Origin of the sequence: Polaromonas sp. JS666, from assembly GCF_900103405.1 — a bacterium.
Taxonomy (GTDB): domain Bacteria; phylum Pseudomonadota; class Gammaproteobacteria; order Burkholderiales; family Burkholderiaceae_C; genus Polaromonas.
This window is the reverse complement of the sequence record NZ_FNHX01000002.1, coordinates 398,346-454,506: the sequence shown is the minus strand read 5'-3', so window position 1 is coordinate 454,506 and position 56,161 is coordinate 398,346. Positions and strand designations below refer to the sequence as shown.

The window sequence follows — 56,161 nt, the reverse complement described above, 5'->3', positions numbered from 1 at the left end:
GCCGGCACGGCGCCCACGGCGACGCGGCCCATCACCACGCTGCCGGTGCGCTCCTTCATCACCAGCGTGGCGGGCGGCGCGCGCGTGCCGGCGGGCAAGCCGCTGCAGCTCAAGGGCATTGCCTTTGACGGCGGCAGCGGCATACGCAAGGTCGAGGTGTCGGAAGACGGGCAGCAGTGGCGCGAGGCGGCGCTGGGCAAAGACCTGGGGCGCTTTTCGTTCCGCGAATGGAGTTTCGGCATGGCGGCTCCGCGCAAGGGCGAGTTCAAGCTCATGGTGCGGGCCACCAATATGCAGGGTGATATACAGCCCGCCACGGCCAGCTGGAACCCCGGCGGTTATGCGCGCAACGTTGTTGAAACCACGCGCCTGCTGGCGGTCTAGGGGATCGCCATGAATATCCTCAACTTGATTGCCATGCGTGTTCTGTCCGCGGCCGCTTTGGCCCTGGGCTGTGGCGCCGCATGGGCGCAAGCCGTGCAGAGCGTGACCCTGCCGCTGGAAACCGCCAGGCTCAAGCCCTCCAAGCTGGCCGGTTACCAGCTTGCGCTGCAGAAATGCGGCATCTGCCATTCGGCCGACTACATCAGCCAGCAGCCGCCGGCCATGACGGCCGCGCAGTGGACCGCCGAGGTGCGCAAGATGGAGCATGCCTATGCCGCGCCGCTCAGCGACGGCGACGTGGCGCAGATCGGCGAATACCTGGCCGTGACCTATGGCGGCGCCAAACCCACGCTGGGGCCGGTGGCGGCAGCGCCGGTGCCCGCTGCAGCCCCGGGCGTCCCGGCCGCGGCCGTCGATGTGCAGGCCGTGCTCAAGGCCAATGCCTGCCTGGGCTGCCATGCGGTGGCGCAGAAAATCGTCGGGCCGGCCTACCACGACGTCGCGACCCGGTACAAAAGCGATCCACAGGCCCAGGCCAAACTGGAAGCCAGCATAAGGGCGGGCGGTTCGGGCAAATGGGGCCCGGTGGTGATGCCGCCTTTTGCCAACCTGAGCCCGCAGGAGCTCAAGGCCTTGGCGGCCTTTGTGTTGAAACAATAGGCGTGCTTGGGCTTCAAAGCTCTAAAATTGGTAAGGCCAGTACTTTTGGTGTTGAATTGGCCTTACCTTTTTGCTCATCACCCATGGCAACACCCGCCGTCGCATAAACTGCACGTCACGCAAAGGACCCATGCTGGACCAACTCAAACAGGTCGACAACCGTCGGCTCTACCAACAAATAGCCGACCAGATTCGCGCCTTCATTGACAAGGGCAACTACACCGCGGGTGCGCGGCTGCCGCCCGAGCGAGATTTGGCCCAGCAACTGGGCGTCTCGCGCCCCTCGGTGCGCGAGGCGCTGATTGCGCTGGAGATCGAGGGCAGCGTGGAAGTGCGCATGGGCGCCGGCGTGTATGTCTGCAGCGCAGCCCAGCGCAAGCCGCAGACCCTGGCCACCATGGGTGAAAGCCCGATCGAGCTGATGCAGGCGCGCGCCGCCATCGAGGGAACCGTCGTGCTGCAGGCCTGCGCCAAAGCCACGCCCGAAGCACTGTCGGCGTTGCGCCAGATTCTGGACAACATGCTGTCCGCCGTGGCGCAAAACCGCTCGCCCCTGGCTTTTGACCGGCAGTTTCACCAGACGATTGCAGCCATGACGGGCAACTCCGTGCTGGAGCGGTTGGTGGGGGAGCTATTTGACGAGCGCCACAGCCCGATTGCCGCGCGCCTGAGCGCGCATTCCGAAACCGGCCAGACCTGGGCCATTGCGCTGCAGGAGCACGAGGCCATCTTGCGCGCCCTGGAGAACCGGGACGTGCTGGCCGCACAGACCGCCATGCGCGCGCATCTGCAAGCCTCCGAGCAGCGCTGGGTCGAGAGCCGTCGCGAATGGTCATGAGCTAGTCAACTTCCCCCTGGTCAGGCCTGTGCAATTGCGCAGGCTTTTTTTTCGTCTTTTCACGCTGGTTGGGCTCCCAGGCCACGGGTAAGCACCAATACACACGCACCTCCTGGTAAGGCCAAATACACCGGATTGTGTCAGGTGGCCTTACCAATTTGCAAGGCGGCAAATTTATCCCTCCCGGTCCCCCTGGCCCACCAAGAGGAGTTCGCATTGCTGTCATCTGTGTCCGATCCCATCCGTCCCGATGCGCCCAGCCCTGCCGAGGCTGGCGTGCTGTTGCGCCTGGAAGGGATTACCAAACGCTTCCCAGGGGTGCTGGCACTCGATGGCGTGAGCTTTGAGGTGCGAAGTGGCGAGGTGCACGCGGTGTGCGGCGAAAACGGCGCAGGCAAATCGACGCTGATGAAGGTGATCAGCGGCCAGTATCAGCCCGATGCGGGGGCCCTGCATTACCGCGGCGAGGTCCGCCAGTTCCAATCCACCGCCGAATCCGAGGCTGTCGGCATTGCCATCATTCACCAGGAGTTGAACCTGGCGCCGCACCTCACGGTGGCCGAAAACATTTACCTGGCCCGCGAACCACGCAAAGGCTGGCTGATTGACCGGGCGGTATTGCGCCGCCAGGCGCAGCAGTGCCTGGACCGGCTGGGGCTGGACATCGCACCGGACGCCCTGGTCAAAACCCTCTCGGTGGCCCAGCAGCAGATGGTGGAAATCGCCAAGGCGCTGTCGCTCAACGCCCAGGTGCTCATCATGGACGAACCCACGTCCTCCCTCACGGAATCGGAGACCGAGACGCTGTTTGCCATCATCCACGAGCTCAAGCGTTCGGGGGTCGGTATTGTCTACATCTCCCACCGCCTTGACGAGCTGGCGCTCATCGTGGACCGGGTCACTGTCTTGCGCGACGGACGCTATGTGTCCACCGAACAGCTGGCTGACACCAGCGTGGAAGAGATCGTGGCCAAGATGGTGGGGCGCCCGCTGGACGATGTATTCCCCAAGAGAACATCCGTGCCCACGACCGAGGTGTTGTTGCGCGTGCAGGGCCTGACACGCCAGGGTGTGTTCCACGACGTGAACTTCGAGCTGCGCCGCGGCGAAATCCTGGGCTTTGCAGGGCTCATGGGGGCGGGACGCACCGAAGTGGCTCGCGCCATTTTTGGTGCCGACCCCATAGACGCCGGCGAGGTGTTTCTGGGCGGGCAGCGCCTGGCCATTCACTCGCCGCGGGATGCCGTGCGACAGGGGCTGGCCTACCTGTCGGAGGACCGCAAGCACGACGGGCTGGCATTGAAGATGACGGTGGCGCAGAACATCACGCTGGCCCATATGGAGGCCGTGTCCAACCGTGCGGGCATGATCCAGTTTGCCAAAGAGCAGGATGCCGCGCGCCACTACATCGGCGCGCTCGACATCCGCACGCCCAGCAGCAGCCAGATCGTGCGCCTGCTCTCGGGCGGCAACCAGCAAAAACTCGTGATCAGCAAATGGCTGTTCCGTGAATCACGCGTGCTGTTTTTTGACGAGCCCACGCGCGGCATTGATGTGGGTGCCAAGTACGCGATCTACCAGTTGCTGGACCAGCTCGCGGGCCAGGGCATCGGCGTCGTGATGATCAGCTCCGAGCTGCCCGAAATCATGGGAATGACCGACCGTGTCGCGGTTTTCCATGAAGGCCGCCTGGTCACCATCCTTCCCACCCGCGAGACCGACCAGGAGGAGGTCATGCACTACGCCTCCGGCCGCAGCGTGCCCTCTGCCAACTGACCGGTTGAGCCCTCCAAGACCCTTTCCCCGGACCCCACCATGACCGAACAACAACAAGACCTGTTTCAAAAATTTGCCGCGCTGGCCAGCCTGCTGGGACTCATCGCCATCTTCTCGTTCACCAGCAACGCCTTCTTCAGCGTGGGCAACGGCATGACCGTGGCGCTCCAGGTGACGTCCATTGCCTACCTCGGCATCGCGGCGACCTGCGTGATCATCACCGGCGGTATTGACCTCTCGGTAGGTGCCATCCTGGCACTGGCCGGCGTCGTGGCGGCCATGCTGGTCAAGGCGGGCGCACCCGTGCCGCTGGGCATGTTTGCCGGCCTGCTGGTCGGCGCGCTGTGCGGGCTGATCAACGGCCTGTGCGTGACAGTACTCAAGCTGCCGCCCTTTATTGCCACCCTGGGAATGATGCTGGTGGCACGCGGCGTGGCCCTGCAGCTGACCGATGCCCGGGCCATCAGCGGCCTGGGCGACAGCTTTGCGGAACTGGGCAACGGAGCCCTGTTCCGCATCGTCAATATTGGTTCGGACGGCTTTCCCGATGTGGTGTTCGTCGGCATTCCTTATCCCGTGGTGCTCATGGTCGTGCTGGCGCTGGCCGTCTCCGTCCTGCTCAACCGTGCCACGCTGGGGCGCCATTTGTACGCCATCGGCTCCAACCTGGAAGCCGCCCGGCTCTCGGGCGTGAACGTCAAGGGCGTGACGCTGTTTGCCTATGTGCTTTCCGGCCTGCTGGCCGGGCTGACCGGCTGCGTGCTGATGTCGCGCCTGGTCACGGCCCAGCCCAGTGAGGGCCTGATGTACGAATTGGATGCCATTGCCGCCGCGGTGATAGGCGGCACCTCGCTCACGGGCGGTGTAGGCACGGTGTCGGGCACCGTCATTGGCGCGTTCGTGATCGGCATCCTGCGCAACGGTTTGAACATGAGCGGCGTGTCCGCTTTCACCCAGCAAATTCTGATTGGCGTCGTCATCCTCCTGGCCGTCTGGATCGACCAGATGCGCCATCGCAAGTGATCCCTACCGGCAGGGCTTACCGGGACTTCGAGAGACAACCTCTACAACCACCCATGAGGAAAGAAATGAAAAAATTTATCCACACCCTGATCGCAGCCGCCCTGGTGGCTGCGTCGTCGATGGCCCTGGCCGCCGACAAGGAAATTGCCGTCATCGTGAAGACCGCCAACTCGGACTTCTGGCAAAACGTGAAAAAAGGCTCCAACGCTGCCGTGGGCGGCCTCAAGGGCTATACCGCCACCTTCCAGGGCGCGGCATCCGACACCGACCTGGCCGGGCAGGTATCCCTGGTGGAAAACGCCGTGAACCGCAAGGTCGCCGGCATTGTGCTGGCGCCTTCGGATCCGGATGCCCTGATCCCCGCCATCAAAAAGGCCTGGGAAGCCAAGATCCCTGTCGTGTTGATTGACTCCGCCGCATCGGATTCCGGCAAGGCTTACTACCAGTCCTTCCTGGCCACCGACAACAAGGCTGCCGGCGAAATGTCCGCCAAGACGCTGATCGACAAGATCGGCACCACCGGCAAGATTGCCATCATGTCCTACACCGCGGGCTCGGGCTCCGAAATCGGCCGCGTGGGAGGGTTCACCGACTACATCAAGAAACATTCCAAGCTGCAGATCGTGGGCCCCTTCTACTCCAACTCGCAGATGGGTACCGCACTGAACCAGACCACCGACGTGTTGGCCGCCAATCCCGACCTCAAGGGCATCTTCGGCGCCAACGAACCCACCGCCATCGGCATGGGCCGCGCACTGGTTCAAGCGGGCAAAGCCGGCAAAGTGGTGGCCATCGGTTTTGACGGCAACTCCGACCTGCAGGGCTTTGTGAAAGACGGCACCATCGAGGCGATTGCCGTGCAAAGCGCTTTCGAGATGGGCAACCTGGGCGTCAAAACCGTGGCGGAAATTGTGGAAGGCAAAAAAGTGCCGGCCTTCCGCGATACCGGCGTGTTGATGGTCAACAAGAAAAACATCGACACGCCCGCCGCCAAGAACGTTCTCTACTGACCACTCGAACCCAAGGACACCTCCGGCGCCGGCTGCCGGAGGAGGGCCTATGCACAGCACGGATTTGAAATACCTTTCCCGCCCAGCCTGAGAAAACCCCCCATGCTGATCGACGCGCACCAGCATTTCTGGAACCTGGCGGACCGCAACGGCCATTGGCCGCCGGCCGATCTGGCAGCCATTTACCGCGACTTTGGCCCCGCCGACTTGCACCCCGAACTGGAGCGATGCGAGGTGGGCGCTACCGTGCTGGTCCAGTCGCTGCCCACCATCGCCGACACCCACTACCTGCTGGAGATAGCGCAGCGCAGCCCCTTTGTGCGGGGTGTCGTGGGTTGGGTAGACCTGCTTGCCGCGGATGCTCCCGCGCAAATTGCAGCGCTGGCGCGTCACCCCAAATTGAAAGGGCTGCGCCCCATGCTGCAGGACATACCCGATACCGATTGGATCAGCAACCCCGCACTGGACCCGGCCCTGCACGCCATGCAGACCCAGGGGCTGGTGTTCGATGCCCTGGTGCTAACCCGGCATCTGCCGGCGCTACAGGCCATGGCCCAGCGCCATCCCTCGTTGTCCATCGTCATCGACCACGCAGCCAAGCCTGAAATCGCGCTGGCACGGCTGGAGCCCTGGCGCGCCCATATGCAGGCGTTGGCAAGCCTGCCCAAGGTGCATTGCAAGCTGTCCGGGCTGCTCACCGAGGCCGGCACCCATTCCACCGCGCAGGCCCTGGGCCCGTATGTGGACCATGTCCTGAAGGTCTTCGGGGTACGGCGATTGATGTGGGGCAGTGACTGGCCGGTACTGGAACTGGCAGCCGGCTACCCCGGCTGGCTGGCCATGGCCCGCGCCCTGTGCCGCGCCCACCCGGGCATGGACGACGCCGGCATGGCGGCCATCTTTGGCGGCAATGCGCGCCGTCTGTACCACCTTGACTGACATTTATACGGAGATTGCATGCAACGAATGGGATGGGTCATTGGCATCGACCCCCAACACATCGCCGAATACAAGCGCCTGCACGCGGCCGTCTGGCCCGCCGTGCTGCAGCGCATTCACCAGTCGCAGCTGCGCAACTACAGCATTTTTCTGCGGGAGCCGGAAAACCTGCTGTTCGGCTACTGGGAATACCACGGCCAGGACTTTGACGCGGACATGGCGGCCATCGCCGCCGATGCGCAAACGCAGCGCTGGTGGGCCCTGTGCGGCCCTTGCCAGCGCCCCCTTCAAACCCGCGGCCCGGGCGAGCACTGGGCCGCCATGGAATCCGTCTTCCACATTGACTAAGCACTTTCACTCAAGGACATCTATGCTGACAGTTATTTGCGAAACTCCCGGCGTGCTGCGCACGGTCGAAGCGGCCATGCCCCTCCGCAACGAAGGCGATGTGCTGCTGCGCATTCGCCGCGTGGGGGTGTGCGGCACCGATCTGCACATCTTCACCGGCACACAACCCTTCCTGGCCTATCCACGCGTCATGGGGCACGAAGTCGCGGGTACCGTGGAGGAAGCTCCGGCGGGCAGCGCCCTCCAGCCCGGCGACACGGTCTTTGTCATGCCTTACCTGTCCTGCGGCCGGTGTGTCGCCTGCCGCCAGGGCAAGACCAACTGCTGCGTCCACATCCAGGTGCTGGGCGTGCACCGCGACGGCGCCTTTACCGAGTATCTCAACGTACCCGCGCAGTTTGTGCGCAAGGCGGAGGGTGTCTCATTGGACCAGGCCGCCATGCTGGAATTCCTGGCCATTGGTGCCCATGCCGTGCGCCGCGCCGACGTACAGCCCGGCCAGCGTGTACTGGTGGTGGGGACGGGGCCCATCGGCATGGCCGTCCTGCTGTTCGCCGGCCTGCGTGGCGGCCAGGTCACTGCGCTGGACACGCGAAAGGAGCGGGTGGACTTCTGCAAACAACAGCTGGGTGCGCATGCGGGTGTCTTGATCGCCGACAACGACGTGGACGAATTGCGCGCGCTCACTGATGGAGATTTTTATGATGTCGTTTTTGACGCCACGGGCAACGCAAAGGCCATGGAGCGCGGCTTCCAGTTCATTGCCCATGGCGGCAAGTATGTGTTGGTGTCGATCGTACGGGACAACATTAGCTTCGCCGATCCGGAATTTCACAAACGCGAGGCCACGCTGCTGGGCAGCCGCAATGCCACCATGGAAGACTTCGAAACGGTGCTTGAGGCGATGCGGAGCGGCAAAATCCCCACCGCGGCACTCAACACCCATCGCATGGCGCTGGCCGATGTACCCGCCCAATTCGCCACCCTGCTGGATCCTACGCAGGGCGTGGTCAAGGCGCTGATCGAATGCTAAGCGGAGCTTGCACGTGAGCACGCCCATCCTCCAGTTCGGTACCGGGCGCTTTCTGCAGGCGCATGCGGACCTGTTTGTGTCCCAGGCCCTGGCCCGAGGACAGGCGCTGGGCGGCATTACCGTCGTGCAGAGCACGGGCAGCCCGCAGAGCAGTGCACGCGCCGCGGCCCTGGCACATGGCTACCGCGTGGAATTGCGCGGCATGCAACAGGGCCGGCGTATTGAGGAAACCGTGCAGGTGAACGCGGTGCAGGCCGTCTGGCATGCCCGCCGCGACTGGGAACAGTTGCGCGATGCCATGGCCAGCACTGTGCAGGTCGTCATCTCCAACACCGCGGATATGGGCTATGCACTGGACGACTCCGACACGGCGGCGCTGCTGCACAGCCCCACGACGGCGCCGCGCAGCTACCCGGCCAAGCTGGTGGCGCTTTTGCACCACCGCTGGCAGCGGCTACCAGAGGCTCCCTTGACGCTGTACCCCTGCGAACTGGTCAGCCGCAACGGCGACACCTTGCGCAAACTGGTAGCCACGCTGGCACAGGGCTGGGGCCTTACGCCCGACTTCCTTCGCTACGTGCGGGAGCACTGCGTGTGGGTCAATTCACTGGTGGACCGCATCGTGTCGTCTCCGCTGGAGCCCGCCGGCGCGGTCGCCGAGCCCTATGCGCTGTGGGCCATCGAACGCCAGCCGCGCATGGTGCTTCCTTGCAGCCACCCGGCCATGGTGGTGACGGATGCACTGGCCCCCTTCGAGCAACGCAAGCTCTGGCTGCTGAACCTGGGCCACACGATACTGGCCGAACGCTGGCAGCTGATGGGCGATGCCGCCGACATGACCGTGGTGCAGGCCATGCACACCCCGGCGCTGCGCACCCTGCTGGAGGCCGTGTGGGCCGACGAGGTGCTGCCGGTCTTTGACGCCGAGGGCTCAGGCGCCGAGGCCCGCGCCTACCTGGTGGAATTGCGCGACCGCCTGCTCAACCCGTTTCTGGAACACCGCCTGGCCGACATTGCCAAAGACCATGCGCAGAAGAAGCTGCGCCGCCTGGCACCCGTGGTGGAGCGCGCCGTGGCGTTGCGGCTGCCCATTGCACAGACCCAGCTGCGCAATGCGCTGGCCGATACCGGAGGCACCCCGTGCGCTCCCTGAAGCGCCGGCAGGCCACCCGCTTTTGATGGCATGCTGCGATGCAACATCCCACGCCGCGGGCCCTGATGTCTGTCTTCTCCCCGAGCAAGAAGGCGCCAGACCCCCAGCGCCCGGGCGTGGAACCGAAATTCGCCGCAATTGCGCCTGCGGGGTTACCATGCGTGAACGATTCACTCCGTGGTGACCCCATGGTGGCACTTGCCGCACAATTCGATCCGCCGCGTCGGCTGTATAAAAAAGTCAGCGACCGGCCGCAGGACTGGCTCGGCACGACGCCGCTGCTGGACCTGGACGACACCAAGCTGCGCCTGAAGGCTCGCGCGCTGGTCCAGCTGTGCCGCACCGATCGCGACAAGGCGCTGGCCATCTACCGCTTCGTCAAGCACCTGCCTTATACCAAGCGGGTCAAGCTGCAGTACCCGACGGCCCGCGACGTGCTCGAGGCACGCGGAGGCGACGGCGACGACAAGGTGACCCTGCTGATCGCGCTGATGCGCTCCGCCGGCATTCCGGCGCGGGTGCGCTACATGGAGATGAACGGCGAAATGCTGCGCGGCCTGATCCCCAGGGCCACGCCGGCGGCGCGCCCGCTCGCGGAGATTTGGCTGGGCCGTTGGGTACGCACCGACACATTTATTTTCGATGCCGAATACGTGGCCGCCGCCCTCGAACACCTGAAAGCGAACGACTGGGAATGCGGCTGGGGCATACACGTCAATGCCCAGCTTTTGTGGGACGGGAAGAACGACGCCTTCCTGGGTGGCAAGCCCAGCGAGCAGGACCCCATGATCAAGCGGCTTCTGTGCGTGGTCAGTGATCCCCTGGAACTGGTGTCGGCATCCCTGGGAGGCAGCGGGCTGCGTTACCGCCGGTCGCTGCGGGCCTTGCACTGGAATATGCTGGCGCCCACCATGATCAAAGCCATTCGCGAGCTGCGGGCCAGCTCCCGTTCCTCTTGAAATAGCGTTGACAGGCCCTAGCCCATTCGCCGCAACAACTCCGGAACCGATGAGACCAGCATGGCCAGGCCTGAGCAGGTCAGCAGGCTCAGCACCAGCCTGCGAAAGGCCAGGTCGCTGATGCCCGTGTAAAGCCGCCCGCCCAGCCAGGCCGGAATGAGCGCCGCGGGCGCCACGATGGCCAGCATGGGCAGCGTCTCGCGGGTAACCAGGCCGGCCGCTGCGTAGCTGGCCATGGTGACGGTCAGTACCGCCAGGTTGAAGTTCTGGATGACGGCGCGCTGGTCGGCTTTCTCGTAGCCCCGCAGGGTGCACCACAGCGTCGGGATGACGCCGCTGAAACCACCCAGGGCACCCATGAAGCCGCCGGCGACGCCTGCCGCGCCATCGGCAATGCGCCCTCCATGGTGGATGCGCGGAAGCTTGCCCGAAAACAGCATGGCCGGGCACCATGCCGCCAGCAATACGCCGAGAAACAGTTTGAACAGCTGGACGTCAAGCCGGGGCAACAGCAGCAACCCCAGCGGCAGCCCCAGCAGCCCGCCTGCCAGAAACGGCAGCAGGCGCTTCCAGTCGGTGTTGCGGCTGACGGTGAAGGCCGCCATGAGCTGGCCTGCCAGTCCGCCGAACACCGCCATGACGGCCGCCAGCTTCGGGTCTATGGCCCAGGCCCAGAACGACATGGCGACCAGGCTGAAGCCAAAGCCCGACAGGCCCTGGACAAAGCCCGCCGCCGCCGCGCCCGCGGCGATCAGGACAATCTGCGCGTCCAACTCAGGCGTAGTCGCTCACGGGTACGCAGCTGCAGAACAGGTTGCGGTCGCCGTAGACGTTGTCGACACGGCCCACGGGCGGCCAGTACTTGGCCTGCTTGAGCGAGGCCAGCGGGAAGCCGCCGGTTTCGCGCGAGTAGGGCCTGTCCCAGCCGTCGCCCAGCAGGCTGGCCGCGGTGTGCGGCGCATGCTTGAGCGGGTTGTTGTCCTGCGGCCATTGGCCGGCTTCCACTTTGCGGATCTCGTCGCGTATCGCGATCATCGCGTCGATGAAGCGGTCCAGCTCGGCCAGGGTTTCGCTTTCGGTGGGCTCCACCATCAGCGTGCCGGGCACGGGAAAGCTCAGCGTCGGCGCATGGAAGCCGTAGTCCATCAGGCGCTTGGCCACGTCCTCGGCGCTGACGCCGCTGGTGTCTTTCAGCGGGCGCAGGTCCAGGATGCACTCGTGGGCCACATGGCCGTTTTCGCTGGCGTACAGCGTCGGGTAGTGGTCTTTCAGGCGCGAGCTGATGTAGTTGGCGCTCAGAATGGCAACCTCGGTCGCCTGCGTCAGGCCCTCGGGGCCCATCATGCGGCAGTACATCCAGCTGATGGGCAGCACCGCGGCATTTCCCAGGGGCGCCGCCGAGACCGCGCCCACGCCGTTGCCGGGGATGCCCGCCGTCGCGTGGCCGGGCAGGTAGGGCACCAGGTCGGCCACCACGCAGACCGGGCCCACGCCCGGGCCGCCGCCGCCGTGCGGGATGCAGAAGGTCTTGTGCAGGTTCAGGTGGCTCACGTCGCCGCCGAACTCGCCGGGCGCGGCCACGCCGACCAGCGCGTTCATGTTGGCGCCGTCCACGTAGACGCGGCCGCCGTGGCTGTGCACCATGGCGCAGAGTTCTTTTACCTGGGTTTCAAACACGCCGTGCGTGCTGGGGTAGGTGATCATCACGCAGGCCAGCTTGTCGCTGTGCTGCTCGCATTTGGCCTTCAGGTCGGCCATGTCGACGTTGCCGCGCGCGTCGCAGGCGGTCACGACCACGCTCATGCCCACCATCTGCGCGCTGGCCGGGTTGGTGCCGTGGGCCGAGGACGGGATCAGGCAGATGTTGCGGTGGCCCTGGCCCTTGGCTTCGTGGAAGGCCTTGATGGCCAGCAGGCCCGCGTACTCGCCCTGCGAGCCGGCGTTGGGCTGCAGGCTGATGCCGGCATAGCCGGTGGCCTGGCACAGCCAGTCGCGCAGCTGCTTGTCGAGCTCGGCATAGCCTTGCAACTGGTCGGCGGGCGCGAAGGGATGGATGTTGGCGAACTCGGGCCAGGTGATGGGAATCATCTCGCTGGTCGCATTGAGCTTCATGGTGCAGCTGCCCAGCGGGATCATGCTGCGGTCCAGCGCCAGGTCCTTGTCGCTGAGCATGCGGATGTAACGCAGCATGCCGGTTTCGGAATGGTGGGTGTTGAACACCGGGTGCGTGAGGAAAGGCGTGGCGCGGCGCAGATCCGCGGGGATCAGCGGCTCCACGCCTTTTTCGAAGGCGCTGACCACGGGAATCGTCTGGCCGGGCTTGGCGAAGAAGGACCAGAGCAGTTCGATGTCCTTGCGGCTGGTGGTTTCGTCCAGCGACACGCCCAGGTGGTTGTTCAGGCGAAAGCGCAGGTTGGCGCCGGCCTGGCGCGCGCGTTCGGCGATCGCGTTGGTCGCGTCGCCGGTCTTCACGGTCACGGAATCGAAGGCGCCGGTGTTGGTGATTTCGTAGCCGAGTTCCTGCAGGCCGCGCACAAAGACGGCGGTGTAGGCCGCCACACGCTCGGCGATGCGCTTGAGCCCCTGCGGGCCATGGTAGACGGCGTACATGCTGGCGATCACGGCCGGCAGCACCTGCGCGGTGCAGATGTTGGAGGTGGCTTTTTCGCGGCGTATGTGCTGCTCGCGCGTCTGCAGCGCCAGGCGGTAGGTCGGGTTGCCGTGGCTGTCGACACTCACGCCGACCAGGCGGCCCGGCAGCGAGCGCTTGAACTCGTCGCGGCAGGCGAGGTAGGCCGCGTGCGGGCCGCCGTTGCCCATGGGCATGCCAAAGCGCTGGGTGTTACCCAGCACGATGTCGGCGTCCCATTCGCCGGGCGGGGCCAGCAAGGTGAGCGCCAGCAGGTCGGCCGCCACGCACAGGGCCGCGCCGTCGACGTGGGCCTGGCCCGCGAGCGGGCGCAGGTCATGGATGCTGCCGGTGGTGGCCGGGTACTGGGCCAGCACGCCGAAGTAGTCGCCCTCGGCCATCAGCTGCGGCACCGTGACGGCCGCCGTGCTGACCTTGACCGTGATGCCCAGCGGTTTGGCGCGGGTCTGTATCACCTCGATGGTCTGCGGATGGCAGTCACCCGCCACGATAAAGACATTGCTCTTGCTTTTGACGCTGCGCTTGGCCAGGGTCATGGCCTCGGCGGCGGCCGTGGCCTCGTCGAGCATGGAGGCGTTGGCAATCGGCATGCCGGTCAGGTCGCAGACCATGGTCTGGAAATTGATCAGCGCCTCCATGCGGCCCTGCGAGATCTCGGCCTGGTAAGGCGTGTAGGCGGTGTACCAGGCGGGGTTCTCGAGGATGTTGCGCAGGATCACGCCCGGCGTGTAGGTGCCGTAGTAGCCCTGGCCTATGAAGTTCTTGAACACCTTGTTCTTGGCCGCGATGGCCTTGAGCTGCTTGAGCGCGGCGGCTTCCGTGACCGGGGCCGGGATGGCCATGGGCGTGCTGCGCGCGATGGAGCGCGGAACAATGCCTTCGACCAGTTCGCGGCGCGAGGCCGAGCCCACGACGCCGAGCATGTGGACTTCGTCGGTTTCGTCGATGCCGATGTGGCGGGCGATGAATTCGGAAGGGTTTTCAAGGTCGCCCAGGGGCTTGGCGGTTTGCATCAACATGTCGGGTTCCGTGTCAGGCTTGGCAGCAGGAGTCAGAAAAAAGTCGGCCGGGAAATCAGGCCGCGAAGGCGGTGTAGCGGGTTTCGTCCATCAGCGCATCGAGCTGCGAAGGATCGGACAGTTTGATCTTGAAGAACCAGCCGGCGCCCATGGGGTCGCTGTTGGCCAGGGAGGGGTCGTCCTTCAGGGCTTCGTTGATGGCGGTCACTTCGCCGCTCACGGGCATGTAGACGTCGGCGGCGGCCTTGACCGACTCGACCACGCCGGCGGTTTCCTTTTGCGCGAAGCTCGTGCCCACGGCGGGCAGGTCCACAAACACCACGTCGCCCAGCGCATCCTGCGCATGCACGGTGATGCCGACGGTGGCGGTGTCGCCTTCAATCTTGAGCCATTCGTGGTCTTCGGTGTATTTGACGGTCATGAGAATCTCCGGAGGGTTGAGGGGTGGGGAAAGAAGGCTTTAGCCGCGGTAGTAGCGGGTGGGGACAAAAGGCATGGCCGCGACTTCCATGGGCACGGCCTTGCCGCGCACGATGGCGTTCACGCGTGTGCCCAGGGCGGCGAATTCGGGTTTCACATAGCCCATGGCCACCGGCTGGTTGATGGTCGGGCCCAGCAGGCCACTGGTGACTTCGCCGATCACCGTGCCGTCGGTGCTTTGCAGCTCGGTGTGGTCGCGCACGGGAACGCGCTCCAGCGCCACCAGGCCCACGCGCTTGCGCGCCAGCGTGGCGGGGTCGGCCAGCTGGGCCAGGATTTTGTCCGCGCCGGGGAAACCGCCCGCGCGCGCGCCGCCCGTGCGCCGCACTTTTTGCATGGCCCAGTTGAGGCTGGCTTCCACCGGCGTGGTGGTGGTGTCGATGTCGTTGCCGTAAAGGCACAGGCCCGCTTCCAGGCGCAGCGAGTTGCGCGCGCCCAGGCCTATGGGCTTGACCTCGGGCTGGGCGAGCAGCGCGCGCGCCAGCGTCTCCGCCTGCGAGCCATGGACGGAAATTTCAAAGCCGTCTTCACCGGTGTAGCCGCTGCGCGTGAGGAAACAGTCGCAGCCGGCCACCGTGAAGCGCCCGCCGGTCATGAACACCAGCTTTTCGACGCCGGGCGCCAGGCGCTGCAGCGCGGCGACGGCCTGCGGGCCCTGCAGCGCCAGCAGCGCCATCTCGGGCATGGGAATGACTTGGCAGCGAGAACCTATCTTTGCCTGGATGTGCGCGATATCGCCCACTTTGCAGGCGCCGTTGACGATGACAAACAGGTCACCGCCATGGGCGTAGTCGCGGTTGAAGAACATCAGGTCGTCGATGATGCCCCCCTCGTCATTGAGCAGCAGGCCGTAGCGCTGCTTGCCGGCGGGCAGGTCCACCACGTCGACCGGGATCAGCGATTCCAGCGCCGCCGCGGCGTCGGCCCCCACCAGGCGCAGCTGGCCCATGTGGGAGACGTCAAAGAGGCCGGCGGCCTGGCGTGTGTGGTGGTGCTCGGCCATCAGGCCCGCGGGGTATTGCACCGGCATGGAATAGCCCGCGAAAGGCACCATGCGCGCGCCCAGCTCCAGGTGCAGCGCGTGCAGCGGCGTCTTCAGCAGGGTTTCGGGAGCGGCGGAAGAGGTGGACGAATCGGACAAGGCATTCTCCGGGGAGGGGCAAACAGGTTCTAATGAGTTGCCCCTGCTGTCCACTTTACCTGAGAGATTCGCCCGGCGATGCGGGTTTGCTCCTTCGGTGGGCCGTCCTGGCGACTGCCTCTCTCCAGTAGGGAACGCCCTGCCGCGTGGTGCGCCGCAGGGCGGTTGCCAGTCCTTTTGCCTGAGCGTTCAGTGCACCAAAAGGGGGTGTACGTGCGCCTTCGGCGGTTTTCGCGGGGAAAACTCTCTCCTGACCCCGGAAGTGTAACTTAGGCCGCCTGGTGCTGCGGCAGCAGCATGGCGATGCGCTCGCTGATGGAGTCGGCGCGCTCGTGGCCCGCGATTTTTTCGATTTCCTCGATCATGTAGCGCGAGGCCGTGAGCATGCTCTCGCGGTCCTTGGCATTGCGCAGTGCTTCGCGAAAGCGCTCAGCCATCACCGGGTCGCGGCGGGCGAACATGCGCTCGCAGATGTCGAACAGGAACATGCGCGTCGTGGCGAGCGAGCGCTTGCCTTCAAACTGGTCGGCTGAAACCTGGATGGCCTGGGTGGTCTCGGGACTCGGGAAGTTCTGCAACTGCGCGGGTGTGGGTGCCGGCGCGGGTGCGGGCGCTGCGGCGGTCTTGCCCGGATGCGCCTCCAGAAAGCCCTCGCGCAAGAGGCGCAGGGCAATGGCTTCGCCGTCGCCGTCGAACAGCGGTCGGAAATCCTGGGCGGATTTGCTGCCGTCGGCCATCAGCAGCAGGGTGCGCTCGCGCTGGCCAAGCGTTCTCACGCCGGGCCTGAGCTCGGCGCGGGCGCGGTCGGTTTTGTGGAGCTGCATGGATTTCATCCTCAAATGAATGCCAGAGCATCGCCTGTGCAGATGACAGAGCCGTGAAATCCTGGGGATTTCCGGGCCCTCTGCCCGGTGGAACGGTCTACTTGAAGCCCAGCGCGCGCGGCAGCCAGGTGCTCAGTGCCGGCATAAAGGTCAGCAGCACCAGCACCGCGCCGTGCGCCCAGAGGAAAGGCACCAGCTCCTTGACCAGCGGCCCCATGGGCACCCGCGAGACGTTGGAGGTGACGAACAGCAGGCCGCCCACCGGCGGCGTGATCATGCCCAAGGTCAGGTTGTAGATGACGATCATCGCGAAATGAACCGGGTCTATGCCCAGCTTGACGGCCACGGGCGCCAGGATCGGCGCCAGCACCATCACGCCGGGCAGGGGTTCGATGAAAATGCCGAACAGCAGCAAAAAGATGTTCACGAAAACCAGGAACATCCAGGGTGAAAGCTGCATGCCGACGATCCAGTCGGCCATCAGCTGCGGCAGGCCTTCGATGGTCAAAATCCAGGCGAAGGAGGCCGACAGGCCGATGATGATCAGCACCGAGGCCGTCAGCAGCGCCGAGCGCGCGAGGATGTCCGGCAAGGCCTTCCACTCCAGCGTGCGATAGAGGAACTTGCCGCAGATCAGCGCGTAAAACACCGCGACCACCGAGGCTTCGGTCGGCGTGAACCAGCCGGCCCGCATGCCGCCCAGGATCAGCACCGGCAGCAGCAGCGCCGGGATCGCCTTCCAGGTGGTGCGCCAGACCTCCGGCCAGGGCGGCATGCCGCCGTCGCCGCGGTAGTTGCGCTTTTTGGAGACGTAAAAATTGACGATGCACATCGCGATCGCGATGAGGATGCCCGGTATCAGGCCCGCAATGAACAGCGCGCCCACGGAGACGCTGTCATCCTGCAGGGCATAGATGATCATGATGATGGAGGGCGGAATGATGGGCCCGACGATGGCGGTGGAAGCCGTGAGCGCCGCGGCATAGGACCTGTCGTAGCCGGCCTTGTCCATCATGCGTATCAGCATGGAGCCCGGCCCGGCCGCGTCGGCCAGCGCCGAGCCGGAAATGCCCGAGAAAAAGGTCAGCGAAACCACATTGGTATAACCCAGGCCGCCGCGCCTGTGGCCGACAAACTGCCCGGCAAAGCGCAGCAGCACCTCGGTCAGCGAGCCGCCGCTCATGAGCTCGGCGGCCAGGATGAAAAAGGGCACGGCCATCAGCGGAAAGCTGTCTATGCCGGTGAAGGTTTCCTTGAGCAGCACGAACAGCGGATAGCTTTCGGCCAGCACCAGCGTGATGGCCGTGGCCAGGCCCAGCGCGAAGGCCACCGGCACACCCAGGGCCAGCAGCACGCAGGCCGAGATGGTCAGGAGCAGGCTGGCGCTCATAGCGAGGCACTCGCGGTGGCGTCGAAATGCGCGTCGGCGGCGAACTTGCGCTCCAGCACATAGCCCCGCACGATGAGCGCCCAGTGCACCAGCAGCAGCACGCCGCCCACCGGCATGGCCGCGTAAATATAAGCAAAGGGAATCTGCGTGGCGGCGGTCAGCTGGAATAGGGTGCGTTCCATATAGAGCCAGCCGTACCAGACCATAAAACCGAAGAAGGCGAACAGCAGCAGCGCGACGAAGGCGCGTATGGCAACCGCCAACGAGCGGGGCAGGGCGTCCTGCAGGTTCTCGATGGCGATGTGGCCGCCGTAGCGCAGCACAGGCCCGGCGCCCAGGAAGGTCAGCCAGATCATCATGTGCCGCGAGACTTCCTCGGCCCATTCAATCGACTGGCTGGTCAGGTAGCGCAGCGCCACGTTGACAAAAATAATGACCGCCATCGCGGCCAGCAACAGGATCAGGGCCCAGCGGTTGGCGCTGAGGAAATAGCGTTCGAAGGTCTTCACTGTTGTTCTCGATTGTTCAGCCTGGCGAGGTGGTGCCGCAAGCTGGAGCCTTCCAAAAAAAGGCCGCCCGGGGATGAGCCGGGCGGCATGTTCCGCGATCTTTAACGGACGTCCTGGATCTTCTTGATGTTATCGGCGCCGAACTCCTTGGCATAACTGGCGTAGGCTGGCTTGAGCGCGTCGCGGAAGGCATTGCCGTCCACCGTCTTGGTGACTTTCATGCCTTCCTTCTCGAGCTGGGCGATGCCGCTGGCCTCGTCGTCGTTGACCTTCTTGCGCTGGGCCGCACCGGCTTTTTTGGCGGCTTCCAGGAAGACCTTTTTGTCGGCCTCGGTCAGCTTGTTCCAGGTGCGAGGCGACATCAGGAGCAGGGCCGGTGAATACACATGGCCGGTCAGCGACAGGTGTTTTTGCACCTGCGAGAACTTGGAGGCCAGGATCACGGGAATCGGGTTTTCCTGGCCGTCCACGGTGCCCTGCTGCAGCGCGCCGAACAGTTCAGGAAAAGCCATGGGCGTGGGCAGGATGCCGAAGGTGCGGTAGCCGTCCATGTGCACCTTGTTTTCCATGGTGCGCATCTTCAGGCCCGCGGCGTCGGCGGGCTTGACGATGTCGCGCTTGCTGTTGGTCATGTGGCGAAAGCCGTTTTCCGTCCAGCCCAGCGCGATGATGCCCTTGCTGGGGAACTTGGCGAGGATGTCCTGGCCTATGGGCCCGTCCATGACTTTGCGGGCATGGTCGTAGTCGCGGAACAGGAAGGGAATGTCGACAATCTTGACTTCGGGCACGAAGTTGCCCACGGGACCGGTGGAGGTGTTGACCAGGTCCTGCGTGCCCAGTTGCACGGCCTCGATCTGCTCGCGCTCGCCGCCCAAGGCGGAGCTGGGGAACTGCTGGCATTTGTAGCGGCCTTGCGTGCCCTTTTCAACCTCGTCGCAGAACATGGTGGAGCCCACGCCGTAATGCGATTCCTTGTTGGTGGCGTAGCCGATCTTGAGGATGGTCTGCGCCTGCACGCCCGCAAACCCCAGGCCCAGGGCCATGCCCAGCAGCAGTTTTGACATTTTCATGTTGTCTCCAAAATAGTTGTTGTTCAAGAAATCCGCGAACACGGCGCCAGGCCGTATGCACACCTATTATTGCGTTGCCGCCTCGGGTGCAGTGCGCGGGTTTTCGCTTAAATAGCTGGCGATGATGCTGTCAAAGTTTTTGTCAGGCAGAAGGCCCAAGGCGCGGGCCCGCGCCGCGTCTATGGTGGCCGGCCAGCTGGTCACGATGTTGGCGATGGCCGAATCGGGTGCCCAGTTGATCAGGGCAGCGGCCTCTTTGCCGGCCGCGCGTTCCAGCGCGGCGGCCATCTCGCCCACGGTGGTCTTGAGCGCCGGCAGGTTGACCGCCGTGCGCGCGCCCCATTCGGCATCGCCGGCTTGGGCAGCGCGTACCAGCCCTTCAATGGTTCGCGCCGGAGACGACAGGGCCACGGCGGTTTCGGGCGGCACCGGGCAGGCCGCGCGCAGGCCCGCCAGCGGCTCGCGGATCATGCCGCTCAAAAAACTGGAGGCCGCGCCGTTGGGTTTACCGGGCCGCACGCTGACGGTCATCAGCCGCACATTGCGCCCGCGGATGAAACCCTTGCGCGCGTAGTCGGCCACCAACTGCTCGCCGATGAATTTCTGGATGCCGTAGCTGTTCTGCGGCGTGGGCAACGTCCTGTCGTCGATCACCGGCGGAAGGGGTTGCGCCGGTGAGTTGCCGAACACCGCGAGCGAGCTCGCGAACACCACGGTGGGCGAGCTTCCCAGCTGGCGGCAGGCCTCAAGCAACGCGCGCGTGGCGTCGACATTGCTGCGCATGCCGAGGTCGAAGTCGGCCTCGCATTCGCCGCTGACGGCGGCTGCCAGGTGGAACACCAGCGCATCTTCGGCGCGCACCACCTGCGAGGCGCCGCCGCTTGCTAGCAGTTCGTTCAGGTCTCCGACCACGGCGCGCACCCGCGGGTCCGCTGCCAGCGCGGCGGGCGGGGCGATCCGGTCGACCAGGGTCACGGTCTTGATGGTTTGCGATGCGCCGCCTGCAAGAGAAAGTTTCCCCTGTTCAAGCAACTGACGAGCCAGCCGGGCGCCCAGGAATCCGGCGCCGCCGGTGATGACGATGTTCATAGGAAAGTTTGCCTCAGTCTCTGTTGTTATTCACCGCGGCCTGTTGCCCGGCGTGTTTCGCAGTTTAGTGCGAACGGCGTTTTTGCGCCTTAGCGCGACCTCAGCTTGAGCAGCCGGTCGCTCGCCGCGGCCAGGTGCTCGCGCAAGGTGTACCAGCGCTCGGAAAATTCATCGGGCAGGTCCAGCGACACCACCTGGCGTTCGATGTTGTCCAGCCGCTCCAGCAGCCGGCGCAGCGCCACGGGGTCGTCGGCGGAGGCCTCATCGATCTCGCTTTCGAGGAATTTGAGGTCGCCGTAAAAATGGTTCAGGGCGGAGCTGATGCGCCAGTCGAACAGCCTGGGGATCCAGGCCAGCATCAGCAGCGCGATGCCCAGCAATGGCAGGATGGCGTAGAAGACCAGCTCCGCATACTGGGCCGTGCGGTAGGGCAGCAGGGTTTCCATCCATGGGCGCGCGCCCAGGCTGTAGCCGCGCGCCGTGGCGGAGAGCGGGAAGTCGCTGCCGCGAAAACTCGGGAACTGGCCGTGGCGCTGCAAAAAGTTCGGTATCTCGTGGATTTCGACGGCGGCGTCCAGCAAGGCGCGCTGCAGGGCCGGGTGCACGTCCTGCCTCACCAGCAAATGGGTTTGCAGGCTCATCAGCGTGAGGTCCTTGGGCGGGATGTCGCCGCGCAGCTCGATCGCGCCTTGCGGCAGCAGCAGCGGCTGCAGGCGCGGGTTCTGGGCGGCCAGCGCGCCGGCGTGTTCGACGCCCAGCAGTTGGATGCCGCTGCTGCGCGTGAGCAACTGCACGGCCTGCGAGTCATCGCCTGCGACATGGAACACCAGGTCGACCTTGCCGTCGATCAGCGCATTGGCGGCAGCCACGCCGGCGCTGCTGTCGAACTGCACGTCCGCGGGCCGCACGCCGGCATGCGCCAGCATCAGCCTGGCGGCCATGAAGGAGGAGGACGAGGCCGGCCCCGCGGCGATGCGCAAGCCCCGGGCCTGCGCCAGCGACAAAGGCCCGCCCGTGGTGGAGAAAATCCACACCGGCTCCTGGCCCACCACGGCCAGCGCCTGCACCCCGGTGTCGGTCGTGGCGTAAATGCCCTGGGCAAAACCTATGCTGGTGGCGTCGCCGTTCCGGCCCAGCCGGTCCAGCGAACCTTTTTGCGTGTCCGAATACACCAGCTCGGCGCGCACGCCCATGCGCTCGAGCTGCTCGGCATAGCGCTGCGCCAGCATGGAGTAGCCGTCTTGCGGCGAACCCGCGCCTATCAGCACCTCGCTGGGCGGCAGCACCTTCCATTGCGTGGCCGACCACCACAAGGCCAGGGCCGTGCACAGCAGCACCGGCAGGTAGAACAGCCACCAGCGCCGGCGGTAAAGCAGCAGCAGTTTCATCGGCCTTACCGTCCCCTCATCCGGTACAGCCGCTGGCGCACAAACTCGATGTGCTGGTGCAGCCTGTAGCAGCGCGCCATCAGGTCGCGGGGCGTGGCAAAAGCCAGCATGGCCTTGTCGATGCCGTTCAGGCGGACCAGGAAACGTGTCAGGTCCAGCCCCGAGAGCGATTCCTGGCCCAGGTCGTTTTCAATGAATTTGAGCTCGCCGTACCAGCGGTTCACGCGGCTTTCCAGCACCCAGCGCAGGTAGGCCGGCACCAGGCGCATCAGCCACAGGGCCAGCAGCAGCACCGGCAGCACGATCAGCAGGATGCGCTCGACGACCTGCGCCCACCAGAAGGGCAGCACGCGCTCCAGCCAGGGCAGGCCGTGCGTCAGGGTTTCGCGCGCCTCGCGCGCGGTGGGAAAGTCGATGCGCCGCAGCGAGGGGAAATCGCCCGCGCGGTGGAACAGCCCGCCGCCGGCGTGCACGTCCATGGCCACCGCGATGGCCAGGCGCTTGAGGGCGGGATGCAGGCCCTCGCGCGCCACCAGGCTGGCCGAGGTGGTCAGCAGCGTGACGTCTCGCGGGGGCAGCCGCGCGTCCAGCGTGCCCTGCGCCAGCAGGCGCGATTCGAGGTAGGGGTTGCGCTCGGTGATGGCGGCGGACTTGCGGATGTTGGCCATGTGGATGCCCGGCAGGCTCAGCATGTTCTGCACCACGAAGGACTCGGGCGCCGCGACGATGAAGACCACGTCGACCGCCCCCTGCCGCAGGGCCTGGACGGCCGGGCTGCTGGTCAGCGGGGAGAGCGTCAGGTCCCTGGCCTCTATCCTCGCCTGCTCCAGCAGCTTGAGCGCCACCTTGCGGGTGCCGCTGCCCTCGGGGCCTATGGCCACGCGCAGGCCCTGCAGCTGGTTGAGCGAGTCGATTTCGCGGCCGCGCGTGAAAATCCACACCGGTTCCACGTCCACATTGGCCAGGGTTTCGACGCGGCTGCGGTCGCGCCTCTCCAGCGAGCTGCCCAGGTAGCCGAAGCCGCCCTGCATCAGCGCGAGGTCCGAGGGATTCACGGCCTGGCGCAGGCGCTCCAGGTTTTGCTGCGAACCGGCCGAGGTCTGGATCTCGAGTGTGATGCCGTGGTCCGCGAGTTTTTCGGCGTAGCGCCGGGCGTGCAGGTAGTAGGCGCCGTCGGAGCCGGCCGTGGTGATGCTCAGGTGCGCAGGCGGCATGGGATAGGCGAACAGCCACAGGCCCGTGGCCGTGGCTGCGGCGGCAAGCGCCATGGGCAACCGGATCCACAGCCACTTGCGTTGGTACAACTTCGCCATGCGCACAGGGGATATTCCTGTAAAAGGTTGTTACCCTTATAGCGCAAAGGTGTTACCGCTGTCAGGCGGAATAACGCCAAGGCTCAATCGCTGGCGTCAGGCTGGCGCTGCTTTGGTTTTGCTTTTTGGCCCGCCGCCGGTCGTGCCCAGCAACCAGAGATTGAGGTTGGGAGAGCGGCTGATGAGCAGCGCCGACACGATCGGCCCTGCCAGGCCGGCGGCCAGGCCCGCCACCATCAGCACATAGATATCCGTGACGCCCATCTTCTTCAGGACAATGCGGCTTGCCGCGGTGAAGAACACATGCAGCAGGTAGATCGCGAACGAATAGGAGCCGACATAGGCGAGGCGCGGTGAGCTCCAGCCGCTGCGCAGCAGCAAAAAGGCGCTGCACACACCCAGGCCCAGCGCGGCCAGGGAGTTGCCCTGTTCTGAATATTGCGGGAGCAGCATGGCCGCGGTCGCGGCGCAGATGAAGACGGCCGCCGCGATGCCGCGCGCCGCCGGGCCGCTGATCTCAAAGCGTTTGCAGGCCAGCCCCGCGAGGAAGAAGGGCAGCAGGTAAACGGCGCCCTGGGCGGCAAAATAATTCGGCGGGCTGAAGTAGTCGAACAGCACCGCGCTCAGGGCCCATACCAGCGCGAAGCCGGCCGGCGTTGACAGTGCCTTCAGGTGCTCCAGCAGGACCACGACCAGGAAGACGATGAACAGCGCTTCCAGGAACCAGAAATGCCCCACCGGCACGATGTGCAGCAGCCACCAGCGGTCCACCGCGTTGTTGGCGCCCGGGGTGAGCGCCTGCACGACGGCAAAAATGGTTCCCACCGTGATCAGCGGAAGCAGCAGCCTGCGCACCTTGCCCTTGATGAAAGCCGGGGCGTTGCCCTGGTAGGGCCGAAAGCCGTAGACATAGCCTGAGATGAAGGAGAACAGCGGCATGCGGATGTAGGCCAGCGCCTCATTGAAGACCTGCAGCCAGTGGCCCTCGGGAATCCTCAATCCGACGCTGGGGGTGTCCCCCACCACATGAAACAGGACCAGCAGGACGCAGGCAATGCCCCTCAACGTGTCCACCTCAAGACTGCGTTTCATTTTTTGGCCTGTCATCGGATGCGGGTTCCTTTCTTCATGCTGCATGAAACATCCCGCCACCCGGATCGCGGGCCGCGCGTGCGCGTTGAAGCGTCGAATGACGAACAGATCAATGAGATCAATGCGGGGGGATGCCTAGAGCGTAATCAAGCAAGGCTGCAACTTTGGGTCCGCAAAAAAGCAAACTGTTGCAAGCAGTATCGTTTTGCGCGGCATCCAACATCCAGCGCACAGCTGTTACGTTGTTGCAACGAATACGCAGCTCTTCTGTCAAATGAATCAATCGGGAAAACCCTAAACTGGGTTCGTCTCCTACATCAACTGTCTCGCTTGGCGCATGGCGTCTTTTGCAGATGTGTTCGATCCTCAATCAGCTGTTTCCGCAACGCCGTCCCCTGGCGATTTCGCGGGACAAATACAGGAAGTGACATCCGGAAATGAATTTTCACACTCCGCTTTCAAGCGAAGATTCCACGCGTTATGCGGCGCTGCTCGTGCAAGGCACGGCCGTCACGCGGCATGCCGAACTGCTGGCCTGGCTTCAGGGCGACATGCAGCAATGCCTTCCCCACGACATCCTGCTCGCGGGCTGGGGCGATTTCCAGCAGGGCGCCCTGCAGCACGACGTCGTGTCCAGGCTGCCCGGTGCGCGCTCCTACGCCGCGGGCACCGACGGGCTGCCCTTTCTATTAGGCAAATTCCATGAGCGCTGGCTGGCCGCCGAGCGCCAGCCCTGCCGGCTGGACTTCAGCGAATTCGAATATCTGCTGGGCCAGGCAAGCTTGCCGGGCTCCTTCCCGGGCAGCCTGCGCGGCATGCGCTCGGTGCTGATCCACGGCCTGCAGGACGAGAGGGCGCAGCAGGAGTGCCTCTATGTATTCATGAGCGCGGGCGACATCCCGGCCGAGCCTTGCAGCACGGCCCTGCGCATGCTGATGCCCAGCGTGGACGCCGCCCTGCGCCAGGTGACGCCGCTGCCGCAGCAGCAGCGCCGCCCTGCCGCCATGCGCGGCCCGGCCGAGGACACGAGCGGCCTGAGCGAGCGCGAAACCCAGATCATGGCCTGGGTGGCCATGGGCAAAACCAACTCCGAGATAGGCGCCATTCTCAACATCAGCGGCTTCACCGTGAAGAACCACATGCAGCGCATCTTCCAGAAGCTCAACGTCTTCAACCGCGCGCAGGCGGTTTCCAAAGTGACAAGGGTAGGCATTTATGGCTGAGGCAAACCAGCTCAACTCCGCGTCCGCCTGGCTCAACCAGCGCGAACCCCGCTCCATGGGGCTGGGCCGCAGCCACCTGTTCACCGCCGTCGAAGCCGGGCTGGACCCGCTGGTGCTGGTGTTTTCGCTGTGGGCGCTGGCGTTTTATTTCGAGGGCTCGGTGCGGCCCGCCTACCTGATCCTGTCCGTCATCGTGTTCTCGCTGACCTTTCCGGGCAGTTCCCAGCTGCGCCTGCCGGTGTGGAAGGTGTTCTCGAAAATCGCCTTTCACTGGATATGGATAGCCGGCCTGTTGCTGCTGACCGGCTATGTGACGGAGTACTTCCACAAATTTTCCATGACTGTGCTGGGCCACTGGCTGTGGGTCGCGCCCGTGGCCCAGGCCGGCGCGCACCTGGCCTTGAGGGCCGCGGCGCCGCAGCTGCTGAAACTGCAGGGGCCGCCGCGCGGGGCGGTGATCGTCGGCATGAACGAGCAGGGCGTGTCGCTGGCGCGGAACATTGCCGGCTCGGCCTACTCGGGCATAGAGCTCAAGGGCTTTTTCGACGACCGCGGCGAAGACCGCAGGGAAGCGCAGGACGAACACCGGCTGGTCGGAAAAATCGACGACCTGCCGGCCTACGTCAAGCAGCACCGAATCCAGTTCATCTACCTGTCGCTGCCCATGGCCTCGCGCCCGCGCATCCTGCAGGTGCTGGACGGGCTCAAGGACACCACCGCCTCGATCTATTTTGTGCCCGACATGTTCATCACCGACCTGATCCAGGGCCGCAGCGACACGGTGTGCGGCGTCACGGTGATCTCGGTCTGCGACACGCCCTTCCGCGGCGTCAACGGCTTCCTCAAGCGCGCCAGCGACATCGTGCTGTCGCTGCTGATCCTGCTGATGATCTTCCCCGTCATGCTGGTCATCGCCCTGCTGGTGAAGCTGGACTCGCCGGGGCCGGTCATTTTCAAGCAGCGCCGCTACGGCCTGGACGGCGAGCAGATCCTGGTCTACAAATTCCGCTCCATGGCCGTCACCGAGGACGGCGGCACCATACGCCAGGCCAGCAAGAACGACATGCGAGTCACCCGCCTGGGCGCCATCCTGCGCAAGACCTCGCTCGACGAGCTGCCGCAGTTCGTCAACGTGCTGCAGGGCCGCATGAGCATCGTCGGCCCGCGCCCGCACGCCGTGGCGCACAACGAGATGTACCGCTCGCTCATCAAGGGTTATATGGTGCGCCACAAGGTCAGGCCCGGCATCACGGGCTGGGCCCAGGTCAACGGCCAGCGCGGCGAAACCGACACGCTGGACAAGATGCAGTCGCGCATCGACTGCGACCTGGACTACCTGCGCAACTGGTCGCTGCAGCTGGACTTTTTCATCATCCTGAAAACCATTCGCCTGGTCTTCAAGGATGGGGCGGCTTATTAAAAAGAAAGGAGATGGCCTCCACCCGTTCATCAGGCTGCCTATGCAGCGCTGCCATTAGGGCAAACGGACTATCGCCACCCAACCATGTATTCAGTATCTTTTTTTCCTTCTTCCGCGGAGGCCCGCCCTTGAAGCATCCTCAAAAACTCCTCCCGATTCCCTTGCTGCTGCTGGGCCTGTTTCCCCTGGCCGCGCAGGCCGACGACCTGGACACGCTGCAGTTCAGGCTGGGGCAAAGCGTGACGCACGACAGCAATGTGTTCCGGCTGCCCGATTCCGCCAACACGCAGGCCGTGCTCGGCAGGCCCGAACGTGACGACAACGTGGCAGTGACCACGGCAGGCTTCAAGATCAACAAGCCCTACGGGCTGCAGCGTTTCGAGTTCGACGCGAATATCGAGGACCACCGCTACAGCCGCTTTTCCTACCTGGACTTCACGGCGGTCAACTACGCGGCCGCCTGGCGCTGGAGCTTTACGCCCAGGCTGCACGGCAACCTGACCAGCGACAGGCGCGAGTATGTCGACACCTATGCCGACGTGCAGGGCGCGGGGCAGATCAACCGGCGCACCAACCGCTCCACCATTTTTGATGCCGAGTACGAACTCGACGGCGCCTGGCGCCTGGTGGGCGGCCTGTTCGAGCGCACCAGTTCCAACAGCCAGCCCAACACCTTCGAGGCCGATTCCAAAATCCACGGCGCCGAGGCCGGCGTGCGTTATGTCTACCCGTCGGGCACTTCCATGGCCTACCGCTTCAGGGAAGGCAAGGGCGAGTACCCGGGCCGCTTCCTGGCGCCAGGAATCGCCGGCAACTTCACCGACCGCGAGCATGAATTCCGCTTTGACTGGGCACCCAGCGCCAAGACCACGCTGCGCGCCAAGGTCGCGTACCTGGATCGCGACCACGACGGCGTGGGGGCGCGGGACTTTTCCGGCGTGACCGGCCAGCTCGACGCGGCCTGGGCCCTCACGCCCAAGACCACGCTGGCGGGCGGTGTGGTGCGCGAGCTGGCCAGCTACCAGACCAACACTTCGAGTTACTACGAGGGCTGGCGCTTCTTCGTCGCACCGACCTGGAAGCCTACCGAAAAAACCGCGGTGCGCCTGCGTTACGACCACGGCGCGCGCGACTTCAAGGGGCCGCTGCCGGGCTTTGCCGCCAGCAACCGCCGCGACACCACCGACCTGGTGTCCCTGGCCCTCGAATGGCAGGCCATGCGTGCGCTCAAGCTGACCGCTTCGGTGCAAAGCGACAGGCGCAAGTCCAACGAGCCGGGCTTTGACTACAAGAGCAATTCCTTCGGCCTGTCGGCCGACGCGAGCTTTTGATCAGGTCTTTGCCTGGTCGGCCTTTCCCGAGCTTTCCTGAATCCCTGCTTTCCCTAAAGGCGACAAGATGAACCCGCTGAACTTGAAATCCGTGACCCGATACCTCCTGAGCGCCTTGTTATGCGCCGCTGTCGCGCCGTTGTGGGCGCAAACCCCACCGGCGCCCCAGACAGCCCAGACGACCGCTCCTCCTTCAGTGCAGACCGCTGCAACGACGGCGCCGGTCGCGCCCCCTTCGGTGGCGGCCACGCCGGCCTTGCCCAACAGCCAGGATTACCGGCTGGGCGCCGGCGACGCCATCGGCGTGCAGGTCTACCAGAGCCCCGATTTGTCCATCGACGCGCGCGTGTCGGAAAGCGGCGTGATCAGCTACCCGCTGGTGGGCAGCGTGCAGCTCGGCGGGCTGACGATTGCCGAGGCTGAAAAGAAGATCGCCGATGCGCTGCGCAGCGGCGGCTTCGTTAAGGTGCCGCAGGTCAACATCGTGCTGCGCCAGGTGCGCGGCAACCAGGTGGCGGTGCTGGGCCAGGTGAGCCGGCCCGGCCGTTTCCCGCTGGAGACCTTCAACACCCGCGTCAGCGACATGCTGGCCGCTGCCGGCGGCACCACCCCGACCGGTGACGACGTGCTGATCGTCACCGGCCAGCGTGACGGCAAGCCATTTCGCAAGGTGATAGACATCCCGGCGCTGTTCCTCAACGAAAAATCCGATGAGGACATCGTGCTGGCCGGCGGCGACACCCTGTACGTCAACAAGGCGCCCATGTTCTACATCTATGGCGAGGCGCAGCGCCCCGGCCCCTACCGCATCGAGCGCGGCATGACGGTCATGCAGGCGCTGGCCCAGGGCGGCGGCCCGACCGTGCGCGGCAGCCAGAACCGCCTGAAGCTGCACCGCCGCGACGCCTCGGGCAAGGTCGTGGAAACCACGCCCAACCTGAACGACCTGGTCCGCCCCGAGGACGTGATCTACGTCCGCGAAAGCCTTTTCTAACAGCCATGACTGGAAAGCCATGACACTCCATCAATTTTTACTGATACTGCGCGCCCGCTACAAGGTGGCGCTGCTGATCATCCTGCTGGCGATCTCCGCGGCGCTGGCGGTCAGCCTGGTGCTGCCGAAAAAATACACGGCCCAGACCGCCGTGCTGGTCGACGTGCGATCGCCCGACCCGGTGGCCGGGGCCGGCAGCGCACCCATACAGGGCCTGGTGGCCCCCAGCTACATGGCCACGCAAGTGGACATCATTGGCGGCGACCGCGTGGCCCAGCGCGTGGTGAAGATGCTCAAGCTCGATGAAAACCCGCGCACCAAGGAGCGCTGGCTGGAAGCGACCGAAGGCCGCGGCACGCTGGAAGGCTGGCTCGCCGACTCGCTGCAAAAGCGCCTGGACGTGCGGCCGGCGCGTGAAAGCAATGTGATCAACATCACCTACAAGGGCAGCGATGCCGAAGAAGCCGCGAACGTCGCCAACGCCTTTGCCCAGGCCTACCTGGACATCAACCTGGCGCTGAAGACCGAACCCGCCCGCATTTACGCGGAATGGTTTGACGAGCAGACCAAGGCCTCGCGCGCCAAGCTCGAAGAAGCCCAGGCCCGGCTCTCGGAATACCAGCAAAAGGCCGGCATCGTCAGCAGCGACGAGCGCGTGGACTACGAAACCACCAAGCTGGCGGAGCTGTCCTCGCAGCTCACCACGGTGCAGGGTGACACCACCGACAGCCAGAGCAAGCGCGGCTCGCGCGGCGACACCATCGCCGAGGTGATGCAAAGCCCGCTGATCAACGGCCTGAAGGCCGACGTGGCGCGGCAAGAGGCCAAGGTGCAGGAAGTCAGCGTGCGCCTGGGCGAGAACCATCCCGAGCGCCAGCGCGCCGAATCCGAGCTGGCCGCCCTCAAGAGCCGGCTGGCCAGCGAAACGGCGCGCATCAACGCTTCCATCGAAACCACCTACCGTGTCGGCAAGGACCGCGAACGCGAGCTGCAGGGCGCGGTCGGCGCGCAAAAGGCCCGCGTGCTGGCCCTGAACAAGCAGCGCGACGAGCTCAACGTCTACCGCCGCGATGTCGAGTCGGCCCAGCGCGCTTATGAAACCGTGAGCCAGAGCGCCTCGCAGACGCGCCTGCAGAGCCTGACCAATCAGACCAATGTGGTGCGCCTCAATGCCGCGACGGCGCCCGTCAACCCGTCCAGCCCGAGGCTGCTGGTCAACCTGCTGATCGCCGCTTTCGGCGGCACCTTGCTGGGTATTGCCTGCGCCTTGCTGCTGGAACTGGCGAACCGCCGCGTGCGCTCCGCCGAGGACCTGGTGCAGATGCTGGAGCTGCCGGTGCTGGCCAGCATTTCTTCGAGCACGGGCAACACCCGGCTCAGTGGTCCGCGCCGGCTGGCGCTCGGTTTGGGAGGATGAGCATGAGCATCAATATGAACAGAAACGGCAACCAGGCGGTGGTGCGCCCCGTTCCCCTGACCGTGCCCAGCAAGCCGGCCACCGGCTCGGGCCGCTCCATAGGCGCCATCCTGGTCGATGCCGGGCGGCTCTCGCCGCTGGATGCCGAGCGCATCGTGCATTTCCAGAAGGACCGCGGCGCGCGCTTCGGCGATTCCGGCAAGGCGCTGGGGCTGCTGACCGATGACGATGTGCGCTACGCGCTGTCGGTGCAGTTCGACTATCCCTACCTGGCCCGCGAAAGCAATTTAAGCCGCGAACTGGTGGCGGCCCACCACCCGAACAGCCAGCCGGTGGAGCAGTTGCGGGCGCTGCGCAGCCAGCTGATGCTGCGCTGGTTCGACACCGGCCCGGACCGCCGCGGCCTGGCCATCGTGAGCGCCGGCTCCCGGGAAGGGCGCAGCTATATCTCGGCCAACCTGGCGATTGTGTTTTCACAGCTGGGCCTGCGCACCCTGCTGATCGATGCCGACATGCGGGCGCCGCGCCAGCACCTGCTGTTCAACCTCGGCAAAGGCGCGGGCCTGTCGGACATGCTGGCGGGCCGCGCCGGGCTGGAGGCCGTGGTCAGCGTCGCGGCGCTGCAGGATCTGTCGGTGCTGCCGGCCGGCGTGATTCCGCCGAACCCGCAGGAGCTGCTGGGCCGGCAGGAATTTTCCAGGCTGCTGCAGGCGCTCGGCCAGGACTTCGACATCATCATCATTGACACGCCGCCTGCCAGCGAATGCGCCGACGCCCATACGGTGGCGGTGCGCGCGGGCGCCGCGCTGGTGGTGGCGCGGCAGAACACCAGCTCGCTGCCGCAGATGACGCGCTTCACGCACAGCCTGCGCGAATTCGGCGTGGCCCTGGTGGGCTCGGTGCTTAACGATGCGTGAGGCGATGCGTAAGGCGCCCGCTCCAAAGGCGGTGCAGCGCGGCCAGCAAAGCCGCGCCCAGCAATCCGCCCGCCGCGTCGGCGGCCAGGTCGGCCCAGCTCGCGGAGCGGCCGGGCAGGAACATCTGGTGCAACTCGTCCATGCCGCCGACCAGCAGTGCGCCCGCGAGGCAAGAGACCGCCATGCGCCAGCCGCGCATGCCGCCGGCCAGGCCCGCGGCCATGCCGACCACGGCAAACGTCAGCAAATGCGCCAGCTTGTCCCAGGGCGCGGGGAACAGCCCCACGGCCACCGGCTGGGCGCCGCCCACATACAGCACCGCGGCGCTCATGGCGAGCGTCAACGCCCCGGCAATGCGGACGCTGCGCTGGAAGTTCTCAAGGGACATTGTTTTGGCCATGGGTCCGATTTTCTCATGCCGCAGTCCCGAAAGCGGGGAAACCCATGCTGAATCCCTCCACCGACAATCCCGCCGACTGGCGCCTGCGCTGGGCGCTGCTGCTGGCGAAAATCGAGCGCGTGCAAAGCCCCGACCAGGGCCAGGCCTTGCTGTCCGAGTTGAGCCAGCCCCGCGTGCCGACGGTGCTGGCTTTCGCGAATGCGCACGCGATGAATTCCATGGCGGTGTCGACGCCGTTTTTTGAGGCCATGCGCTCGGCCGACAGGGTGCTCAGGGACGGCTCGGGCATGGCGACGCTGTTCAAGCTGCTGCGCATGGAGCCCGGCCTCAACCTCAACGGCACCGACCTGATCCCCCGGCTGGTGTGCGCTTTCGACGGCCGCGGCATCGCGCTGTTCGGCACGCGCGAACCCTGGCTCGAAAAAGCCGCGCAGCGCGTGCGCGAGGAACTCGCACCGCACAGCACGCTCACCCGCGCCAACGGCTTTCTCGACGCGGGCACCTATTGCCTGCTGGCGGCCACGCACCGGCCGGCGCTGATCGTGCTGGGCATGGGCATGCCGCGGCAGGAAGAGGTCGCTGCCCAGCTGCGCCATGTGCTGGACTTTCCCTGCCTCATCGTCTGCGGCGGCGCCATCATTGATTTCCTGGGCGGCAAGACACCGCGCGCGCCGCTGTGGATGCGCAAGGCCGGGGTGGAATGGCTGTATCGCCTCGCGCTGGAGCCGCGCCGGCTGTTCCAGCGCTACGTGATCGGCAACCCGTTGTTCCTCACGCGGGCGCTGCGGCTGGCTTCGCTTAACCGGCGTTGATGCCGGTGTCGGCGGCGGTTGCCGCCGAATGGCCGGCCTGCGCCACGGGAATGTCTTCCTCGCTGTAGCGGTTCTGCACATCGGGTGTGCAGTCGCGCCTGACGATCTGCCCCGGGTTGCCCAGCACCACGCAGTAGGGCGGCACGTCCTCGAAGACATAGGCGCCGCCGGCAATGCGGCTGCCTTTGCCCACGGTGACGCCGCCCACGATGATGGCGTGCGGCCCTATCCAGACCTCGTCCTCTATCACCGGGTACAGCGTGTGCCGGCGGCCCTGCGCGTCGATGTGGTCGCGCTGGCCCAGCGTGACGCCGTGGAACAGCGTGACGTTGCGGCCTATGCGCGCGCCAGCGTTGACGACGATGCCGCGCCCATGCGTGAGCGCCAGCCCCGGCGCGATCTGCGTGCGCCAGGGGATTTCGATGCCGGCCAGCTGGCTCACCAGCCGGTAAAGCACTCGTGCGGGCGGAACGGCCAGCCAGCGCCAGTTGGGCGCGAGCTGATCCGCGGCCTGGCACAGGCGCAGGCACACGAGCACACGAAACGCCGGATCCAGCAGCGCGCCCTTGAGCGAGAGGCGGGGGGCGGTGTACCCGAACTTTCGGTGGGTGTCGGCTTTCAGGGCGTGCATATCATTTTGTCCAGGGTGGCTTGGCCGGCGCCGGCGGGCGCCGTAAACCATGCGGCCGAATCGCGCAGGCCGTCGGCATAGGGTGTCCACTGCACACCGAGCCGGTGGGTAGCGGCCTGGGTATCCAGGTGTATGTGCTGCGACCACAGGCCCAGCAGGCCGGGCGGCAGGGCATCGGGCAGCTTCATGCCGGGGTTGCCCAGCAGTTTCAGGGCGCGCTCAGCCGCCTTGAGCGGCGGGCCGCAAAGCCATGCGTCGAGCTGGAGCCGGCGGCTGCCCAGGCGGCGCACGGGCGTGGCCTGGATCGCCAGGGCCAGGTCCACAAAATAATCGTTCCAGCGCGGGCTGTCGGGCGCCGCCAGGTTGAACACCGGTATCTTGCCCTGGGCCGCGGGCAGCCGCAGCGCCAGCAGCAGGGCCTGGCAGACGTCGTCGACATGGACCAGGTTGGCCCAGCCGTCGCCGGCGATGCCCAGGTCGCCCAGGCGCCCGGCCTGCAGCCAGCGGCCTATGCGGCCGACCCACAGCTGGCTGCCGGGGCCGTAAACGCAGCCGGGCCGCAGCATCACCACCTCACCACCGTGCCGCACAAAGTCGTGCATGGCGGCCTCGGCCTCGCATTTGGCCTGGCCGTACCAGCCCAGCGTGGGATCCAGCGGCGCATCCTCGCGCACAAGGCCCTCGGCGGGTCCGTAGACCGACATGGTGCTCAGGTGCACGATGCGCGGGCAATCGGCCTGCAGCGCGGCCTGCACCAGGGCGCGCGCGCCGTCGGCAATCGAGGCCGCATCGCCCGCCACGCAGTTGACCACGGCGTCAAAGCCCTTCAAGGCCTGGGCCAGCTGGCGCGGGTCGCGGCTGTCGAGTTCCAGCCAGCTCGCGGTATTTTTTTTGTGCCTGGACGCGCCCGTGGCCGCGGCCCAGCTCGTGGCCTGCAGCATCTCGAGCAGGCGCGCGCCTATGTGGCCGGAAGCGCCCAGTACCAGCACTTTCATGCGGCCTCCTGCATCTGCAGGGGAGAGCGCTCGGCGCGCAGCTGCCGCGACAGGAAGTCGCCCAGCCGCAGCGACAGCGCGATCAGTGTCAGCGTCGGGTTGGCCTGGCTGGAGGTCGGGAACACCGCGCTGCCGGCGACAAACAGGTTGCGCACCGAATGCACGCGGCAGTCGGCGTCGACCACGCTGCTGCGCGGGTCCGTGCCCATGCGCGCCGTGCCGATGTGGTGGCCGCCGTAGGCGCCGAAGCGCATCAGGTCTTCTTCCAGGGTGTGGGGTTTGTAGTCGAAGCGGGCCTTGCCGCTGCGCGCGAACTCCTCGGCCATCACGTCCAGGCTGGCGCCCAGGGAATCGATGTCGGCGCGGCTGTAACGCCAGTCGACCTTCAGGCGCGGCATGCCCAGCGCGTCGACACCGCTGGCCAGCGTGACCCGGCTGTGGGCCTGGGGGATCTGCTCGCCGTGCACTTCGAGGCTGAAGCGGTTGCTGCGGTTGCGCAGGATCACCGAGGGGAATTTGCGCTCGGCCAACGTGCGCTTCATCAGCCAGTGCGACAGAAAGGCCGTGGTGTCCAGCGGGTCGGCCATGACGTTGAGCAAATGGCGCGCATAGACCCCGGCCGTCGGCGGCGCGCCGTCTTTCAGGCGCTTGCTGTATTCGTAGCTGATCAGCTTGCGCGCCAGGAACAGGCCCGACAGCACGCCGCTGCGGTGCGCCGGGTCGGTGATGCGCGGGAAGTGCAGGCGCGCCACCGCATTGGCCAGGCCCAGGCGCCGCTGCTCGCCGGCGGCAACCGAGAGGCGGCGCCGGCAGTAAATGCCTTCGGGCGAAATTTCATAGCCGTGGCGCACGTCGCTGGTGGGGCCGTGCACCGTCAGCGTGCCGACATTACCGGCGATGTGGCACATGTAGTAGCGGCCCACCACGTCGTGCTGGTTGCCCACGCCTTGCGGCGCCACGTCGCGTGAGGCCAGCAGCAGGCGCGCGGTTTCCAGGCCGCCCGCGGCCAGCACCGTGCTTTTCGCGGCGACGGTGAACTGTGTGCCGGCCAGCGTGCGCACCTCGAGCTCGCGCAGCGCCTGGCCGTCGGCCTGCAGCCGCAGCGCGGTGCAGTTGGCGCCCAGCAGCACTTCCAGCGTGGGCGCCAGCGCCAGCCGCCTGGCGTAGCGGCTGCCGAAGTGCGTGGGGCAGGAAAAGCGTTCCAGCCCGTTGCTCAGCACACGCTCGCTGTCGAAGCCGGCGATCAGCGGGCCGGTCCCGGGCTCCAGGGCCTGGGCCGCGTCGTAAAGGAAGCGCCCGGCCTCGGCCAGGGCGTTGGCGCGCGGGTACCAGGGCAGCAGGTCTTCATACGAGATCGGCCAGCCGCTGTGTGGGATATGGGCGCGGGTTTCAAAGTCGATGGGGTCGAAAGGCATGCAGCGCCCGCCCCAGATCGCCGAGGAGCCGCCCAGCCGCCGCTGCCGGTATTTGCCGGGCGGGCTGTGCAGCTGTTCATCGGCCACCTCGCCATCATAGAGGTCTTGTGTGGGGGCATGCGCCTGCAGCTGGCCGGACTCCAGCAGCAGCACGGCATGGCCCTGGTCGCTCAGCGAAAGCGCCAGCGCGATGCCGGCCGGGCCGCCGCCGACCACGCAGACGTCGGCCTCCAGCCGGCTGCCGTTGGGAATGCTGTCGGCGTCGCGGATCATGCTTTGCCGTCCTGTGAAACCGCGGCGGCACGCAGAGGGCGCCCGGCCACGCCGAAATCGCGCTGGTGGATATGCGCGACGCTGCTGAAAAAGTGCGCGATGGAAAACTGCTGTTCATAGAGCTCCCGGCCGTTTCGCTCCAGCGCCGCGCGCAATTCACCATCCTGCAGCACGCGCTGCAGGCCGGCCGCGATGCCGGCCACATCACCGGGCTGCACAAATGAGGCATTGACGCCGTCGCTGAGCACCGAGGGTATTTCGCCGACGGGGCTGCACACCACCGCGACGCCGTTGGCCAGCGCTTCGAGGATGACCAGCGGCAGGCCTTCGTCGTAAGAGGGCAGTACCAGCACGTCGGTGCGGGCCATCAGCCGTGCCGCCTGCTGCTGGTCAGACCATCCGGCAAAACGCACAAAGCCGTCTATGCCCAGTTCCTTTGCTTTGGCTTCATAGGCCCCAACGTCGCCGCCACCGGCCAGGGTCACTTCGAGGCGGGCCGTGTCAAAGCCGGGCAGGGCCAGCGCCTGCAGCAGGTCGGACACGCCCTTGCGTTCCGACAGGTTGCCCAGGAAGAGCACACGCTGCATGGCGCTATCGCCGGCGGCGCGGCGCGCATGGGTGGGTTCGGGCACGCCGTTGATGACAATGTCCACGCGATCCGGCGCCACGCCCAGCTCTTCGACGACAAAGCGCCGCGCGGCCGAGCCCAGCACCACGACACTGGCCGGCAGCGAGAACACCCAGCGCGTCAGCGCCTGCAGCGGCCGCGGCAGCGAATGGTAGAAATGGTGCAGCTGCGCGGCATGCAGGTGCAGCACCACCGGCACGCCCAGGGCGCGGCAGGCGGCGATGATGGCGCCCTTGCGGAACAGGCTCAGGCGCTCGGCCATGTTCACATGCACGCCGGCCAGCCGGCCGCTGAAGCGGCCGCGCGTGATGCGCGCCAGCGCGGTGGCCAGCACCCAGAAGGAGTACAAGGCGTTGGCGCCGCCGCGCGTGTCCAGCGGCCGCAGCTCGGCCGCGTCGGCCGAGGCGATGGCGGCCGAGGAGGCCTGGGCCTGTATCAGGTAGTCGGCCACCTTGAACATGCCGCCGCCCAGGGGCGTCCAGGGACAGGCGATGTAGATGTAGCGGCCTTCGCGTTCGCGTATGGCGCTGCGCGGCAGCGATTCACTTCGCATGGGGAGGTTACTTTCCGGGAGTTTGGTAAGAGAGCTTGGGCGCGCCGAACAGGGCGCGCTTGAAGAAGGTGGTCATGGGCCGTTCCAGCCAGACGTAGGAGAGGCAGCCCGCCACCACCACGGCCAGGCCCACGGCCAGGGCGACGGCCAGGCTGTCCTGCACGCCCAGGCGCTTGAGCGCCTGCACGCCGGCCGGCACCACAAAGGTGTGCGACAGGTAAATCGAATACGAGGCGTCGCCCAGGAAGGACAGGCGCGAAGCCAGCGGCGCGCGCACGGTCCAGGGCTCCAGCCAGACGGCGCCCAGCACGATGAGTGCGGCGCCGCAGCCCCAGGTGGCGAAGCGGTCGGCCGAGTGGCCCCAGTCGGGCGCGAACATGTACAGCGCGCCCGCCGCGATCGCGGCCAGGCCGGCTATCGGCCCGGGGCGCCGGAAATGCAAATAGGCATGGGCGATGCAGACGCCGAGGATGAACTCGAACACCAGGGTCTGCGCATAAAAATTCAGCGCCACCGAGTCCGGCAGCAGGTAGCCCGCCGCGAACACCAGCGCAAAGGCCGCCAGGCAAAAGCGTATGCGCGGCGCACCCAGGGCAATGGCCACGGCGAACACCGCATAAAACAGCATTTCAAAGTTCAGGGTCCAGCCGACCGGCAGCGTGGGCTGCACCAGGCCCCAGGGGCTCATGGTGGGGATGAACAGCAGCGAGGCCGCGAGGTGTCCAGGCTCCACCGAAGAGCGCGCGGCCAGCGCCGGCATGGCCAGCAGCAGGGCCACCTTGAGCAGGGTGTAAAACCAGTAAAGCGGCGCGATCCGGATGAGGCGCCTGCGCATGAAGACCCAGGCGGCACTGATACGTCCGGGCCCGTCCGACGGCAGCGAGGCGGTCGACATGGCCATCACAAAGCCGCTGATCACAAAAAAGATGTCCACCCCGGCGGAGCCGGCCTCCCAGTAGTGGCGCGGCCCGGTGCCGCTGATGTGCATGGAAATCGCCTGGGTGATGTGCATCACCACGACCAGCATGGCCGCGGCAAAGCGCAGCACCTGCACGCCGGTGAATTGCTGAGTCGTCTGCCGCCTTTGCAGGTTTCCATCGGAACTCATCAATTGGCAGCCCCCTGGATTGCATGGCGATGCGTCATTGCCGAGTCCTTGACAATCCGGCTTGCGATGGCTTCGCGAGCCGGCCGCTGCGGGCGAAGCAGGCCGCGTATAAGACCTGCGGCATTGAAGCACCAGGAAACCACGGAATAAAGCGCCTTGGTTGCGGACCGTTTTCGCCAGGTCATCAGCAACATCGGCGCCGTGGCGATGATGCAGAAAAAGGCCAGGCGCAGGGAGGCAGAAACCGGCCAGAACACCAGGCTCGCCATGACAGTCCACCAGCCGAGCACTGCGATGTACAGGCGCAATTCCCGCAATCCCTCCAAAGCCAGATGCAGGCGTGGCTTGCCCGCCGCCGCGCGGACAAGTTCACCCAGACCGCAGATATACCGGGTGCGCCAGCGTCGCATCAACAGGCGATAGGGTGGTGCGTCGTGCCCGAAGTGATTGACAGCATCCACCGGCAAGCGCCAGAGGCGCCAGCCGAGGGCGCGCAGCCTTATGGCCAGGTCAAATTCTTCGTAGCTGTGAAGGTTCCGGTCGGAAAGATAGCCTGCCGCCTCGATGGCGCTGCGGCGGTAAAGCCCACCGCCGTCGAGCCTGTCCACTTTGCCCGGCCGCAGGTGCGGGGAGTCCCGTTCTCCACGCGCCATGTACTCGAGGCTCTCGGTGTTTTGCTCCACCACGCGTCCGCCCACGCCTGCTACATCCTCATGCGCCTCCAGGAAGTCGAGCGCTTTCTCAAGAAAGCCCTCCTGCATCTGCATGTCGCCATCGAGGATGTAGATGAAGTCGCCATGCGAATGCTGGTAGCCGAGCTGCGGACCGATGCCGCAGCAGCGCTCACTGGGATTCGCCAGCTGGACGACGCGTATGGGATACGTGCAGGCCAGTTCCACCGTGCGGTCCGTCGAGCAGGAGTCGGCCAGGATGACCTCTCCGCCAACGGCAGAGACGGCGCGCAGCGCACTTTCGATGGTCGCCCGAATGCGTTTTTCCTCGTTCAGGGCCTTGATGACCACGGAGACCCTGCACGAATGCCAGAGGGGTGTAATTTTGCGAGGTAATTTCTGGTTCATTTTTATCCTGCTTCGGCGGGGCTGGCCGCGTGCACGGTGCGGCGCACGCGCCAGCGCTGCCAGTTCCTGACCAGCGGGCCCGGCATGAAAAGCGCCATGGCGGCCGTCAGCCACCAGCGTTTGCCGCCGGCCGCGCGGCGCGCCTTCAGCAGCCAGGCCCAGCCTTCGCGGCGGCTGCCGTCGGCCAGCGCCTGGCGCGCCAGCGAGAGCTGGTACTGGGCCACCAGCCACAGCGCGGAGCCGCGGCGCGCGGGCGGCATGGCACCGGCCAGCGCGCGCTGCTCCATGCGCTGCAGAAAGGGCGGCATGGCCAGCGGTGCATGGCCGCTGCTGAGGCTGCCTTCAACGGCCAGCCGGTAGGCCATCAGCGGCGCGTGGACCAGCGCGACCGGCGCCTGCTCGGCCAGGCGGAACCACAGGTCCAGGTCCTCGCCATGCGACTCGCCGGGCGGAAAGCAGGGCTGCATGCGCAGCAGTCGCGCGCGCCGCACCGAGACGGCGCTGGTGCACAGCGTGGGCGAGGCCATCCAGCGCCGCGGCAGGTCGGTGATCCGCTCGATGTCGGGCGTGCGCGGCATCTCGGGCCAGCGCGGCGGCCACATGTCCAGGGTGTCGGGCACCGGCAGGTAGTGGGTGGCCACGGTGTCGGCGCCGGGGCAGCGCGCCTGCACCCGTACCAGTGTTTCGAGGTAGCCCGGGTGGTGCCAGTCGTCGGCGTCGAGAAAGGCCACCCATTCGCCGCGCGCCAGCGCGATGCCGTGGTTGCGCGCCGCCGAAACGCCGGCATTGGCCTGGCGCACCAGGCGCACGCGCGGGTCGGTGATAAAGCTCACGAGCTCGGCGCCGCCGTCGGTGGAGCCGTCGTCGACCACGATGACTTCAAAGTCGGTGAAGGTTTGCGCCAGCACCGACGCGAGGGTGTCGCTGATATAGGGTGCCTTGTTGTAAAGCGGGATGACGATGGAAAATTTCATGGTGTCAAGAATGGAGCCGCGCGGCGGCCAGGGGGGTTTTGGGGTCTCCGGGGTTTCTGCGGTTCCGGGCAAAGGTCGGCTCGACGCGGGGCATGGCCGCCGGCGCCTTGGCCATGCTGCGTTTGCGTTCACGGGCTTCGCGCCCGGCTGCGGCCAGCGCCATCAGCAGCAGCACGTGGGCGATGAGTTCGGGGCCGTAGCCGAAAAGCAGCAGCGGCACTTCACTGATGGCGCGCAGCGCCAGCGCCACGAACAAGGCCAGCGTGAGGCCGCCGCTGGCGCGGGCATAACGCAGGGACAGCACCAGCAGCACCAGTGCGTACAGCAGCAGCGCGGCCGCGCCCACGCTTCCCGAGCGCGACAAGGTGTCCATGAACTGGTTGTGCGCGTGGGTCGCGTTGGGCATGCCTATGGCTTCGCGAAAGCTCGCGTCCCACAGGGTCGGCCCATAGCCGAACACCGGGTTGCGCTGCCATTCGTCGTAGGCGATGGCCCAGATCTGGTCGCGCCCCGTCATGGACGCCAGCTGCGCGCCCTGGGCACTGTCGAAGAAGCTGCTCAGGCGCGCGTCGACCTCGCCGAACATCAGCAGGGCGGCCAGGCCCACGACGGCGGCCATAAAGGCCAGCAGCGCGACGATGCCGAACTCGGGCCGCACCGGGTCGCCCACGCGGCGCATGAAGCGCGGCCCCTGGCGCACGGCCAGGATGCAGGCCGAGCACAGCACAAACGAAATCCACGCCGTCTTGGACTGCGCGAGGAAGAGCACGCCCAGGCCCATGGTCCAGGCCACGCGGTTGAGCCAGGCGCGCTGAAAGGGGCGCGCGAGCAGGCACAAAAGGCCCAGCTGCGCCAGCATGCCCAGCGACACGGCGTGCGGCGCCAGGCCCGCCAGCCGCGGCACGCCGGGCAGCAGGCCCTGGGTGTAGGAAGCGTCCAGCACCAGGCTGGGCTTGAAGGGCAGCAGCAGCAGGCCGGCGGCGATAAAGAGCAGCAGGGCATTGCGCGCGGCGCCGAAGGCCAGGTCGCGTTCGGTGGCGGTGGCCAGCACCGCGGCGAAGCCTATGACCAGCGGGTACACATAGTCATGCGACAGCTGCGGGTGCGCGCCCAGCAGGGCCGGCGCGGCCACGGTGCAGAGCCAGAAGGTGAGGAAGGCCACCGGCAGCGCGGCGGGTGCCTGCGCGGATCTGTCGCGGCGTATCCAGTGCGTGATCAGCCGTTCGCCGGCCAGCGTGAGCAGCAGCAGCGAGGCCAGGGGCTGCATCAGCGAGACCAGCGGGTGGCGCACCACCACGACGACTTCGTCGAACTTCATGTTGCTGCTGGAAAGGTCGCGGCCCGAGAGCAGGTTGGCCAGGGCCACCATCAGCAGGATGGCGTAGAAGATGAGGTGCATGTAGCCGTGCGCGCGGCGCGAGGTCACATGGACCGCGCCCGCCATGCCCAGCGCCGCCGTGAGCGCCGCCAGGATGGCGCCGGCGACGAGCACTGAAATGACGACGGGTTGGTCCATGGGGATGGTTTTCTTCGGTCAGGGATGCTGCTCGCCCAGCGCCACGGGCAGGGCGGAAGCCGGCGCGGCCGCGGGGCGGCGCAGGAAATTCGCGAGGCCGGGGACGAAGCGGATCACCATGTCGGAGGCATCCGGCCCCAGCAGCTGCGGCCGCAGCAGCAGCAAAAGCCCAGGCAGCAGGCCGGCTGCCAGCGCGCCGGCCGCCAGCGACAGCAGCGCGATGTCAAACCTCGCCACGGCATGCTGCGCGCCCAGTGCCCCCGCGGCGCAGAGCGCGCTCAGCAGCAGGCCGCGCAAGGCGTCCGGCAGCAGGGCCGTGGCGCGCAGGTCCAGCGCTCGAAAGGCGGCCGTGGCGACAACGGCCGCGCGCAGCACCAGCAGCCCGCCAGCCACGGCCGCGGCGACATGGATGCCCTGGCCAGCCAGCAGGTAAAAGCCCAGCGCGCCGACGGCAAGCAGCGGCAGCTGCAGCAGGCACTCATAGTGCTTGCGCCCGGTGTTCCAGAGCACCGGCGTCGACAGGCCCCAGATGACATAGGCCGGCATGCACAGGAACAACGTGCCCAGCACCCAGGCCGCATCGCTCCAGGCCGGCCCGTAGAGCACGCGCACGATGTCGCGCGAGACAAAAGCCAGCGCCACAAAAGCCGGCAGGCCCAGTACCACGATGGTGGCCAGCATCTGCAGGTAGGCGCGGCCCAGGCGGGGCTTGTCGTTTTGCAGGCGCGCGCCCGCCGCCAGGAAGGCCGGCTGCAGCGCGCCCAGCAGCAAGGTGTTGGGCATGGTGGCCAGGTTGTAGGCCACGTTGTACAGGCCCAGGGCCTGCGCGTTGAGTAGGCGCCCTATCAGCACGCGGTCCAGGTTGTTGAGTACCCAGTTGACGATATTGGTGAAAAACACCGTGTGCCCGGTGCCGACGGCCGCACGCGCATCGGCATACCAGAGCAGCGGGCGCACCGGGTGGGGCTTGAGCGCGTAGCTGGCCGCCAGCTGCACGGCCACCTGGACCAGCCAGGCCGCCACCAGCGAGGCCTCGCCGCGCCCCATCAGCGCCATCGGCAGGCCCACTGCGATATAACCGGCCGCATAGCTGCCCACCTGCACCAGGCCCACCGCGCGGAAGTTGAGGTCGCGCTGCAGCAAATAGGTGGCCGGCTGGGCGGCCGCGCCCAGCAGGCAGGCCAGCGACAGCCATTCAATGACGGACTGCGCGCGCGGCTCGCGGAAATAAGCGGCCAGCAGGGGAGCCAGCAGGTAGACGGCCAGCGTGGTGGCCAGGCCCACGATGAGCTGCCAGGTCCAGGCAAAACGCACGTCCTCGTCGCTGAGGGTTTCGCGCTGCAGCAGGCTCCAGCTGAAACCGAAGCCGGACACAAAGGTGGCGAAGGTCAGCACCACCATGCCGATGGCGAAGATACCGAAGATCTCCGGGCCCAGCGTGCGCGCCAGGACGACCTGGGCCATCAGCTGCAGCGCGAAGCGCGCGACCGTGGAGGCCGCGCTCCATTTGACCGCCGCGACGCCGGGCCGGCCGAGTCCGCTCATGCTCAGGGCCTTCCCGCCTTGTAGCGCCGCACGGCGATCACGGCCATCAACACCAGCGTTGCCAGCAGCATGCCGTAGGAACGCCAGCCGGATTCGCCCGCGCCGGTTTCATCGTCGGCCGCGAAAGCCTGCGGCGGATTCGGGCGTATGTCGGGGCTGTAGACCGCGCGCACCTTGACGCTGTCGGCGCCGGCCTGCAGTTTCATGGGCGTGGTTTTGGCGGCGCCGGCCTTGCTGGCCAGGGGCTGCGGCGGCGGCTGGTCGGCAGCATCGGAGTAGGCCGATGCGGAGGCCATCCAGGCGGCCAGCAAAGTGGCGGTGATAAGAGCTTTAGGCATGAATTTCTCCTCTGTCAAAGCAGGGGATGAGTGTGTTGTGCAGTGCAGCAATCGGCAATAGTCCGAACGGCCCATGGCCCGGTTTGTGCTGGTGAAAGCAGATGTGTCTTGTCCTCATTCGGTGCAGGTTGTGTGTCAAGACGAATCAGGCGCTGACCACCGGTCGCATGGGGCCGTTCGGACTATTGCGCACCGGCGCCGGCATGTGCATGGCGGTGTCGGACGTCTGGGTCCGGTAGCCGTCGGGATTGCGCTGCTGCCAGTGCCACGAGTCGCGGCACATCTCTTCGATGCCGCGCGTGGCGCGCCAGCCCAGGACGCCGCGGGCCAGTGACACATCGGCGAAATACTGCGCCACGTCGCCCGCGCGCCGCGGCGCGAATTCAAACGGGATGGGCCGGCCGCTGGCGCGCTCGAAGGCGCGCACCACACCCAGCACGCTGGTGCCCTGGCCGGTGCCCAGGTTGACGGTGAAGCTCTCGCCTTTGGCCAGCAGGGCTTGCACGGCGGCCACATGGCCGTCGGCCAGGTCGGATACATGCAGGTAGTCGCGCACGCCGGTGCCGTCGGGGGTCGGGTAGTCGCTGCCGAAGACCTGCAGCCGCGCGCGTTTACCCACGGCCACCTGGGTCACAAAGGGCATCAGGTTGTTGGGAATGCCGCTGGGGTCTTCGCCGATCAGGCCGGTGGGGTGCGCACCCACCGGGTTGAAGTAGCGCAGCACGCCGGTGCGCCATGAAGGGTCCGACGCGCGCAGCGAGGCCAGGATGTTTTCACACATCAGCTTGCTCTGGGCATACGGGCTTTCGGGCGCACAGGGAAAGCCTTCGTCAATCGGCACGCTGGCCGGGTTGCCGTAGACCGTGGCGCTGGAAGAAAACACCACGGACCGGCAGGCGGTGGTGCCGGCCATGGCCTCAAGCAGGCTCAGCAGGCCGCTCACATTGTTGCGGTAGTACATCAGGGGCTGCTGCACGCTTTCACCGACGGCCTTGACGCCGGCGAAATGCACGGCGGCAACGCAGCGGTGGCGCTGCAGCACCTCGGCCACAAAGGCCGTGTCCAGCACATTGCCTTTTTCGCAGGGCACGCGCCGGCCCGTCAGCTGCGCCAGCCGCTCCAGCACCGCAGGGTGGCTGTTCGAGAAATCATCGAGGATGACCGGTTGGTAGCCGGCCTCCGCCAAGGCCACAAAAGTGTGGCTTCCGATATAACCGGCGCCGCCGGTCAGCAGCACGCTGGGGGTGTTTTCTGTCATGGATCAATGGGCTAAGAAAGCTGCCGGGCAGCGGGCGGATGTGGCAAAAAAGCTGGAACACGGCGGCGTGGCGGCCAGTGAGGGGCGCGGCCACGTCCCGAACTCAAGGACAGTTCCAGTGTCTTTGCGGCGAGGGGAGAAGGCGTGTCAGCGTAAGCCGCGAGCCCGCGTGGGATGGCGTGAGACAGGCCTCAAAGCGTGTCGAATCGTTCGGTAAGCACTTGTGAGCGAATGGCGCGAATCACCTGCTGGCGGGGTGTGCACGCCGCCTGCGCGCCAAGGGCCCGATCGCCGCGCCGGACAGAAAGTCACAAAGCTTGCGAAGGTTTGCGCCGTGTATATGTGGCGCGCCTGCGACTGAATGAACAAAGGCCGCATGCGTGATGCGGCCTTCAAAAAAAAGGGCCCTCCGGCATGCCGGAGGGCGCGAAAGAACTTAACGCAATTCCACGGAAAGATTCGCGGGGGACAGCGAGGCCAGGAAATCCCGCGCGTCAAATGCTTCTCCGGCGGTAAAGACGCCCGCGCCCTTGACCTGGCCGGCGACCACGCGCGCCATGGCCTCCACGACCAGGGGCGCGGTGAAGGCATAAATGTCCCGCCCGCGCGCGATGGCGCGGCGCTCCTCGCCGCCGCGGCGCGCCAGTACTTCCAGCACAAAGGTTTGCGGCGACTGTCCGCTCTCATCGCTGGCTACAGGGGCTTGTGGATTCGGGTCGGTCAGGTCCCTGACGGCCACGGCCGTCATGTAGGAGTGGATTCTGGGGGCCTTGATGTGGCGCGAGATCGTTACCGTGTCGGCCATGGTGAATTCGGCGATGACCGGCTGCTTGCCCAGCGGCGCGGGAAAAGTCCATTCGGTGGCCGGCGCAGCTTCCGTGGTGTAGGCGATTTTTCCGTCCGCAAAAACCACCCGGCGGCCGTCCCGGCGCTGCTTCGACACCTGCCCGGCGATCAGGGTCCCCGGCGTGGGCCTCCAGCTGTCCAGCCCGTAGGCGATGGAAATTTCATCGGCGTAAGTCCAGTCGCCCATGGCCGCGGTCGCCAGCAGGTCGCCGAGCCCGCCGTAAAACGCCATGGCGTGCACGACCACAATGCCCGCTTCACGCGCACGGTCCGCGAACAGATTGAAGGTGTCGATGTTGGCTTCTATTTCGGCCGCCACATCCAGGTAGGGAATCCGTGCGCGCATGGCGGCTTCAATCAGCGGCGCCGAAGTGCTGGCAAAGGGGCCGGCGCAGTTGATGACCGCCGCGGCGCCGGCCAGCGCGCGATCCAGCGAGGCGGGTTCGTCGACCGAGGCCGGCCGAAGTTCCAAACCGGGGTTTTCCGTTCCGAAAACCTGCAGCTTGCCGGCATCGCGCCCCGAGAGGATGGGCGTCCAGCCGCGCCGGCGCAATTCCGAAACCACGAAGCGGCCGGTGTGTCCATAAGCGCCATAGACGGCCACTGTCTTGTTTGATGTCATCACGAATTCCCTTGTTGAAGTTATTTCCGTAAAACGCTACAGATCTGTAGCGTTTTGAATAATGTACAGTACAGATCTGTAGCGCGTCAACCGTGCGGGGAAAATTCGATGAAAAAAAGTACTGAGACGGCCACGCCGGTGGCGGATGAACGCGGCCCGCTGAGCGTGCGCGACCGCGTGCTGGAGACGGCGGCGGCGTTGTTCTACCGGGAGGGCGTCAGGGCTGTCGGCGTCGACCTGGTGGTCGAGCGTTCCGGCGTCGCCAAGACCAGCTTGTACCGGCATTTCGCGACCAAGGACGACCTTGTGGCGGCATTCCTCGAGCGCGAAGACGCCGAATACTGGGAAGACTGGGACAGCGTCGCGGCGCGGGAGCCCGACGATGCCGAGGCGGAGCTGAAGGCGCATCTGCGCTGGATCGCCGAGCACATCGCCGCGCCCAGGTACCGGGGCTGTCCCTTCCTTAATGTGGCGACCGAGTTCCCGGAACCAAGCCATCCCGCCCGCGCGGTTGCCATGCGCAACAAGACGGAACTGCTGCACCGCCTGGCCGTGATGGCAAAGAAGATGGGCGTTCGCAAGCCCGACGATCTTGCCAGCCAGCTTGTGCTGCTGATCGACGGCGCCTATATGAACGGCCCGTTGCTCGGCAAGAAGGGGCCGGCGAACTCCCTTGTGACCGCGGGACAGGCCTTGATGGCTGCTGCGCCACGCCGCTGAGACCGAGACAAAAATCGGGACAAAAGAAAAAGCCCTTCTCAGTTGAGAAGGGCTTTTTCGATGGAAGCGCTCCGGTTTGGGTTCCGGTTGGCTTACATGCCCGCGTAGTTGGGCCCGCCGCCGCCTTCGGGCGTGACCCAGACGATGTTCTGCGTCGGGTCCTTGATGTCGCAGGTCTTGCAGTGCACGCAGTTCTGCGCGTTGATCTGCAGGCGGTCGCTGTTGTCGGGGTTCTTCACGAACTCATAGACACCGGCCGGGCAGTAGCGGCTTTCGGGGCCGGCGTACTTGGCCAGATTGATGTTGACCGGCACGCTGGCGTCTTTTAGCGTCAGGTGCGCGGGCTGGTGCTCTTCGTGGTTGGTGTTGGAGACAAACACCGAACTCAGGCGGTCGAAGGTGATCTTGTTGTCGGGCTTGGGGTACACGATGGGCGTGCACTCGGCCGCCGGCTTGAGCTTGGCGTAGTCGGGAATGCTGTTGTGCACGGTCCAGGGCGGCGACTTGAAGCCCAGCTTGGGCAGCAGCCAGTGCTCTATGCCGGTCATGAAGGCGCCGACGTAAAGGCCCTTCTTGAACCAGGACTTGAAGTTGCGCGACTGGTTCAGTTCCTGCGCGAGCCAGCTCTTGGCATAGGCTTCGGGGTAGGCGGCCAGTTCATCGTGCTGGCGGCCGGCGGTGACGGCCTCATAGGCGGCTTCGGCGGCGAGCATGCCGCTCTTGATGGCCGCGTGGCTGCCCTTGATGCGCGCCGCGTTGAGGTAGCCGGCGTCGCAGCCTATCAGCGCGCCGCCCGGGAATATGGTCTTGGGCAGGCTCAAAGCGCCGCCCGCGGTGATGGCGCGCGCGCCATAGCTGATGCGCTTGCCGCCTTCGAGGTATTGCTTGATGCTGGGATGCGTCTTCCAGCGCTGCATCTCTTCAAAGGGGCTGAGGTAGGGGTTGCTGTAGTCCAGGCCGGTGACCATGCCCAGCGTGACCTTGTTGTCCTCCAGGTGGTACATAAAGCCGCCGCCATAGGTCTGGCTGTCCATGGGCCAGCCGGCGGTATGGATCACCAGGCCGGGTTTGTGTTTGGCCGGATCAATCTCCCACAGCTCTTTCACGCCGAGCGCGTAGCCCTGCGGGTCGCGGCCTTCGTCGAGTTTGAAGCGATTGATGAGCTGGCGGCCCAGGTGGCCGCGCGCGCCTTCGGCGAACACGGTGTACTTGCCGTGCAGTTCCATGCCGAGCTGGAAGTTGTCGGTGGGCTGGCCGTCCTTGCCTATGCCCAGGTTGCCGGTGGCCACGCCTTTGACGGAACCGTCGTCGTTGTAGAGGACTTCAGCGGCCGCGAAGCCCGGGAAGATTTCAACGCCCAAGCCCTCGGCCTGCTGCGCCAGCCAGCGCACCACATTGCCCAGGCTGATGACGTAGTTGCCTTCGTTGTGGAAGCAGTCCGGCACAAAGAAGGCCGGTGTCTTGACCGCGCTTTTTTCGCTGAGGAACAGCACTTCGTCGGCGGTGACGGGCTGGTTCAGCGGCGCGCCCTGGGCTTTCCAGTCGGGCAGCAGCTCGGTCAGCGCTTTCGGGTCCATCACCGCGCCCGAGAGGATGTGGGCGCCGGGCTCCGAGCCTTTTTCGAGCACCACGACGGAAATGTCCTTGCCTTTTTCGGCCGCGAGTTGCTTCAGGCGAATGGCGGTAGCGAGGCCGCCGGGGCCGCCGCCCACCACGACCACGTCGTATTCCATTGCCTCACGGGGGCCGAACTGGGCCAGAATTTCTTGGGTATTCATCGGGGACTCGCTGATAATGATTTTTCAGGAAGGATTGTCGGTCTCGCGTTGGATTTTATGTCGCGAATGCAGCGATGCGAACGGTCGTTCTCTTTTGTACGGTTTAAATTGAGAGAGGAGCCTCTAATGGCTTACAGCATTGACCTGACAGGGCGTGTCGCCCTCGTGACCGGCGCTTCCGGTGGACTGGGCGCCCAGTTCGCCACGACCTTGAGCCGCGCCGGCGCGGCCGTGGTGCTGGCCAGCCGCAGGCTGGACAAGCTCAAGGACCTGCGCGCGCAGATCGAGGCGGCCGGCGGCGACGCGCACGTGGTCGAGCTCGACGTGACCGACCATGCCAGCATCAAGGCCGGCGTGGCCCATGCCGAAACCGAGGTCGGCCCCATAGACATCCTGGTCAACAACTCGGGCGTGAGCACCACGCAGCGCATCCAGGACGTGGGCGAGGAAGACTACGACTTCATTTTCAACACCAATGTGAAGGGCGCTTTTTTTGTGGCGCAGGAAGTTGGCAAGCGCATGCTGGCCCGCTCACGCGGCGCCGGCCCCGGCAACTATGCCGGCGGACGCATCATCAACATCGCCTCCATGGCCGGGCTGCGCGTGCTGCCGCAGATCGGCGTGTACTGCATGAGCAAGGCCGCCGTGGTGCAGATGACCAAAGCCATGGCGCTGGAGTGGGGCAAGTTCGGCATCAACGTCAATGCGATCTGCCCCGGCTATATTGACACCGAGATCAACCACCACCACTGGGAGACCGAACAGGGCAAGAAGCTGGTGCAGATGCTGCCGCGCAAGCGCATCGGCAAGCCGCAAGACCTGGACGCGCTGCTGGTGATGCTGGCCAGCGGCGAGAGCCATTTTGTCAACGGCGCGGTGATCGCGGCGGATGACGGCTTCGGTGTCTGAACCGGTCCACAACATCAATCAATTCGCGCAGAGAGAGAGAACAACATGATGGATTCCGTAGTGCCTTACCTCGGCCCCATAGGCCTGATCTTTTTGGCTTTGCTCGCGGGCGTGGTCAGCCCCGGCCCGAGTTTTGTGCAGGTCGCGCGCATCGCGGTGTCGCGTTCACGCGCCGACGGCCTGGCCGCGGCGCTGGGCATGGGCCTGGGCGCGCTGGTGTTTGCCGCGCTGGCACTGGCCGGGCTGCAGGCCTTGCTGGCCGCCTTGCCTGGCGTCTACACGGCGCTCAAGGTCCTGGGCGGCCTCTATCTGATGTGGATTGCCATCCAGATCTGGCGCGGTGCGCGCCAGCCGCTGGAGATGGCCGGCCAGGACAAGGGCGTGGCACGCCGCACGGTGCTGCAGTCGTTTCGCCAGGGGCTGGTCACGCAGTTGAGCAATCCCAAGATCGTGGTGGTCTACAGCAGCGTGTTCGCGGCCCTGCTGCCCGCGCACTTCCCCTTGCCGGCCGCCATGCTGGTGCTGGCCGGTGTGCTGGTGATGGAGACCGGCTGGTATGCCGTGGTGGCGCTGGTGCTGTCTTCGTCGGTGCCGCGCGCCGCCTACCTGCGCAGCAAGGCCGTGGTGGACCGCACGGCCGCCGGCGCCATGGGCCTGCTCGGCCTGCGCCTGGTCGCCACCGCGCACACCGCCTGATTGATGCTGGCCGGCATTCTGGCCGGGCTCGCGGCGGGCGCGCTGTGGGGCCTGGTGTTTGTGGCGCCGCGCATGCTCGAAATGGGCGCGGGTGCTTATTCCTCGATAGACCTCACGGCCGGGCGCTTTGCCGTTTACGGTGTGGTCGCCGTGCTGGTGATGCTGGCCGGGTTGCGCAGCCGGCGACTGCCCACGCTGCACCAGGCCGGGGCCGCGCTGCTCATGAGCATCCTGGGCTTTAGCGGCTACTACCTGCTGCTGGTGCTGGCCATACGCGATGCGGGTACCGAAGTGCCTTCGCTGGTCATAGGCACCATCCCGATCTGGGTCATGCTGCTGGGCAAACCGCAGGGCCTGCGCTGGGCCGCGCTGCTGCCGGGGCTGGCGCTCACGTTGGCCGGGCTGGTGCTCATGATGGGTTCCACGCACGAGGGGGGCCAAGGCGCGGCCACCCATTTCTGGCGCGGCATGCTGTTTGTGGCGGGCTCGCTGGTGTGCTGGACGGTTTTTGCGATCCTCAACTCCGCCTGGCTCAAGCGGCATCCGGAGGTCAACGCCACCGACTGGGCCAATTGGCTGGGCGTGGCCACCGGCCTGGGCGCGTTGCTGATGTGGCTGGTGGCCGGATCCGATGCCGGCCTGCTGGCCGCGCGCGCGGACCTCGGAACCTTTGTGCTGCTGTGCGTGGTGGCCGGTGTGGGCTCGACCTGGCTGGCCACGATTTTGTGGAACATGGCCAGCCAGCGGCTCAGCGCCAGCCTGTGCGGGCAGCTCATCGTCAGTGAAACGATTTTTGCGCTGCTGTATTCCTTTGCCTGGGACGGCCGCTGGCCCACCCTGGTGCAGCTCACCGCCTGCGTGCTGTTCACGCTGGGCATTCTTGCCTCCATCAGGGCGCACCGTTAGGTGCGGTGACCATCATGAAGATTGAAATCCCCGAGAAGAAAAAACTGGTCCATGAGATGCTCATCCCGATACGCTGGGGCGACATGGATGCCATGGGCCACCTCAACAACGGCAGCTATTTCCGTTACCTGGAAACCATACGCATAGACTGGATGTACGCGATAGGCTGCCGGCCCGACCCGCGCGGCGAAGGCCCGGTCATCGTCAATGCGTTCTGCAATTTCTACAAGCAGCTCGAATACCCGGGCGACGTGCTCATGAAGATGTATGTCAGCGACCCGGGCCGCAGCACCTTTGAAAGCTGGGCCACCATGGAGCGCAGCGATGCGCCGGGCGTGATTTGCGCGGCCGGCGGGGCCACCACCATCTGGGTGGATTTTCCCGCGCAGAAGTCGCGGCCGCTGCCGGACTGGATGCGCAAGATCGTCGAGGGCTGAGAGAGAGCCGCTCACAAACCCAGCGAAGCGGTCCTGGCTAGGCGCGCCGCCGCAGACAGTGCACCAGCACGGCAAGGCCGTGCAACAACGCCAGGAGGGTTTTTGAGGGGCTCAGCGGACTACGCGAAAACTGTCGGCGTTTTCCTTGAGCCAGCGCCGGGCCAGGCCGCGCGTCTGCTGCTCGGGCGCGGCAAACGCTTCCTGGTCCGGGTGGAAATCGCGCCTGAAGTAGGCCAGCAGCGGGCCCAGGGTGTACCACATCGCGCCCTTGCGGCCCCAGAAGAATTTGGCGGCGCTCCACCAGGTGCCGGGCTTGAACAGCGTGCCGTCGTGCCACAGGTTGAGCAGCGTCTGCCGCCCGGAGTCGAAGGTGAATACCAGTAGCGCATAGATGTACCAGCGTATGCGCCAGGCGTAGTTGCCCTGCACCGCGTGGTAAAGGTCGTAGGCGACGGCGCGGTGTTCGGTCTCCTCGGCCGCATGCCAGCGCCAGAGTGTCTGCATCCGCGGGTCGGCGCTGTGCAGCGTGTTGTTGTGGCGCAGCAGGTAGTCGGCCAGCACCGCGGTGAGGTGTTCGTAGGCGGCGGTCACGGCGAGGAAGTGCAGGGGCTGCGCGCCTCTTTTTTTCGCGTAGTCAATACGCGCCGTGGCCCAGTGCTGCCAGCGGTTGACCAGGCCCTGGGTTTCCAGGTGCGCGTTGTAGAGCCCGTGGATGTGGCGGTGCGTGGCCTCCTGGCCTATGAACTGCGCCACCGCCTCGTGCAACAGGGCGTGCTCGGGTGTTTGGGGCAGCAGCTTGGCGCAGTCGCGCACCGCGTCGATAAAAGACTGCTCGCCGACCGGAAAGCTCATGGACAGGGCGTTGTGGTACTGGCTCAGGAAGGCGTCGCCGCCATACCAGTGCCGGTCAAAGCCCTGGCTCAGGTCGATCTCGAGCTTGCGCACGGTCAGGCCGGACGGGCTGGCCGATGCCGGGTTGGGTGTGGCCGGGGCGAGGGGGACGGGGGTAGTGCTTGAGGTCATGAAATCCTGGTCCGATTCAAGCCCTGCGCGAACGCCGGGCCATGCGCATTATTGAGCTTTGCCATATGCCTTTCAACTCGCACTGTCAGGCTGGCTTGGGTGGCTTGGGCACACGGCCCATCAGGTAGAACTCGGTATTGGGCTGCATGTTGCTGAAGCTGGCCATGCGGTTGGAGAGGCCGAAAAAGGCCGTGATGGCCGCGATGTCCCAGGCGTCTTCGTCGTCAAAGCCGTGGCCGTACAGCGCCTCAAAGTCGGCGTCTTCAATCCGGTCGGCCTGCAGGCAGACCTTCATCGCGAAGTCCAGCATGGCGCGCTGGCGCGGCGTGATGTCGGCCTTGCGGTAGTTGACCGCCACCTGGTCGGCGACCAGCGGCTTCTTTTCATAAATCCGCAGGATGGCGCCATGCGCCACCACGCAATACAGGCAGTTGTTGGCCGCGCTGGTGGCGGTGACGATCATTTCGCGCTCGCCCTTGGTCAAAGTCCCGTTGGGGTTGGAACCTTCTTCCTTGAGCATCAAGGCATCGTGGTAGGCAAAGAAGGCTCGCCACTCGGCGGGGCGGCGCGCCAGCGCCAGGAACACATTGGGCACAAAGCCGGCTTTTTCCTGCACTTCCAGGACCTTGGCCTTGATGTCCTCGGGCAGGTCCTTGAGTTCGGGGGCGGGGTAGCGGGGGGCTGCGCCTGGCGTTGCGGGCTTGGTGGTCATGAGGGTTTCCTTCAAAGGATTTATAAGTGACTCGGCTCAAGCGTAACGGCAAGACGGCCCATCCGGCCGCGCGGGCCTGGCGTAAAACGCGTGTAATTAATAAAAACTATTAAATGAATATTTTTAATTGTCTTTGCATATTTTGCTGTGAAACCTAGACTGCGTTCATCCCATACACATTGAAGGAGTTCATCATGGCTGATCACACGACGCAAGGCGAAAGCGCCTGCCCGTTCTCGGGCGGCGCCCGCAAACACGCACTGGCCGGCGCCGCAGGCAACGCCAGCTGGTGGCCCAACCAGCTCAACCTCAAGATTCTTCACCAGAACTCCCCCAAGGCCGACCCCATGGGCGAGGCCTTCAACTATGCCGAAGAGTTCAAGACCCTGGACCTGCATGCCGTCGTCAAGGACCTCCATGCGCTGATGACCGATTCGCAGGACTGGTGGCCCGCGGACTACGGCCATTACGGCCCCTTTTTCATCCGCATGGCCTGGCACAGCGCGGGCACCTACCGTATCGCCGACGGCCGCGGCGGCGCGGGTTCGGGCATGCAGCGCTTCGCGCCGCTGAACAGCTGGCCCGATAACGGCAACCTCGACAAGGCGCGCCGCCTGCTGTGGCCTATCAAGCAGAAATACGGCCGCAAGATATCCTGGGCCGACCTGATGGTGCTGGCCGGCACCGTGGCCATGGACTCCATGGGGCTGAAGACCTTTGGCTTTGCCGGCGGGCGCCCGGACGCCTGGGAACCGGAAGAGGTGTATTGGGGACCCGAGGCCGAGTGGATGGGCGACAAGCGCTACAGCGGCGACCGCGAACTCGAAAACCCCCTGGGCGCCGTCCAGATGGGCCTGATCTATGTGAACCCCGAAGGCCCGAACGGCAACCCGGACCCCCTGGGTTCGGCGCGCGACATTCGCGAAACCTTTGCCCGCATGGCCATGAACGACGAGGAGACCGTGGCACTGACCGCTGGCGGCCATACCTTCGGCAAAGCGCATGGCGCCGCCGAGCCGGGCAAGTATGTCGGCCCCGAGCCCGAGGGCGGCAGCCTTGAGGACCAGGGCTTTGGCTGGACCAACAAGTTCGGCGGCGGCCACGGTGTACACACCATCACCAGCGGCATCGAGGGCGCCTGGACCAACAACCCCATCAAATGGGACAACGGTTATTTCGAGAACCTGTTCGGCTACGAGTGGGAACTGACCAAGAGCCCCGCGGGCGCCCACCAGTGGAAACCCAAAGATCCCGCCGCGGCAAGCGCCGTGCCGGATGCCCATGATCCCGCGCAGCGCCATGCGCCCATGATGACCACGGCCGACATGGCCATGCGCATGGACCCGGCTTACGAAAAAATCTCGCGGCGCTTCATGGCCAACCCGCAGGAGTTTGCGGACACTTTCGCCAAGGCCTGGTACAAGCTCACACACCGCGACATGGGGCCGGCCGCGCGCTACCTGGGCCCGCTGGTTCCCAAGGGCCAGCTGCTGTGGCAGGACCCGATTCCCTCGGTCGACCATGAGCTGGTCGGGGAAAACGACATCGCCGCGCTGAAAGCCACGCTGCTGGCGTCCGGGCTTTCCATTTCGCAACTGGTCACGACGGCCTGGGCATCCGCCGCGACATTCCGCGGCAGCGACAAGCGCGGCGGCGCCAACGGTGCGCGCATTCGCCTTGCCCCGCAAAAGGACTGGGACGTCAACCAGCCGGCCGAACTCGCGAAAGTGCTCAAGGTGCTGGAGAAGGTCCAGGCCGAATTTAACGGCGCGCAGTCCGGCGGCAAGAAGATTTCGCTGGCCGACCTGATTGTTCTGGGCGGTTGCGCCGCCGTCGAGGCGGCCGCCAAGCGGGCCGGGCATGATGTGAAAGTGCCTTTTTCGCCGGGGCGCACGGACGCTTCGCAAGAGCAGACCGATGTGCAGGCTTTTGCCGTGCTGGAGCCCACCGCGGACGGTTTCCGCAACTACGGCCGCAAGGGGCAGGAGGCGCGGGCCGCCGAGCTGCTGGTGGACAAGGCCAGCCTCATGACGCTGAGCGCTCCCGAGATGACGGTGCTGGTCGGCGGCATGCGCGCCCTCAATGCCAACGTCGGCCAGGCCCCGCACGGTGTTTTCACCAAGCGGCCCGGCACCTTGAGCAATGACTTCTTCGTGAACCTGCTCGACATGCGCACCAAGTGGCAGAAGTCGGCTGCTGACGCGGGCGTGCTCGAAGGCCGCGACCGCGCCAGCGGCGAGCTCAAGTGGACGGCGACCGTGAACGACCTGGTTTTTGGCTCCAACTCCCAGCTGCGCGCCATCGCCGAGGTCTATGCCTCCAGCGACGCACGGGATCTGTTTGTGCGTGACTTTGTGGCCGCCTGGAACAAGGTCATGAACCTGGACCGTTACGACCTTGCCTGAGTAATATTGAAACAGTGTTGATCTTGCCCGCCCTGGTGAAAGCCCGGGCGGGCTTTTTTGTTTTCCACTACGCTTGGGCTTTTAAGAACCTGTTCCAAGGAGCTCACGTGACCGCTACATCTTCCAGCGACTTCGACAAAGGCCTGGCCACCCGCAAGCAGGTGATGGGCGAAGACTTTGTGGCCAGTGCCT

53 protein-coding genes and 2 riboswitches (2 of these 55 only partly in view) are annotated in these 56,161 nt (G+C 65.8%); of the genes, 25 read left to right on the top strand and 28 right to left on the bottom strand.

Going from position 1 to position 56,161, the window contains the following annotated elements; genetic code table 11:
* The 11 genes from BLQ85_RS06505 to BLQ85_RS06455 all read left to right on the top strand — a co-directional run.
* Positions 1-384, top strand: the end of a protein-coding gene (locus BLQ85_RS06505; RefSeq protein WP_074575509.1) for a SorA family sulfite dehydrogenase catalytic subunit. It extends 843 nt beyond the left edge of the window; only the last 384 of its 1,227 coding nucleotides appear in the window; its start codon lies off the left edge, out of view; the stop codon is at positions 382-384.
* Positions 385-393: 9 nt separating this feature from the next.
* On the top strand, positions 394-1,044 hold the full coding sequence (locus BLQ85_RS06500) for a SorB family sulfite dehydrogenase c-type cytochrome subunit (RefSeq protein WP_074575508.1): 651 nt from the start codon (positions 394-396) through the stop codon (positions 1,042-1,044).
* Between the two features lie 130 nt (positions 1,045-1,174).
* Positions 1,175-1,882, top strand: coding sequence for a FadR/GntR family transcriptional regulator (locus BLQ85_RS06495; RefSeq protein WP_074575507.1), 708 nt, complete (start codon positions 1,175-1,177; stop codon positions 1,880-1,882).
* A 216-nt stretch (positions 1,883-2,098) separates the two neighbouring features.
* On the top strand, positions 2,099-3,658 hold the full coding sequence (locus BLQ85_RS06490) for a sugar ABC transporter ATP-binding protein (RefSeq protein ID WP_074575506.1): 1,560 nt from the start codon (positions 2,099-2,101) through the stop codon (positions 3,656-3,658).
* Positions 3,659-3,697: 39 nt separating this feature from the next.
* Positions 3,698-4,681, top strand: a complete 984-nt coding sequence (locus BLQ85_RS06485; RefSeq protein WP_074575505.1) for an ABC transporter permease — start codon at positions 3,698-3,700, stop codon at positions 4,679-4,681.
* Positions 4,682-4,746: 65 nt separating this feature from the next.
* The gene (locus tag BLQ85_RS06480; protein WP_074575851.1) at positions 4,747-5,691 is read left to right on the top strand and encodes an ABC transporter substrate-binding protein; all 945 of its coding nucleotides are present in this window, start codon (positions 4,747-4,749) and stop codon (positions 5,689-5,691) included.
* 102 nt (positions 5,692-5,793) lie between these two features.
* Positions 5,794-6,630 carry an amidohydrolase family protein gene (locus tag BLQ85_RS06475; RefSeq protein WP_074575504.1) on the top strand — a complete coding sequence of 279 codons (837 nt, stop codon included), beginning with the start codon at positions 5,794-5,796 and terminating at the stop codon, positions 6,628-6,630.
* Between the two features lie 18 nt (positions 6,631-6,648).
* Positions 6,649-6,978 (top strand): L-rhamnose mutarotase, encoded by a 330-nt coding sequence (locus tag BLQ85_RS06470; RefSeq protein WP_074575503.1) that lies wholly within the window; start codon positions 6,649-6,651, stop codon positions 6,976-6,978.
* A 22-nt stretch (positions 6,979-7,000) separates the two neighbouring features.
* The gene (locus BLQ85_RS06465) at positions 7,001-8,011 is read left to right on the top strand and encodes a zinc-binding alcohol dehydrogenase family protein (RefSeq protein WP_074575502.1); all 1,011 of its coding nucleotides are present in this window, start codon (positions 7,001-7,003) and stop codon (positions 8,009-8,011) included.
* 13 nt (positions 8,012-8,024) lie between these two features.
* Positions 8,025-9,164 (top strand): mannitol dehydrogenase family protein, encoded by a 1,140-nt coding sequence (locus BLQ85_RS06460; RefSeq protein ID WP_074575501.1) that lies wholly within the window; start codon positions 8,025-8,027, stop codon positions 9,162-9,164.
* Positions 9,165-9,325: 161 nt separating this feature from the next.
* Positions 9,326-10,123: a transglutaminase-like domain-containing protein gene (locus tag BLQ85_RS06455; protein WP_175456049.1), complete on the top strand. Its 798-nt coding sequence runs from the start codon at positions 9,326-9,328 to the stop codon at positions 10,121-10,123.
* 17 nt (positions 10,124-10,140) lie between these two features.
* On the opposite strand, the gene BLQ85_RS06450 is transcribed toward BLQ85_RS06455, so the two are convergent.
* The 12 genes from BLQ85_RS06450 to BLQ85_RS06395 form a co-directional block, all read right to left on the bottom strand.
* The gene (locus BLQ85_RS06450; RefSeq protein WP_074575499.1) at positions 10,141-10,896 is read right to left on the bottom strand and encodes a sulfite exporter TauE/SafE family protein; all 756 of its coding nucleotides are present in this window, start codon (positions 10,894-10,896) and stop codon (positions 10,141-10,143) included.
* 1 nt (position 10,897) lies between these two features.
* Positions 10,898-13,792, bottom strand: a complete 2,895-nt coding sequence (gene gcvP / locus BLQ85_RS06445; protein WP_074575498.1) for an aminomethyl-transferring glycine dehydrogenase — start codon at positions 13,790-13,792, stop codon at positions 10,898-10,900.
* Positions 13,793-13,847: 55 nt separating this feature from the next.
* Positions 13,848-14,213: a glycine cleavage system protein GcvH gene (gene gcvH, locus BLQ85_RS06440; RefSeq protein WP_007868705.1), complete on the bottom strand. Its 366-nt coding sequence runs from the start codon at positions 14,211-14,213 to the stop codon at positions 13,848-13,850.
* A 39-nt stretch (positions 14,214-14,252) separates the two neighbouring features.
* A complete protein-coding gene (gene gcvT, locus BLQ85_RS06435) occupies positions 14,253-15,413 on the bottom strand; it encodes a glycine cleavage system aminomethyltransferase GcvT (protein ID WP_083336759.1) in 1,161 nt (386 codons plus the stop codon).
* A gap of 36 nt (positions 15,414-15,449) precedes the next feature.
* Positions 15,450-15,551: riboswitch (glycine riboswitch) on the bottom strand.
* A 21-nt stretch (positions 15,552-15,572) separates the two neighbouring features.
* A riboswitch (glycine riboswitch) is annotated at positions 15,573-15,676 on the bottom strand.
* Positions 15,677-15,682: 6 nt separating this feature from the next.
* On the bottom strand, positions 15,683-16,237 hold the full coding sequence (locus BLQ85_RS06430) for a hypothetical protein (RefSeq protein WP_074575849.1): 555 nt from the start codon (positions 16,235-16,237) through the stop codon (positions 15,683-15,685).
* Positions 16,238-16,334: 97 nt separating this feature from the next.
* Positions 16,335-17,627, bottom strand: a complete 1,293-nt coding sequence (locus tag BLQ85_RS06425; protein WP_074575497.1) for a TRAP transporter large permease — start codon at positions 17,625-17,627, stop codon at positions 16,335-16,337.
* Positions 17,624-18,136: a TRAP transporter small permease gene (locus BLQ85_RS06420; RefSeq protein WP_074575496.1), complete on the bottom strand. Its 513-nt coding sequence runs from the start codon at positions 18,134-18,136 to the stop codon at positions 17,624-17,626. The genes BLQ85_RS06425 and BLQ85_RS06420 overlap by 4 nt, the downstream gene beginning before the upstream one ends.
* A gap of 101 nt (positions 18,137-18,237) precedes the next feature.
* Entirely contained in the window at positions 18,238-19,206 is a 969-nt protein-coding gene (locus BLQ85_RS06415) for a TRAP transporter substrate-binding protein (protein WP_074575848.1), read from the bottom strand.
* A gap of 66 nt (positions 19,207-19,272) precedes the next feature.
* Entirely contained in the window at positions 19,273-20,295 is a 1,023-nt protein-coding gene (gene denD, locus BLQ85_RS06410) for a D-erythronate dehydrogenase (protein WP_074575495.1), read from the bottom strand.
* Between the two features lie 89 nt (positions 20,296-20,384).
* On the bottom strand, positions 20,385-21,683 hold the full coding sequence (locus BLQ85_RS06405; protein ID WP_074575494.1) for a TAXI family TRAP transporter solute-binding subunit: 1,299 nt from the start codon (positions 21,681-21,683) through the stop codon (positions 20,385-20,387).
* A 5-nt stretch (positions 21,684-21,688) separates the two neighbouring features.
* On the bottom strand, positions 21,689-22,996 hold the full coding sequence (locus BLQ85_RS06400) for a TAXI family TRAP transporter solute-binding subunit (RefSeq protein WP_074575493.1): 1,308 nt from the start codon (positions 22,994-22,996) through the stop codon (positions 21,689-21,691).
* Positions 22,997-23,092: 96 nt separating this feature from the next.
* Entirely contained in the window at positions 23,093-24,088 is a 996-nt protein-coding gene (locus tag BLQ85_RS06395) for an acyltransferase family protein (protein ID WP_254779723.1), read from the bottom strand.
* 437 nt (positions 24,089-24,525) lie between these two features.
* On the opposite strand from BLQ85_RS06395, the gene epsA reads away from it, so the two are divergent.
* The 6 genes from epsA to epsG all read left to right on the top strand — a co-directional run bounded on the left by epsA (position 24,526) and on the right by epsG (position 31,390).
* On the top strand, positions 24,526-25,311 hold the full coding sequence (epsA, locus tag BLQ85_RS06390; RefSeq protein ID WP_074575491.1) for an XrtB/PEP-CTERM-associated transcriptional regulator EpsA: 786 nt from the start codon (positions 24,526-24,528) through the stop codon (positions 25,309-25,311).
* Positions 25,304-26,731 carry an undecaprenyl-phosphate glucose phosphotransferase gene (locus tag BLQ85_RS06385; protein ID WP_074575490.1) on the top strand — a complete coding sequence of 476 codons (1,428 nt, stop codon included), beginning with the start codon at positions 25,304-25,306 and terminating at the stop codon, positions 26,729-26,731. Before epsA ends, BLQ85_RS06385 begins: the two co-directional genes overlap by 8 nt.
* 128 nt (positions 26,732-26,859) lie before the next feature.
* Entirely contained in the window at positions 26,860-28,062 is a 1,203-nt protein-coding gene (gene epsL, locus BLQ85_RS06380; RefSeq protein ID WP_074575489.1) for an XrtB/PEP-CTERM-associated polysaccharide biosynthesis outer membrane protein EpsL, read from the top strand.
* Positions 28,063-28,129: 67 nt separating this feature from the next.
* Entirely contained in the window at positions 28,130-29,056 is a 927-nt protein-coding gene (epsE, locus tag BLQ85_RS06375) for a polysaccharide export protein EpsE (RefSeq protein WP_074575488.1), read from the top strand.
* 19 nt (positions 29,057-29,075) lie between these two features.
* Complete coding sequence (gene epsF, locus BLQ85_RS06370) at positions 29,076-30,473, top strand: chain length determinant protein EpsF (protein WP_074575487.1); 1,398 nt, start codon at positions 29,076-29,078, stop codon at positions 30,471-30,473.
* A gap of 2 nt (positions 30,474-30,475) precedes the next feature.
* Complete coding sequence (gene epsG, locus BLQ85_RS06365) at positions 30,476-31,390, top strand: chain length determinant protein tyrosine kinase EpsG (protein ID WP_139200909.1); 915 nt, start codon at positions 30,476-30,478, stop codon at positions 31,388-31,390.
* On the opposite strand, the gene BLQ85_RS06360 is transcribed toward epsG, so the two are convergent.
* A complete protein-coding gene (locus tag BLQ85_RS06360; RefSeq protein WP_074575486.1) occupies positions 31,377-31,790 on the bottom strand; it encodes a VanZ family protein in 414 nt (137 codons plus the stop codon). The genes epsG and BLQ85_RS06360 overlap by 14 nt on opposite strands.
* A 44-nt stretch (positions 31,791-31,834) precedes the next feature.
* Between BLQ85_RS06360 and BLQ85_RS06355 the strand changes: the two genes are divergently transcribed.
* Entirely contained in the window at positions 31,835-32,602 is a 768-nt protein-coding gene (locus BLQ85_RS06355; RefSeq protein ID WP_074575485.1) for a WecB/TagA/CpsF family glycosyltransferase, read from the top strand.
* Here the strand turns inward: BLQ85_RS06355 and BLQ85_RS06350 are convergent.
* From BLQ85_RS06350 to BLQ85_RS06295, 12 genes are all read right to left on the bottom strand, one after another.
* Positions 32,589-33,233, bottom strand: coding sequence for a serine O-acetyltransferase (locus tag BLQ85_RS06350; protein WP_074575484.1), 645 nt, complete (start codon positions 33,231-33,233; stop codon positions 32,589-32,591). The genes BLQ85_RS06355 and BLQ85_RS06350 overlap by 14 nt on opposite strands.
* Positions 33,221-34,228 carry an NAD-dependent epimerase/dehydratase family protein gene (locus tag BLQ85_RS06345; protein WP_074575483.1) on the bottom strand — a complete coding sequence of 336 codons (1,008 nt, stop codon included), beginning with the start codon at positions 34,226-34,228 and terminating at the stop codon, positions 33,221-33,223. The genes BLQ85_RS06350 and BLQ85_RS06345 overlap by 13 nt, the downstream gene beginning before the upstream one ends.
* Complete coding sequence (locus BLQ85_RS06340; protein WP_074575482.1) at positions 34,225-35,916, bottom strand: FAD-dependent oxidoreductase; 1,692 nt, start codon at positions 35,914-35,916, stop codon at positions 34,225-34,227. The genes BLQ85_RS06345 and BLQ85_RS06340 overlap by 4 nt, the downstream gene beginning before the upstream one ends.
* Entirely contained in the window at positions 35,913-37,097 is a 1,185-nt protein-coding gene (locus BLQ85_RS06335; RefSeq protein WP_074575481.1) for a glycosyltransferase family 4 protein, read from the bottom strand. The genes BLQ85_RS06340 and BLQ85_RS06335 overlap by 4 nt, the downstream gene beginning before the upstream one ends.
* 7 nt (positions 37,098-37,104) lie before the next feature.
* Positions 37,105-38,205 carry an acyltransferase family protein gene (locus BLQ85_RS06330; RefSeq protein ID WP_074575480.1) on the bottom strand — a complete coding sequence of 367 codons (1,101 nt, stop codon included), beginning with the start codon at positions 38,203-38,205 and terminating at the stop codon, positions 37,105-37,107.
* Positions 38,205-39,284: a glycosyltransferase family 2 protein gene (locus BLQ85_RS06325; RefSeq protein WP_074575479.1), complete on the bottom strand. Its 1,080-nt coding sequence runs from the start codon at positions 39,282-39,284 to the stop codon at positions 38,205-38,207. Before BLQ85_RS06325 ends, BLQ85_RS06330 begins: the two co-directional genes overlap by 1 nt.
* Before the next feature lie 2 nt (positions 39,285-39,286).
* The gene (locus BLQ85_RS06320; protein ID WP_074575478.1) at positions 39,287-40,258 is read right to left on the bottom strand and encodes a glycosyltransferase family 2 protein; all 972 of its coding nucleotides are present in this window, start codon (positions 40,256-40,258) and stop codon (positions 39,287-39,289) included.
* Positions 40,259-40,262: 4 nt separating this feature from the next.
* Positions 40,263-41,774, bottom strand: coding sequence for an O-antigen ligase family protein (locus BLQ85_RS06315; protein WP_074575477.1), 1,512 nt, complete (start codon positions 41,772-41,774; stop codon positions 40,263-40,265).
* 18 nt (positions 41,775-41,792) lie between these two features.
* Positions 41,793-43,319, bottom strand: a complete 1,527-nt coding sequence (locus BLQ85_RS06310; RefSeq protein ID WP_074575476.1) for a lipopolysaccharide biosynthesis protein — start codon at positions 43,317-43,319, stop codon at positions 41,793-41,795.
* Positions 43,320-43,321: 2 nt separating this feature from the next.
* On the bottom strand, positions 43,322-43,657 hold the full coding sequence (locus tag BLQ85_RS06305; protein WP_139200908.1) for a hypothetical protein: 336 nt from the start codon (positions 43,655-43,657) through the stop codon (positions 43,322-43,324).
* Between the two features lie 145 nt (positions 43,658-43,802).
* The gene (galE, locus tag BLQ85_RS06300; RefSeq protein ID WP_074575474.1) at positions 43,803-44,915 is read right to left on the bottom strand and encodes a UDP-glucose 4-epimerase GalE; all 1,113 of its coding nucleotides are present in this window, start codon (positions 44,913-44,915) and stop codon (positions 43,803-43,805) included.
* Between the two features lie 436 nt (positions 44,916-45,351).
* The gene (locus BLQ85_RS06295; protein WP_074575473.1) at positions 45,352-46,383 is read right to left on the bottom strand and encodes a saccharopine dehydrogenase family protein; all 1,032 of its coding nucleotides are present in this window, start codon (positions 46,381-46,383) and stop codon (positions 45,352-45,354) included.
* Positions 46,384-46,491: 108 nt separating this feature from the next.
* Between BLQ85_RS06295 and BLQ85_RS06290 the strand changes: the two genes are divergently transcribed.
* The gene (locus BLQ85_RS06290) at positions 46,492-47,103 is read left to right on the top strand and encodes a TetR/AcrR family transcriptional regulator (protein ID WP_074575472.1); all 612 of its coding nucleotides are present in this window, start codon (positions 46,492-46,494) and stop codon (positions 47,101-47,103) included.
* A gap of 92 nt (positions 47,104-47,195) precedes the next feature.
* Here BLQ85_RS06290 and BLQ85_RS06285 read toward each other — a convergent pair whose 3' ends face one another.
* Positions 47,196-48,881 (bottom strand): electron transfer flavoprotein-ubiquinone oxidoreductase, encoded by a 1,686-nt coding sequence (locus tag BLQ85_RS06285; RefSeq protein WP_074575471.1) that lies wholly within the window; start codon positions 48,879-48,881, stop codon positions 47,196-47,198.
* A 126-nt stretch (positions 48,882-49,007) separates the two neighbouring features.
* On the opposite strand from BLQ85_RS06285, the gene BLQ85_RS06280 reads away from it, so the two are divergent.
* Genes BLQ85_RS06280 through BLQ85_RS06265 form a run of 4 tightly spaced genes read left to right on the top strand, consistent with a single transcriptional unit; the run spans position 49,008 to position 51,829 of the window.
* Positions 49,008-49,790: an SDR family oxidoreductase gene (locus BLQ85_RS06280; protein WP_007868767.1), complete on the top strand. Its 783-nt coding sequence runs from the start codon at positions 49,008-49,010 to the stop codon at positions 49,788-49,790.
* A gap of 45 nt (positions 49,791-49,835) precedes the next feature.
* On the top strand, positions 49,836-50,486 hold the full coding sequence (locus BLQ85_RS06275) for a LysE family translocator (RefSeq protein WP_074575470.1): 651 nt from the start codon (positions 49,836-49,838) through the stop codon (positions 50,484-50,486).
* 3 nt (positions 50,487-50,489) lie between these two features.
* On the top strand, positions 50,490-51,392 hold the full coding sequence (locus BLQ85_RS06270; RefSeq protein WP_074575469.1) for a DMT family transporter: 903 nt from the start codon (positions 50,490-50,492) through the stop codon (positions 51,390-51,392).
* A 14-nt stretch (positions 51,393-51,406) separates the two neighbouring features.
* Positions 51,407-51,829 (top strand): acyl-CoA thioesterase, encoded by a 423-nt coding sequence (locus tag BLQ85_RS06265; RefSeq protein WP_074575846.1) that lies wholly within the window; start codon positions 51,407-51,409, stop codon positions 51,827-51,829.
* A 111-nt stretch (positions 51,830-51,940) separates the two neighbouring features.
* Here the strand turns inward: BLQ85_RS06265 and BLQ85_RS06260 are convergent, their stop codons facing one another.
* A complete protein-coding gene (locus BLQ85_RS06260) occupies positions 51,941-52,852 on the bottom strand; it encodes a metal-dependent hydrolase (protein WP_074575468.1) in 912 nt (303 codons plus the stop codon).
* 85 nt (positions 52,853-52,937) lie between these two features.
* Positions 52,938-53,564, bottom strand: coding sequence for a peroxidase-related enzyme (locus BLQ85_RS06255; RefSeq protein WP_074575467.1), 627 nt, complete (start codon positions 53,562-53,564; stop codon positions 52,938-52,940).
* Positions 53,565-53,758: 194 nt separating this feature from the next.
* Here BLQ85_RS06255 and katG point away from each other — a divergent pair, with 194 nt between their 5' ends.
* Positions 53,759-55,969: a catalase/peroxidase HPI gene (katG, locus tag BLQ85_RS06250; protein ID WP_074575845.1), complete on the top strand. Its 2,211-nt coding sequence runs from the start codon at positions 53,759-53,761 to the stop codon at positions 55,967-55,969.
* A gap of 164 nt (positions 55,970-56,133) precedes the next feature.
* A protein-coding gene (locus BLQ85_RS06245; RefSeq protein WP_139200923.1) for a carboxymuconolactone decarboxylase family protein crosses the window boundary here: on the top strand, positions 56,134-56,161 show its 5' portion. The gene runs 302 nt beyond the window's last position; 28 of the gene's 330 nt are visible here — the first part of the coding sequence; it begins with the start codon at positions 56,134-56,136; its stop codon lies off the right edge, out of view.

Coding starts and splice junctions, on each gene's coding strand:
- BLQ85_RS06345 (WP_074575483.1), bottom strand. CDS start 34,228: ATGAAAGTGCTGGTACTGGGCGCTTCCGGCCACATAGGCGCGCGCCTG.
- BLQ85_RS06275 (WP_074575470.1), top strand. CDS start 49,836: ATGATGGATTCCGTAGTGCCTTACCTCGGCCCCATAGGCCTGATCTTT.
- BLQ85_RS06310 (WP_074575476.1), bottom strand. CDS start 43,319: ATGAGCGGACTCGGCCGGCCCGGCGTCGCGGCGGTCAAATGGAGCGCG.
- BLQ85_RS06270 (WP_074575469.1), top strand. CDS start 50,490: ATGCTGGCCGGCATTCTGGCCGGGCTCGCGGCGGGCGCGCTGTGGGGC.
- BLQ85_RS06425 (WP_074575497.1), bottom strand. CDS start 17,627: ATGAGCGCCAGCCTGCTCCTGACCATCTCGGCCTGCGTGCTGCTGGCC.
- BLQ85_RS06295 (WP_074575473.1), bottom strand. CDS start 46,383: ATGACATCAAACAAGACAGTGGCCGTCTATGGCGCTTATGGACACACC.
- BLQ85_RS06475 (WP_074575504.1), top strand. CDS start 5,794: ATGCTGATCGACGCGCACCAGCATTTCTGGAACCTGGCGGACCGCAAC.
- BLQ85_RS06400 (WP_074575493.1), bottom strand. CDS start 22,996: ATGGCGAAGTTGTACCAACGCAAGTGGCTGTGGATCCGGTTGCCCATG.
- BLQ85_RS06430 (WP_074575849.1), bottom strand. CDS start 16,237: ATGCAGCTCCACAAAACCGACCGCGCCCGCGCCGAGCTCAGGCCCGGC.
- BLQ85_RS06315 (WP_074575477.1), bottom strand. CDS start 41,774: ATGGACCAACCCGTCGTCATTTCAGTGCTCGTCGCCGGCGCCATCCTG.
- BLQ85_RS06355 (WP_074575485.1), top strand. CDS start 31,835: ATGCTGAATCCCTCCACCGACAATCCCGCCGACTGGCGCCTGCGCTGG.
- BLQ85_RS06280 (WP_007868767.1), top strand. CDS start 49,008: ATGGCTTACAGCATTGACCTGACAGGGCGTGTCGCCCTCGTGACCGGC.
- epsE (WP_074575488.1), top strand. CDS start 28,130: ATGAACCCGCTGAACTTGAAATCCGTGACCCGATACCTCCTGAGCGCC.
- BLQ85_RS06320 (WP_074575478.1), bottom strand. CDS start 40,258: ATGAAATTTTCCATCGTCATCCCGCTTTACAACAAGGCACCCTATATC.
- BLQ85_RS06265 (WP_074575846.1), top strand. CDS start 51,407: ATGAAGATTGAAATCCCCGAGAAGAAAAAACTGGTCCATGAGATGCTC.
- BLQ85_RS06350 (WP_074575484.1), bottom strand. CDS start 33,233: ATGCACGCCCTGAAAGCCGACACCCACCGAAAGTTCGGGTACACCGCC.
- gcvH (WP_007868705.1), bottom strand. CDS start 14,213: ATGACCGTCAAATACACCGAAGACCACGAATGGCTCAAGATTGAAGGC.
- BLQ85_RS06395 (WP_254779723.1), bottom strand. CDS start 24,088: ATGAAACGCAGTCTTGAGGTGGACACGTTGAGGGGCATTGCCTGCGTC.
- BLQ85_RS06415 (WP_074575848.1), bottom strand. CDS start 19,206: ATGAAAATGTCAAAACTGCTGCTGGGCATGGCCCTGGGCCTGGGGTTT.
- BLQ85_RS06305 (WP_139200908.1), bottom strand. CDS start 43,657: ATGCCTAAAGCTCTTATCACCGCCACTTTGCTGGCCGCCTGGATGGCC.
- BLQ85_RS06255 (WP_074575467.1), bottom strand. CDS start 53,564: ATGACCACCAAGCCCGCAACGCCAGGCGCAGCCCCCCGCTACCCCGCC.
- epsF (WP_074575487.1), top strand. CDS start 29,076: ATGACACTCCATCAATTTTTACTGATACTGCGCGCCCGCTACAAGGTG.
- BLQ85_RS06485 (WP_074575505.1), top strand. CDS start 3,698: ATGACCGAACAACAACAAGACCTGTTTCAAAAATTTGCCGCGCTGGCC.
- galE (WP_074575474.1), bottom strand. CDS start 44,915: ATGACAGAAAACACCCCCAGCGTGCTGCTGACCGGCGGCGCCGGTTAT.
- BLQ85_RS06360 (WP_074575486.1), bottom strand. CDS start 31,790: ATGGCCAAAACAATGTCCCTTGAGAACTTCCAGCGCAGCGTCCGCATT.
- BLQ85_RS06285 (WP_074575471.1), bottom strand. CDS start 48,881: ATGAATACCCAAGAAATTCTGGCCCAGTTCGGCCCCCGTGAGGCAATG.
- BLQ85_RS06465 (WP_074575502.1), top strand. CDS start 7,001: ATGCTGACAGTTATTTGCGAAACTCCCGGCGTGCTGCGCACGGTCGAA.
- BLQ85_RS06470 (WP_074575503.1), top strand. CDS start 6,649: ATGCAACGAATGGGATGGGTCATTGGCATCGACCCCCAACACATCGCC.
- BLQ85_RS06385 (WP_074575490.1), top strand. CDS start 25,304: ATGGCTGAGGCAAACCAGCTCAACTCCGCGTCCGCCTGGCTCAACCAG.
- BLQ85_RS06290 (WP_074575472.1), top strand. CDS start 46,492: ATGAAAAAAAGTACTGAGACGGCCACGCCGGTGGCGGATGAACGCGGC.
- BLQ85_RS06335 (WP_074575481.1), bottom strand. CDS start 37,097: ATGCGAAGTGAATCGCTGCCGCGCAGCGCCATACGCGAACGCGAAGGC.
- BLQ85_RS06340 (WP_074575482.1), bottom strand. CDS start 35,916: ATGATCCGCGACGCCGACAGCATTCCCAACGGCAGCCGGCTGGAGGCC.
- katG (WP_074575845.1), top strand. CDS start 53,759: ATGGCTGATCACACGACGCAAGGCGAAAGCGCCTGCCCGTTCTCGGGC.
- denD (WP_074575495.1), bottom strand. CDS start 20,295: ATGAACATCGTCATCACCGGCGGCGCCGGATTCCTGGGCGCCCGGCTG.
- BLQ85_RS06325 (WP_074575479.1), bottom strand. CDS start 39,284: ATGAACCAGAAATTACCTCGCAAAATTACACCCCTCTGGCATTCGTGC.
- BLQ85_RS06480 (WP_074575851.1), top strand. CDS start 4,747: ATGAAAAAATTTATCCACACCCTGATCGCAGCCGCCCTGGTGGCTGCG.
- gcvP (WP_074575498.1), bottom strand. CDS start 13,792: ATGTTGATGCAAACCGCCAAGCCCCTGGGCGACCTTGAAAACCCTTCC.
- BLQ85_RS06500 (WP_074575508.1), top strand. CDS start 394: ATGAATATCCTCAACTTGATTGCCATGCGTGTTCTGTCCGCGGCCGCT.
- BLQ85_RS06405 (WP_074575494.1), bottom strand. CDS start 21,683: ATGAAACTGCTGCTGCTTTACCGCCGGCGCTGGTGGCTGTTCTACCTG.
- BLQ85_RS06495 (WP_074575507.1), top strand. CDS start 1,175: ATGCTGGACCAACTCAAACAGGTCGACAACCGTCGGCTCTACCAACAA.
- epsA (WP_074575491.1), top strand. CDS start 24,526: ATGAATTTTCACACTCCGCTTTCAAGCGAAGATTCCACGCGTTATGCG.
- epsG (WP_139200909.1), top strand. CDS start 30,476: ATGAGCATCAATATGAACAGAAACGGCAACCAGGCGGTGGTGCGCCCC.
- BLQ85_RS06260 (WP_074575468.1), bottom strand. CDS start 52,852: ATGACCTCAAGCACTACCCCCGTCCCCCTCGCCCCGGCCACACCCAAC.
- BLQ85_RS06330 (WP_074575480.1), bottom strand. CDS start 38,205: ATGAGTTCCGATGGAAACCTGCAAAGGCGGCAGACGACTCAGCAATTC.